Source organism: Pseudomonas sp. PI1, assembly GCF_000812405.1.
Lineage (GTDB): Bacteria > Pseudomonadota > Gammaproteobacteria > Pseudomonadales > Pseudomonadaceae > Pseudomonas > Pseudomonas citronellolis.
In genome coordinates this window covers 57197-113445 of the sequence record NZ_JWMC01000039.1, presented here as the reverse complement: position 1 = coordinate 113445, position 56249 = coordinate 57197, and the positions used below count along the sequence as shown (strand labels likewise).

Below are 56249 nucleotides of genomic sequence, written 5' to 3'. Positions count from 1 at the left end.
GTTCGGGGGGGGCGCCCTGCCAGTCCACCACAAGGCCTTTGGCTCGGCCGTCTTCGAGGATCAACTGCTGCGCCTCGACATTCGTCAGCACCAGCAGGTTCGGGCGCTGCTCTACCGGGCGCAGGAAGGCCTTGGAGGCGTTCCAGCGCACACCGCCGCGCTGGTTCACCTGGAAGTAGCCGCAGCCTTCGTTGTCGCCGCCATTGAAGTCGTCCACCGAAGCGATGCCGGTCTGCGCCGCCGCCTCGCGGAAGGCATCGAGGATTTCCCAGGACAGCCGCTGCTGCTCCACCCGCCATTCGCCGCCGCCATGGTGGATGGCGCTGTCGCCGGCGAAGTGGTCCTCCATGCCGAGGAACAGCGGCAGCAGGTCGTTCCAGCCCCAGCCGGAGTTGCCCTCGGCGGCCCAGCCGTCGTAGTCGCGGGCCTGGCCGCGCATGTAGATCATGCCGTTGATCGACGAGCAGCCGCCGAGCACGCGGCCGCGGGGGTACTTGATGGCGCGGCCGTTGAGGCCGGGCACCGCTTCGGTGTCGAAGCACCAGTCGGTGCGCGGGTTGCCGATGCAGTAGAGGTAGCCGACGGGGATGTGGATCCAGGGGTAGTTGTCTGGGCCGCCGGCTTCGATCAGCAGCACGCGGTTGGCCGGGTCGGCGGACAGGCGGTTGGCCAGCAGGCACCCGGCGGGGCCGGCCCCCACGATCAGGTAGTCGAAAGCGTCCAGTGCCTGGGGCATGGGCTGACCTCCAGTTGTTCTTATAGTCAGTCGTTCTTATCGATGCGTCGCTTGAGGCTAGCCGCTCATTCGCGATAAAAAAACGAACATTTCGAGTCAGCTGCTGATCGTTTTCTAACAACGGAGCCCGCCATGTTCGACTGGAACGACCTGCGCTACTTCCTCGAACTGCACCGCAGCGGCCGCCTGCTGGCCACCGCGCGCAAGCTGAACACCACCCACGCCACCGTGGCCCGGCACATCGAGAACATCGAGCGCGACCTGGGCACCCAGCTGTTCGCCCAGCACACCGGCGGCTACCAACTGACTCCGGCGGGCCTGGCGCTGCTCAAGCACGCCGAGGCCATGGAGAACACCGCCCTGCTCGCCCAGGAGGAAATGAGCCAGAGCATCAGCCCCCTGGGCCAGGTGCGCCTGGGCGTGACCGAGGGCCTGGGCACCATGTTCCTCGCCCCGCGCCTGGGCGAGCTGATGCGCCAGTACCCGGGCCTTGAGCTGGAACTGGTGTCGGTGCCGCGCTTCGTCAGCATCACCAACCGCGAGGCGGACATCGCCATCACCCTGGAAAGGCCCAACGCCGACCTAGTCATCAGCCGCCGCCTGACGCGCTACCGCCTGAGCCTGTTCGCCAGCCCCGCCTACCTGGAAAAGGCCCCGCCCCTGCGCGACCGCGACGACCTGTGCAAGCACCAGTGGATCGGCTACGTGGACGACCTGCTGTTCAGCCAGGAACTGATGTTCCACCACAGCTTCTGCCGCCACCCCCAGGTGGTGTTCCGCAGCACCAGCGTGGTGGCCCAGCAACAAGCCGCCCAGGCCGGCGTCGGCCTGGCCATCCTCCCGCAGTTCATGGGCCTGCACGACCCGCTGCTGGTGCCGGTGCTGCCGGAGGAATTCATCGAGCGGGAGTACTGGATGTGTACGCGACGGGAGTTGCACCGGTCGGTGCGGCTGAGGTTGGTTTGGGATTTTCTGGTGGGGTTGTGTGAGCGGGAGCAGGGGATTTTGGTAGAGGGACAGGGTTCAGCTTAAACGCAGCAGAGAATTCCGGCCGCCCTTCTAGCTAACTAATCAGACAAGATACGGAAACCATACATGCGGATATTTAAAAACGGGAAAAACACTTCATTAAATGCATGTGTCGGAAAAAATGGCTGGCCCGGCACTAGCTATTATGCAAATGGCTTTGATGAAGCGACCCACACTTTATGTCAAAGCGTAATAGCAAGAGGAGTTGACCCAGACGAGATAATTTATCCTATAGTTTTCTGTGCCAGACACCGAATTGAGTTATTTCTAAAAATTCAAATAAAATCAATAGAAAGAATAAAGGGAGACATAACCGTATCTGACCCAAAGCTGATTAAGACTCACAATCTTTATAGATTATGGACAATGTACAAAGATGCCGCCAACTCTTGCGACCCAAGATTCCATAATATTATATCAATCCTCGAGCCATCGATCCTAGAATTTTCCGCTGTAGATTCAACAGGGGAAACTTTTAGATACGCCTATGACAATGAAAATAGAAAGCACCTAGAAGATACCGTATCATTAATAAATATCGAGACCTTCTATTCCGCCTTTATTACTCTATCCGAGCAAATAAAAAAAGCCGAAATCATCTGCGACGTGCTTATTCAGGAGTACAAGACCGGAACCTTCACAAAAAACGCCTCGAGAGATGTAATTGAAAAAATATCGCTAGAACTCCCTCCCCAAAAAACCTGGAGGGAAATAAACTTCACAGAATTAAAACAAAAAATTGCAAAAAAATATAACTTAAGCCAGCGTGCGCTATCAGAAATAATAACAAAAATAAAATCCCACAATGAATTATCCCATAATATTGGCGAAGAACTCCCAATCAACGAAATATCTAAAGAAAAAATACTAAAATTCCTTAAACTTCGCTCTCAAACAAATAAGGAGTTCTCAGGAAACAACTGGCGCGAGGCATTGCTTTCCGACCGTCCTGTCGCGCGAGAGTTGCATACCACACTTCGCAACGAGTACTCGACGCACGAGATCGCAGCACTTTTAGCCCTAGCAGAAATCAGCTCTAAGCTGCGCTACTCAGAAGACTACCAGTCATCCCTAAAGCAATTTGAGAGCGAGACAAGCAACATAATAGAGCTTGCTGAGTACCTAGAAGGCAAAAGCCTAATCGCACAAAGAATTATTGACGGACTAAAGAAGCTAAGACAAGAAACGATCCTTAAATACATTTCCACCGCAGGAATCGATGTAGGAAATTTCCCGTGGCGTAATAGATGATAATTAATAACAGAGAAGCAGTTGACCTGTTCCGTTTTACGATCTAGATTCCGCTCCGGTGCTGAACACACCTCTCACAGCGGAACGACGCATGCTCGAAAGCATGCGCACTAGGCGGCTATAGCCTTTGCTATGGCCGGGTAGCGCGCAGCTATAAAACACCTGAAAGGGAAAATCTGCGGGCCGTCTGTGAGCGGTGTTCAAGTACCCGGCCACCCTCTCTGAACAAGGGGGTGCATTGAACAATCTCACAGGAAATCACTATGACCATGGATACTCTCACTGCCATTGCGCAGCCTTCAGCCCTCCCTCTCATCCCCACCCACTTCTATCGCCACAAACGCCGCCTCCGCGCCCTGCTGATCGAAGGCCAACCCTGGTTCGTCGTGCGCGACCTGAGCAAGCTGATGAACGCCTTTCTGCAGGATCGCCTGGCGCGCAATCTCGATCCGGATCAGTTGCGTCGCGCCATGCTGCGCAATGACAACGGCTTGGCCGAAGAGGTGGAGCTGCTGAGCGAGTCCGCGGTGTATGCCGTGCTGATTCTTTTCCACCATCCGGAGAACCGTGGCATTCGCCAGTGGATCAGCAATTCGGTGGTGCCGAGCCTGCGGGATGCGGCTGCGCCGGCGCTGGGTGAGGTGCCGCAGCGGCGGTTGCTGCGTTGGGAGCAACAGCAGTTGAGCGTGCTGGATTGGCAGGGGCAGGTTTGGGTGCCGCTGCCGGAGTTGGCGCAGACGATGCGCTTGGGTTGAGGTCGGCGCCCCGTGGCTTGGGCTGCGGGGTGCTTTTGTAGGAGCGAGCTTGCTCGCGAAGGGAGTTTCCCGGTCATGCCGGTGCCAGGCATGAGAGCGCCCTCTCCCTAACCCTCTCCCTGAAGGGAGAGGGGACCGTTGGGCAGAGTTGGATGTCATGGTGTTAGCCGGCCACGATGGTGGTTTCCGGCTGAAACCATCCTTCCCCACTGGTACGGACAAGCTCCCTCTCCCTTCAGGGAGAGGGCTGGGGAGAGGGGACGGGTTCAACCGAAAACACCAGAATCGCCGGCGAGCCTCCTTCGCGAGCAAGCTCGCTCCTACCAGCGCGGTATTGACGACTCAGGTCTCTGCACTCAGAGGTTGTGTTCCGCTGTCGCAGACGGATTCCAGTCCAACTCCCGGAGAAACTGCCTGACCTCACGCCGCGAGCGCAGGCGGATGATGCGCCGCCCCTGCCGGTGCGCATCCAGCAATTCCATCACCTTGGGGCGGCTGCCCTTGGGATAGTTCCAGATCCAACTCAGGAACGCCGGGTCGGGCAGTTGCTCGGGGCAGCCTTCGGCCATGTCCGGGCGGACTCGGCCGCGGTAGCGGAAGCCGCGCCAGAGGGCGCGCCACAGGCAGAGCAAGGGTGGCAGGTCGAGGAGGATCACGGTGTCGCAGGCGGCAAGGCGCTGCGCCAGGGTGCCGGAGTAGTTGCCGTCCATCACCCAGCGCTCGCCCTGGCAAAGCACCTGTACGCGGGCCTGCCAGTCCGGTTTTTCCGGCTCTTGCCAGCCGGGCTGCCAGTACAGGGCGTCCATGTGGATGACCGGTAGCGCCAGGCGCTGGCCAAGGGTGGCGGACAAGGTGCTCTTGCCGCTGCCACCGGAGCCGATGATCAGGATTCTTTGCACAGAACTCTCCCTGTTGGCCTGCTGTAGGGCGCGTATTGTGCTGCAACCCTGCCGTTGACGTTAAGTGAGTCCAGGCGAACTGCATCGCAGGCCGAACCGTGGCGCTCTTTGTAGGATGGGTGGAGCGAAGCGATACCCATCGCCGTGCTTGGCCGGGCGCCAGCAGTGCTGGCGGGATCACGGACGGAGTCCGCTCCTACAGGTCGCCGGAAAACACGGCATGCCTCTCCCCGTAGGAGTGGACCTTGTCCGCGATTGCCGGAGGTTTCGGCGCGGATCGCGGATAAGATCCGCTCCTACGCTACCCCACCTGCACCATTCCCATGTAGGAGCGCGCCCTGCGCGCGAATCGCGGGCAGGGCCCGCTCCTACAGGATGCATGGGTTTGGTCGGGGGGTTTATTCGGCGCGGGCGTGTTCGACCTTGTCCGAGGCGGACCAGATGCGGTAGCGGACTTCGATGTCTTTCGGCGCGTAGATCACGATCGGCAGCTTGCTGTTGTAGCGCAGCAGGAAGCCGTCGCCGACCACCGGTACGAAGTCCTTCCTGCTGGTGCCTTGCGGGCAGGCCATCAGGGTGCTGGCCGGGCCGCCGACCTTGTCCAGGCGGTAGTAGGGGTAGCCCCAGCCTTCCAGGGTCTTTTCTTCCAGGCTGCCGCCCAGGCGCTGGCGGTTGCAGTCGACGGTGAGGGTCTTGCCGGCCAGGACTTCGACCTTGAAGTTCTCCTCGTGGGCTTGCTGCGGCAGGTGGATGACCTGGCGCACGAAGCCGTCTTCGGCCTTGGGATAGGGCGCCACGTCTTCGAGTTTGGCGGCGTTGGCCAGGCTGGCGGTGGTGCTGAGCAGCAGCGCGGTGCAGAGGGTGAAACGGGTGAAGGGCATGACGCCTCCTTGCCGGTTGAAGGGCGAACGCATCGCGCAGGATGCATTCGTCCGGGTTGATTGCATCCCTTCGACCATGCGCCTGTGCGAATGCGCGGCCCGGGGCCGCGCGAAGTTGTTTCAGGCTACTTCACCGCCGGTCTTGGCCTGCTGTTCCAGGTGCGCCTGCAGCTCCGGGTCGAGCTGCAGTTGGTAGGCCAGTTCGTCCAGGTAGTTGCGTTCGCTTTCCTGCTGGTCGTCCACCAGCATCACGCTGGCCAGGTACATTTCCGCGGCCTTGCCCGGGTCGCCTTGCGCGGCCTGGGCCACGTCGGCGGCTTCGAGGGGTTTCTGCACTTCGTTGTCGAGCCAGGCCTGCAGCTCCGGTTCGCCGGCGTGGCGGGAGATTTCCGCGTAGATCGCCTGCTTTTCCTTGTCGTCGATGCGGCCGTCGGCCTTGGCCGCGGCGATCAGGGCGATGAGGATGGCATGGCTGTGGGCCTCGGCTTCGTCGCCGGAGAGCTGGTCGACGGTGGTCGGCGGCTGTTGCTGCGCGGCGGCCGCCTGTTGCTGCTGCCAGTTCTGGTAGGCCTGGAAGGCCATCATGCCCAGGGAGGCGAGCATGGCGTAGTTGACCCCGCCGCCGCTGGAGCGGCCCTGGCTGGCCGGGGCGCCGCCGCCGAGCATGCTGCCTAGCACGCCACCGAGGCCACCCAGGCCTCCGGCCGCTGCGCCGCCGCCGGTGGCTCCGCCGAGCAGGCCGCCAAGCAACCCGCCAAGGCCACCCAGGCCGCCTGCGCCGCCCTGTTGCGCCTGCGCGCCCTGGCCGGCCCGCAGCAGTTGTTCCAGCAGATCCGTGGTGTTCATGGCAGCGCCCTCGGCGTGGTTGCAGTCAGGCAACGATAGTCCCGGTGGCGGATTCCGCCAATGCCGTCCGGGACTATTCAGGGGCGCGCTGAGAATCAGGCCGGCAGTGCCTGCAGGGCCTTCTGCGCCTGGGCTTCCAGCTCGGCCTTGAGGCCCGGGTCGAGGCTCAGCTGGCGGGCCAGTTCGTCGAGGTAGGCGCGCTCCATGTAGTTCTCCTCGTCGACCATCAGCAGGCTGGCCAGGTACATCTCGGCGGCCATTTCCTCGCTCTGCGCGGCCCCCGCCACTTCCCGCGGGTCCAGCGGCTTGGCCAGTTCGCGGTCGAGCCAGCCCTGCAGTTCCAGGTCGCCGGTAAGCTTGGCGATCTCGCCGTCGATCAACTGGCGCTCGCGGGCATCGATATGGCCGTCGGCCTTGGCTGCCGCCACCAGGGCGCGGAGGATGGCGTGGCTGTGGGCCTCGGCTTCCACCGGCGGCAGGCGGTCCACCGTCTGCGGTTCGCCGCGCGGCGCGCTGGCCTGCTGGCGCTGCCAGTTGCCGTAGGCCTTGTAGGCGATCACCCCGAGGGCGGCCAGGCCGCCGTAGGCGACGACCTTGCCGCCCATCTTCCGCGCCTTCTTGCTGCCCAGCAGCAGGCCTAGCGCGCCGGCGGCCAGGGCGCCGCCACCGGCGCCGGAGAGCAGGCTGCCGAGGTCCAGGCCGCCCTTGCCGGCGCCCTGCCCGGCCTGGGCTTGGCCGCCGGTCTGGGCGAGCCCCTTGTTCTGCAGGAGTTCCTGGCCGGATTTGAGCAGTTGGTCGAGCAGGCCACGGGTGTTCATGGCGGTCTCCTGGGTCGGTAGAGGGAAACCTCGACTCTAGCGCCCGCTCCCGTATGTGCGCAGGCGCAGAGTGCTTCGGGATATTGCCGGGGAGTACGAATCGCGGGCAGGGCCCGATCCTACAGGTGCAGGAGAACGTCGTCGTAGGACGGGTTGAGCGAAGCGATACCCATCGACCCCCGCGGCGGAACCCGTTCGCGAGCAAGCTCGCTCCTACGAAGAGCGGGCGGGTTGGGCGGGTTCTTTCATTCGATTTAAAAGAATGCTCCTATAGATTTTCGATAAAGCACAAAAGCCATGGCCCGCCACCCATGATGACCCTGCGCCAGATCCGCCATTTCATCGCCGTCGCCGAGACCGGCTCGATCTCCGCCGCCGCCCAGGCGGTGTTCATTTCCCAGTCCACCCTGACCCTGGCCATCCAGCAGTTGGAGGAGGAGATCGGCGTGCGCCTGTTCGAGCGCCACGCCAAGGGCATGACGCTCACCCACCAGGGCCACCAGTTCCTGCGCCAGGCGCACCTGATCCTGGCCACGGTGGAGAACGCCAAGCGCAGCCTGCAGCAGAGCACCGACAAGGTCGCCGGCAGCCTGACCATCGGCGTGACCAGCCTGGTCGCCGGCTACTACCTGGCCGACCTGATCACCCGCTTCCAGCGCGCCTACCCCAACGTGCAGACGCGCGTGGTGGAGGACGAGCGGCCTTATATAGAGCACCTGCTGGTGAGCGGCGAGATCGACGTCGGCGTGCTGATCCTCTCCAACCTGGAAGACCGCCACGCCCTGCAGACCGAGGTGCTCACCCACTCGCCGCACCGCCTCTGGCTGCCGGCCCAGCACCCGCTGCTGGAGCGCGACAGCATCGGCCTGGCGGACGTCGCCGGGGAGCCGCTGATCCAGCTCAACGCCGACGAGATGGGCTTGCACACCCAGCGCATCTGGTCGCGCGCCGGGCTGGTGCCGCAGGTGACGCTGCGCACCGCCTCGGTGGAGGCCGTGCGCAGCCTGGTGGCCGCCGGCCTCGGCCTGTCGATCCAGCCGGACATGACCTACCGCCCCTGGTCGCTCGAGGGCGACATCATCGAGGCGCGCCCGCTGGTGGACCTGGGCGAGCCGCTGGATGTCGGCCTGGCCTGGCGCCGCGGCACGGCGCGGCCGGCGCTGGTGGACCCGTTCCTCACCGTGGCCCGCGAACAACCAAACGCCAAGCGGCCCTCCATCTAGCAGCATTCGATTTAATCGAATGCCACTTTCAGTATTTAGAATTTGTCGACCTCAGGCCCGGAATCTAGTCTCTGGCTTCATACAGAAGGGCCGGGCAACCCACCGGAGCAGCCCATGGCCCCCGAATACAAGACCGAGAAGAAAAGAGCCGCGAAGATGAACGCCCTGGCGAGCACCCCGACCCTGTACACCGAGCTGCTGATCGACGGTCAGTTGACGCCCGGCCAGGGCCTTGCCGAGGCGATCCTCAACCCCGCCAGCGGCGAAACCCTCGTCTCGGTCGCCGATGCTTCCCCCGAGCAGATCGAACAGGCCATCGACGCCGCCCAGCGCGCCTTCCCGGCGTGGTCGCGGACCACCCCGGCGCAACGCTCCGCCGCGCTGCTGGCCATCGCCGATGCCATCGACAAGCGCGCCGACGCCCTCGCCCGCCTGGAAGCCCTGAACTGCGGCAAGCCGCTGCACCTGGCGCGGCAGGACGACATCCCCGCCACCGCCGACGTGTTCCGCTTCTTCGCCGGCGCCGTGCGCTGCCAGCAGGGCCAACTGGCCGGCGAGTACGTGCCCGGGCACACCAGCATGGTGCGCCGCGACCCGGTGGGCGTGGTGGCCTCCATCGCGCCCTGGAACTACCCGCTGATGATGGCGGCGTGGAAGATCGCCTCGGCCCTGGCCGCCGGCAACACCCTGGTGTTCAAGCCTTCCGAGCACACCCCGCTGTCGATCCTGGCGCTGGCCCCGGCGCTGGCGGACATCCTCCCGCCGGGCGTGCTCAACATCGTCTGCGGCGGTGGCGAGAACGTCGGCAGCCACCTGGTCGGCCACCCGCGGGTGCGCATGGTCTCGCTGACCGGCGATATCGTCACCGGGCAGAAGATCCTCCAGGCCGCCGCGCGCACCCTGAAGCGCACCCACCTGGAGCTGGGCGGCAAGGCGCCGGTCATCGTCTGCAACGACGCCGATATCGAGGCGGTCGTCCAGGGCGTGCGCACCCACGGCTACTACAACGCCGGGCAGGACTGCACAGCCGCCTGCCGCATCTACGCCCAGGCCGGCATCCACGACCGCCTGGTGGCCGAGCTGGGCGAGGCGGTGGCGAGCATCCGCTTCGCCCGCAAGCGCGATCAGGACAACGAGATCGGCCCGCTGATCAGCGCCCGCCAGCGCGACCGCGTGGCCAGCTTCGTCGAACGCGCCCTGGGCCAGCCGCATATCGAACGCGTGACCGGCGCCGCCGTGCACTCCGGCCCCGGCTTCTACTACCAGCCCACGCTGCTGGCCGGCTGCAAGCAGCAGGACGAGATCGTCCAGCGCGAGGTGTTCGGCCCGGTGGTCACGGTCACCCGCTTCGACCAGTTGGAGCAGGCGGTGGACTGGGCCAACGACTCCGAGTACGGCCTGGCCTCCTCGGTGTGGACGCAGAACCTGGACAAGGCCTTCCAGATCGCCAACCGCCTGCAGTACGGCTGCACCTGGATCAACACCCATTTCATGCTCGCCAGCGAGATGCCCCACGGCGGCCTCAAGCGCTCGGGCTACGGCAAGGACCTGTCCAGCGACTCGCTGCAGGACTACAGCGTGGTGCGCCACATCATGGCCCGCCACGGCGACCGCCTGGATTGAACGCCCCGGCGGGCCCGCCCGCCGGTACATAAGAAATGCCCCGGCGGTACGCCGCGCGAGGGCCGTTGCTCGATTGACACTGCCCCACCAATAGAGACAACAAACGAGGGAGACATCGCATGCGCAAGACAGCACTGTTCAGCGCCATCACCACCGCCCTGCTGGCCAGCGCCGGCGTACAGGCCGCCGACGCCATCAAGGCGGTCGGCGCCGGTGAAGGCCGCCTGGACATCATCGCCTGGCCGGGCTACATCGAACGCGGCCAATCCGACAAGGCCTACGACTGGGTCACCCAGTTCGAGAAGGACACCGGCTGCCAGGTCAACGTGAAGACCGCCGCCACCTCCGACGAGATGGTCAGCCTGATGGCCAAGGGCGGCTACGACCTGGTCACCGCCTCCGGCGACGCCTCGCTGCGGCTGATCTACGGCAAACGCGTGCAGCCGATCGACCCCGAGCTGATCCCCAACTGGAAGAACGTCGACGCGCGCCTGAAGGACGCGCCCTGGTACACCGTCAACGGCAAGACCTACGGCACCCCGTACCAGTGGGGCCCGAACGTGCTGATGTACAACACCAAGGTCTTCCCCAAGGCGCCGGACAGCTGGAGCGTGGTGTTCCAGGCGCAGGACCTGCCCGACGGCAAGCCGAACAAGGGCCGCGTGCAGGCCTACGACGGCCCCATCTACATCGCCGACGCCGCGCTGTACCTGAAGAGCACCCAGCCGGAACTGGGCATCCAGGACCCGTACCAGTTGACCGAGGCGCAGTACGGCGCCGTGCTCGACCTGCTGCGCAAGCAGCATTCGCTGATCCACCGCTACTGGCACGACGCGACCGTGCAGATGAGCGACTTCAAGAACGAGGGCGTGGCCGCCTCCAGCTCCTGGCCGTACCAGGCCAACGCGCTGAAGGGCGAGAAGCAGCCGATCGCCACCGTGTTCCCGAAGGAAGGCGTCACCGGCTGGGCCGACACCACCATGCTGCACGCCGAGGCCGCGCACCCGAACTGCGCCTACAAGTGGATGAACTGGTCGCTGGAGCCCAAGGTGCAGGGCGACGTCGCCGCCTGGTTCGGCTCGGTGCCGGCCGCGCCGGAAGGCTGCAAGGCCAGCGAGCTGCTCGGCGCCGAAGGCTGCGCCACCAACGGCTTCGACCAGTTCGCCAGGATCGCCTTCTGGAAGACCCCGCAGGCCGAGGGCGGCAAGTTCGTCCCGTACAGCCGCTGGACCCAGGACTACATCGCGATCATGGGCGGCCGTTAAGCACGAGGCTTCGCTTCGCGCCTGACTGGCTCCCCTCTCCCTTCAGGGAGAGGGGCTGGGGGAGAGGGCAATGCCCCGTGCCGATGCCAAGGCTCCCCTCTCCCCGTCCCTCTCCCTGAAGGGAGAGGGGGCGCCCAGCCCACCATCCGTTTCTGATTCACCCGATTTTTCCGGGCAGGGCCTTCGCACGCCGAATTCCTGCCCCTGGAGCGTGCCCCATGACCACCCCCGCTGTTCAATTCACCCAGGTCTCCCGCCAGTTCGGCGAGGTGAAAGCCGTCGACCGGGTGTCCATTGACATCAAGGACGGCGAGTTCTTCTCCATGCTCGGCCCCTCGGGCTCGGGCAAGACCACCTGCCTGCGCCTGATCGCCGGGTTCGAACAGCCCTCCTCCGGCTCCATCCGCATCCATGGCGAGGAGGCCGCCGGCCTGCCGCCGTACCAGCGCGACGTCAACACCGTGTTCCAGGACTACGCGCTGTTCCCGCACATGAACGTGCTGGAGAACGTCGCCTACGGCCTGAAGGTGAAAGGCGTGGGCAAGGCCGAGCGGCTGAAGCGCGCCGAGGAAGCCCTGGGCATGGTCGCCCTCGGCGGCTACGGCAGCCGCAAGCCGGTGCAGCTCTCCGGCGGTCAGCGCCAGCGCGTAGCCCTGGCCCGCGCCCTGGTCAACCGCCCGCGGGTGCTGCTGCTGGACGAACCCCTGGGCGCGCTGGACCTGAAGCTGCGCGAGCAGATGCAGAGCGAGCTGAAGAAGCTGCAGCGCCAGCTGGGCATCACCTTCATCTTCGTCACCCACGACCAGAGCGAAGCGCTGTCGATGTCCGACCGCGTAGCGGTGTTCAACAAGGGCCGCATCGAGCAGGTCGATACCCCGCGCAACCTGTACATGCAACCGGCCACGCCCTTCGTCGCCGAGTTCGTCGGCACCTCCAACGTGCTGCGCGGCGACCTCGCCCAGAGCCTGACCGGCAACGCCCAGCCGTTCTCCATCCGCCCCGAGCACATTCGCTTCGCCAGCGGCGAGCGCGGCGCCGGCGACCTGGAGATCAGCGGCCTGCTGCACGACATCCAGTACCAGGGCGCCGCCACCCGCTACGAAATCCGCCTGGACAACGGCCAGAACCTCTGCCTGAGCCAGGCCAACAGCCAGTGGGACGCCGCCGCCGTGGCCCACCAGCCGGGGCAGCGCGTGACTGCGCGCTGGGCGCGCGAGGCCATGGTGGCGCTGAACGAGGGCGCCTGAGATGGAACTGACGATGAACGCGCAGGCGCCCACGACCGGCAAGGGCCCGCTGCGCCGGCTGTCCAACCTGCTGTACCGCAAGCCGACGCTGTACCTCTCGCTGCTGCTGGTGCCGCCGCTGCTGTGGTTCGGCGCCATCTACCTGGGCTCGCTGCTGACCCTGATGTGGCAGGGCTTCTACACCTTCGACGACTTCACCATGACGGTGACGCCGGACCTGACCTGGGCCAACTTCGCCGCCCTGTTCACCCCGGCCAACTTCGACATCATCCTGCGCACCCTGGCGATGGCCATCGCCGTGTCCATCGCCAGCGGCGTGGTGGCCTTCCCCATCGCCTACTACATGGCGCGCTACACCAGCGGCAAGACCAAGGCGTTCTTCTACATCGCGGTGATGATGCCGATGTGGGCCAGCTACATCGTCAAGGCCTACGCCTGGACCCTGCTGCTGGCCAAGGGCGGCGTGGCCATGTGGTTCGTGCACCACCTCGGCCTGCAATGGCTGCTGGACCTGCTGATGGACGTGCCCGGTGTGGGCGGCAACACCCTGTCCACCTCGAACCTGGGGCGCTTCCTGGTGTTCGTGTACATCTGGCTGCCGTTCATGATCCTGCCGATCCAGGCTTCCCTGGAGCGCCTGCCGCCGTCGCTGCTGCAAGCCAGCGCGGACCTCGGCGCGCACCCGCGGCAGACCTTCTTCCAGGTCATCCTGCCGCTGTCGATCCCGGGCATCGCCGCCGGCTCGATCTTCACCTTCAGCCTGACCCTCGGCGACTTCATCGTGCCGCAACTGGTGGGCCCGCCGGGCTACTTCATCGGCAGCATGGTCTACGCCCAGCAGGGCGCGATCGGCAACATGCCGATGGCCGCCGCCTTCACCCTGGTGCCGATCGTGCTGATCGCCGTGTACCTGTCCATCGTCAAACGCCTGGGGGCCTTCGATGCACTCTGACTCCTCATCTCAAGAGAAGGCTTCCTGGGGCCTGAAAGCCGCCGCCTGGGGCGGGCTGGTGTTCCTGCACTTCCCGATCCTGATCATCTTCATGTACGCCTTCAACACCGAAGACGCCGCGTTCAGCTTCCCGCCACAGGGCTTCACCCTGCACTGGTTCAGCGTCGCCTTCGGCCGCCAGGACGTGCTGGAGTCGATCAGCCTGTCGCTGAAGATCGCCTGCATCGCCACCCTGATCGCCATGCTCCTGGGCACCCTGGCAGCGGCCGCGCTGTACCGCCGCGACTTCTTCGGCAAGGAGGGCATCTCGCTGATGCTGATCCTGCCCATCGCCCTGCCCGGCATCATCACCGGCATCGCGCTGCTCTCGGCGTTCAAGACGCTGGGGATAGAACCGGGCTTCCTGACCATCGTCATCGGCCACGCGACCTTCTGCGTGGTGATCGTCTACAACAACGTGATCGCCCGTTTCCGCCGCACCTCCCACAGCCTGATCGAGGCCTCGATGGACCTGGGCGCCGACGGCTGGCAGACCTTCCGCTACGTGATCCTGCCGAACCTCGGCTCGGCCCTGCTGGCCGGCGGCATGCTGGCCTTCGCCCTGTCCTTCGACGAGATCATCGTCACCACCTTCACCGCCGGCCACGAACGCACCCTGCCGATCTGGCTGCTCAACCAGCTGACGCGCCCGCGCGACGTGCCGGTGACCAACGTGGTGGCCATGCTGGTGATGCTGGTGACCATGCTGCCGATCCTCGGCGCCTACTACCTGACCAAGGGTGGCGAGGGCGTGGCGGGGAGTGGCAAATAGAACCCCTCAGGACTGCCGCAAGCGGCGGCCCCACAAGAAAGACCAACGATTACGCCACAAGCTCCTGACCAAGAGGACTTAAAGAATGCAAACCAAACTGCTGATCAACGGCCAACTGGTCGCTGGCGAAGGCGAGAAGCTCGCCGTGCTCAACCCCTCCCTGGGCACCACCCTGGTGGAAATCGCCGAGGCCACCCCGGCCCAGGTCGACGCCGCCGTGCAGGCCGCCGACGCCGCCTTCGACGCCTGGTCGCAGACCGCGCCGAAGGACCGCTCGCTGCTGCTGCTGAAACTGGCCGACGCCATCGACGCCCACGCCGAGGAACTGGCGCGCCTGGAATCCAACAACTGCGGCAAGCCCTACAGCGCCGCGCTGAACGACGAACTGCCGGCCATCGCCGACGTGTTCCGCTTCTTCGCCGGCGCCAGCCGCTGCCTGCAGGGTTCCGCCGCCGGCGAATACCTGCCCGGGCACACCTCGATGATCCGCCGCGACCCGATCGGCGTGGTGGCCTCCATCGCGCCCTGGAACTACCCGCTGATGATGGTCGCGTGGAAACTCGGCCCGGCCCTGGCCGCCGGCAACACCGTGGTGCTCAAGCCCTCCGAGCAGACGCCGCTGACCGCCCTGCGCCTGGCCGAGCTGATGGCCGACATCTTCCCCGCCGGCGTGGTCAACCTGGTCTTCGGCCGCGGCCCCAGCGTCGGCGAGCCGCTGACCACCCACCCGAAAGTGCGCATGGTCTCGCTGACCGGCTCGGTCGCCACCGGCAGCCGCATCATCGCCGGCACCGCCGACACCGTGAAGCGCATGCACATGGAGCTGGGCGGCAAGGCCCCGGTGATCATCTTCGACGACGCCGACATCGACGCCGCCGTGGAAGGCATCCGCACCTTCGGCTTCTACAACGCCGGGCAGGACTGCACCGCCGCCTGCCGCATCTACGCGCAAAAGGGCATCTACGCCAAATTCGTGGAGAAACTGGGCGAAGCCGTCGCCAGCATCCGCTACGGCGAGCAGGACGACCCGGACACCGAACTCGGCCCGGTCATCACCGAGCAGCACCTGGAGCGCGTCATCGGCTTCGTCGAACGTGCCCGCCAGCAGCCGCACATCGAGGTGGTCACCGGCGGCAAGCGCGCCGACCGCCCCGGCTTCTTCTTCGAACCGACCGTGCTGGCCGGCGCCCGCCAGGACGACGAAGTGGTGCGCCGCGAGATCTTCGGCCCGGTGGTCTCGGTCACCGAGTTCGACGACGAGGCGCAGGCGCTGGCCTGGGCCAACGACTCCGACTACGGCCTGGCCAGCTCGGTGTGGACCAGCGACATCGGCCGCGCCCACCGCCTGGCGGCCCGCCTGCAGTACGGCTGCACCTGGGTCAACACTCACTTCATGCTGACCACCGAGATGCCCCATGGCGGCATGAAGCTTTCCGGCTACGGCAAGGACATGTCCATGTACGGGCTGGAGGACTACACCGCCGTTCGTCATGTGATGTTCAAGCACTGAGGCCCACAACCCGCGGGCGCGCCCGCAACGGAGGCAAGCATGCGTCACCTCGTCAGAGCGTTCTACCTGCTGTCGCTGTTCACCCTCGCCGGCCTGGCCCAGGCTGGCGAGACGCCGAAACAGATAGTCGACGCCTACATGGCCGCGTGGAACGCCCACGACGCCGAGAAGGCCGCCGGCTACCTGGCCAAGGACGCGGAGTACTTCGACGTCACCGTCGGCACCCCGCAGAAGGGCCGCGAGGCCGCGCGCGACAACGTGATCAAGGTCTTCGTCGGCGCCGTGCCGGACCTGAAGTGGAAGATGAACGGCAAGCCCATCGTCGACAAGGACGGCATCGCCTTCCAGTGGACCTTCAGCGGCACCAACACCGGCGCCTGGGACGCGCAGACGCCGGCGACCAACAAGCCGCTGTCGTTCGACGGTGTGAGCTATGTGAAGGTCAAGGACGGTAAGATCGTCTACCAGGGGGATTACTACGACGCCCTTGGGTTGCATAAGCAGTTGGGGTGGTGAGGTTGGCCTGGGGCTGGAAGGTTTGCGCTAGCCCCACCAACCCTCTCCCCCCGCCCTCTCCCTGAAGGGAGAGGGAGCCTTACGGTGTGAAGCGCAACATCGATGCTCGCCGGCAAACACCACCCGTTTCCGCCAGCACGGACAGCCCCCTCTCCCTTCAGGGAGAGGGTTGGGGAGAGGGAAAAGAGTCCCCCCGATACACAACAGCCACCGGTAAACACCCTTCGCGAGCAAGCTCGCTCCTACGAAAAAACGAAAAGCCTCCCGCCATCAAACCTCGATGATCACCTTCAACGCCTTGTTCTGCGCCGCCTTGCCGAAGGTCTCGTAGGCCTGGAGGATGTCGCCCAGGGCGAAGCGGTGGGTGATCAGCTGTTCGGGCTGCAGCTTGCCGGCCTGCACGCTCTTGAGCAGCATCGGCGTGGTCACCGCGTCCACCAGGCGGGTGCGCAGGGTGATGTTGTGCGACCACAGGCGCTCCAGGTGCAATTCCACCGGCACCCCGTGCACACCGAGCACGGCGATGTCGCCGCCGGGTGCGATCAGTTCCTCGCACAGGCTGAAGGTGCTCGGCACGCCCACCGCTTCCACCGCGCTGTCCACGCCCAGGCCGTCGGTCAGCGCTTTCACCTTCTCCAGCAGCTGCGGATCGCCGGCATTGAAGCAGTCGGTGGCGCCGAAGCCCTTCGCCACTTCCAGGCGGTTGTCGTCCAGGTCGATCATGATGATCCGCGCCGGCGAGTAGAACTGCGCGGTGAGCAGCGCGGCCAGGCCCACCGGGCCGGCGCCGACGATGGCTACGTTGCCGCCGGGCTGCACGCGGCCGTTGAGCACGCCGCACTCGAAGCCCGTAGGGAGGATGTCGCTGAGCATCACCATGGCCTCTTCGTCCGCCTCGGCGGGCAGGTGGTAGAGGCTGGTGTCGGCGTGGGGGATGCGCACCTTCTCGGCCTGGGTGCCGTCGATCAGGTGGCCGAGGATCCAGCCGCCGGTGCGGCAGTGCGAGGTCATGCCCTTGCGGCAGAAGTCGCACTTGCCGCAGGCGCTGATGCAGGAGATGAGCACGCGGTCGCCGGGCTTGAACTGGCTGACCGCCGCGCCGACCTGCTCGACCACCCCGACGCCCTCGTGGCCGAGGATGCGCCCGGGTCGGCAGGCCGGCACGTCGCCCTTGATGATGTGCAGGTCGGTGCCGCAGAGGGTGGTGCGGAGCAGGCGCACCACGGCGTCGCCGGGCGCCTGCAGTTCGGGGTCGGGGCGCTCTTCCAGGGCGATGTCGCCGACACCGCGGTAGACCAGGGCTTTCATGGCCGGGCTCCTTTCGGGGAATGGTCAGGACAGGCTAGTCCCGCCCCGGCGGCCAGGGCCTGATCCCGATCAAAGGCTCATTCGGCGCTGGGCAGCTCGGTGATGTGGATTTCCGTCAGCAGCGGCTCGGGCTTGAGCTGGCTGCGCTTGAGCAGCGGGCAGAAGCGCGCCAGGCTGCCGATCAGCTCCCACTGGGTTTCCAGGTCGCCGGCCAGGTGGGCGATGTCGTTCAGGGCGCGCTGGCCGACCTGCTGCAGGTGCGGGTCGGCGCTGCGGCCCAGCTCCAGGGAAAGCTGGCCGATCAGGGTGCTGAGGGCGGACATGTTGCGCGTCGCCAGGGCCAGGATGTTCGCCAGCAGGGCGATCTCCGATTCCGGCACGGCGGCGGGTGGGGTGCGTGCGTCCATGCGTGTACCAGTGGGAAGTGCGTCGTCCTGACGCGTTGCGGCGGAGCATAGCAGCAAAATGCCTGCATGCGATCCATTTCACATTCTGTTGTACGAAAGTGCTGGCGCGCCGCCCGACGGACGGCACGCCATGGCCTCAGGCTTCGCCCAGGGGCTTGCGCATCGGCGTACCGCGCTGGGCCGCGCGCAGGTACTGCGCCGGCCAGGGCACCTGCTGGCCGCCCAGCTCGTCGGCGGCGTTGAGCGGCCAGTAGGGCTCGCGCAGCAGCTCGCGGGCCAGCAGGATCAGGTCGGCCTGGCCGGTGCGCAGGATGTGCTCGGCCTGCACCGGCTCGGTGATCATGCCGACGGTGCTGCTGGCGATCTCGGCCTCCTTGCGCACGCGCTCGGCGAACTGCGTCTGGTAGCCCGGGCCCACCGGAATCTCGGCGTTCACCGCGGTGCCGCCGGAAGACACGTCGATCAGGTCGACGCCCAGGTCCTTCAGGCGCCGGGCCAGCGCCACCGTCTCGTCGGGGTTCCAGCCGTCCTCCACCCAGTCGGTGGCCGACAGGCGCACCAGCAGCGGTAGTTCTTCAGGCCACACCTCGCGCACCGCCTGGGTCACTTCCAGCAGGTAGCGGATGCGGTTCTCGAAACAGCCGCCGTACTGATCGCGGCGCTGGTTGGACAGCGGCGAGAGGAACTGGTGCAGCAGGTAGCCGTGGGCCGCGTGCACCTCCACCACCTTGAAGCCCGCCGCCAGGGCGCGCTCGGCGGAACGGACGAAGGCCTGAGTGACTTCGGCCATCTGCGCCTCGGTCAGCGCCGTGGGCGTGGTGTGCTTGGGGTCGAAGGCAATGGCCGACGGCGCAAACGGCACCCAGCCGCCCTCGGCCACCGGCATGCTCCCCGGCTTGCCCAGCCAGGGCGCGTAGGTGCTGGCCTTGCGCCCGGCGTGGGCCAGCTGGATGCCGGCCACAGCGCCCTGGGATTCGATGAAACGGGTGATGCGCCGCAGGGGCTCGACCTGCTCGTCCTTCCACAGGCCCAGGTCGCGGTCGGTGATGCGCCCCTCCGGAACCACCGCGGTGGCCTCCACCAGGACCAGGCCGGCGCCACCCACGGCGCGGCTGCCCAGGTGCACCAGGTGCCAGTCGTTGGCCAGGCCGTCCTCGGCCGAGTACTGGCACATGGGGGAAACGCCGATGCGGTTAGGCAAGGTCAGTTGGCGCAGGGTCAGGGGCTCGAACAGCTGGCTCATGGCTACACTCCCTCAGGTTCTTTCAACGAATGATCGACACTTCAACTGTAGACCGGGTTGGCCGGCCGACACGTCAATCGTTCGTCCACGAACCCCTGGGCCCTAAGCCAACAGCTCTGTCTCCAGGCCGTAGCGGCGCTGCGCATCGCGACGCAGCACGCCGCTGGCATGCAGCCGGCGCAAGGTCTGGCGCACGCAGTTGGGCGAGATGGGCGCGGCTTCGTCCAGCAGGCGCTGGTGCAGCGCCGACACGCTGTAGAAGCCGCCGGAACAGAGCACGTCCAGTACCTTCAGGCGCGGCAGGCTGCAACGCAGGCCGGCGCGTTCGAGCAGCTTGCGCGCCGGGCGCAGTTCGCGGCGCAGCGCCAGCGGCAGGACCTCGGGCCGGTCGTCGGCGGCCGCGTCGGGGAAGCGAGGGTGGAGGGTCACGAAAGAGTCCTTTTCCGGGCCGCCATTGCGGCTTTCTCTAATGAAGACGAACGAGCGGGGCAAAACCGGCAACCGGAGCGATGAAATAATTTATTGCAAACCCACTGGCCGATTTCTCCGTCTCATCCGTCCTTATCCATAGAATCCCCGGCCAATGGCGGGGCCCCGGCGGCATCGCCGCCTCCTCCACTGCGTGAAGCCTGAAGCCCCCATGTCCAAGAAATCCCGTGCCAGGAACTGGTTCCTGATCCACAGCTGGCTGGCCTTGCCCATCTGGTTCTTCGTCTTCCTGGTGTGCATCACCGGCACCCTGGCCACCGTCAGCCAGGAGATCGTCTGGCTGGCCAACCCGGCCATCCGCGCCAACGCGCCGCCCGGCGACGCCCAGCGCCTGGGCTACGACGCCCTGCTGGCCGCGGTCCGGCGCCAGCAGCCGCAGGCCCATGTGCAAGGCCTGCACGTGCCGAGCGAAAGGCACTTCGCCATAGAAGCCCAGGTCAGCTACCCGGACGCGCGCAACGCCACCCTCTACGTCAACCCGTACAGCGGCGCCATCCAGGGCGAGGCGCCGCTGTTCGACTTCCGCAACTTCACCCGCGCCCTGCACGGCTGGTGGCTGGTGCCCTTCAGCCACGGCTACAGCTGGGGCTGGTACCTGGTGACGCTGCTGGGCCTGCCGATGCTGGCCTCGCTGGTCACCGGGCTGGTGGTCTACAAGCGCTTCTGGCGCGGCTTCCTCGCCCCGCGCCTGCGCCTGAACCAGGGCGCGCGCATCTTCTGGGGCGACTTCCACCGCCTGACCGGCATCTGGTCGATCTGGTTCATCGCGGTGATCGCCGTCAGCGGCACCTGGTTCCTGGTCCAGGCGGTGCTCTACGACAACGCCATTTCCATCTCCAGCGAAGGCGTGCCGGCCATCATCCAGCCCGAGCAGGTGCCGCCCGGCGTCGACGGCGGGCCGCCGCCGCGCATCGGCCTGGACCAGGCGGTAGCCGTCGCGCAGCGCGAGATTCCCGGCTTCGAGCCACGCTACCTGGCGCTGCCGGGCGACGCCTTCGCGCCCATCGGCCTGCTCGGCCACGGCTGGTTCCCGCTGCTGTTCGAGCGCGCCAAGGTCAACCCCTACGACGGCAGCCTGGCCGCCACCCGGCGCCTGGGCGACCGCAGCGGCCTGGAGTTCTTCAGCGAATCCATGCGCCCGCTGCACGTGGGCGACTTCGGCGGGCTGTGGGTGAAGCTGATCTGGTTCGCCTTCGGCCTGCTGCTCAGCCTGATGGTGCTCAGCGGCCTGCAGATCTGGAGCAAGCGCACCCTGCTGGCCACCGCCAAGCAGTTGAAGAAGAAACAACGCGCCCCGCAGCGCGCCGCGGCCCTCACGGAGTGAACGCCATGCCCGCCCGCCAACCTTCGCGCCTGCGCCGCCAGTGGCTGCGCTGGCGTTTCCACCTCAGCGCCCTGCTGGTGCTGATCCCCCTCGGCTACCTGCCGGCGTTCCTCCACGACGCCCGCGTCGACCGCGGCCTCACCGGCCTGGGCGAACGCGAGGTCGGCGAACTGCAGGTCGGCCCCTGGCGCGCGCGCCTGGCCGAATGGGAAGTCGGCGACCCCGAGGACGAAGGCCGCGCCGGCCATCTCAAGGCCTTCACCCTGGCCTGGTGCCAGGGCTGCGAGCAGCGAATCCGCGCGGCCTACCTGCGCATCGGCCGGCCCTACAGCCTGAGCGCCCCCGGCGCGCTGCTCAGCGGCAGCCCGTACCAGCAGTTCACCGAGGTGGCAGTACCGCCACGCGCCCGCGCCGACGACCAACTGTGGCTGACCGTCGAAGCCTGGGACGGCAGCGTGCACCAGGCCAGCCTGCCCCTCGCCGAGGCCTCCCCGTCGCTGGTGGCCTGGCTCGACCGCCAAGGAGCATCCCAATGAAAGCCCTGCTTCCCCTCCTCCTGCTGGGCCTCACCCCAGTGGCCCTGGCCCACGCGCCCTTCCTCGAATGCAAGGCCCTGGACGCCGAGCGCATCCGCTGCCTGGGCGGCTTCAGCGACGGCAGCCAGGCGCAGGGCGTGAAGCTGCGGGTCCTCGGCCATGACGGCCAGACGCTGCTGGAAGAACGCCTGGGCGCCGACTCCAGCCTGACCTTCCAGCGCCCGGCGGTGCCCTACTTCGTGCTCTTCGACGTCGGCCCCGGCTACCGCGCCGAGGTCGACTCCCGCGACATCGCCGGTCCCTGAGGCGGCCGGCTCAACCGCGGCGCAGCGCCCCTGGCGTGAGCCCCAGGTAGCGGCGCATCGCCGTGGTCAGGGCGCTCTGGCTGGAGAAACCGCACTCTTCCGCCACCCGCACCAGCGCCAGGTCGGTCTCGCGCAGCAGGCGCGCGGCGGCGTCCAGGCGCTGCTTGAGCAGGTACTGGTGCGGCGTCAGGCCGACGCTGTCCTTGAACTGGGCGTGGAAATGGCTGGGGCTCAGGCAGGCCACCTGGGCCAGTTCGGCCACCGTGATGCGCCGCGCCAGGTGGCTGCGGATGTGCCCGTCCAGGCGCTGCATGTCCAGCGGGCCGGTGGCCGGCCGGGGCGTCTCGCCGAACAGGCGCAGGTGCAGGGCGCGCAGCAGCACGCCGCCCAGCGCCCTGGCCAGCAGCGGGTCGCTGCCGTAGCGCGCCAGTTCCGCGCCGGCGTAGCTGAGCAGGTTCTGGAAGTCGGCGTCCAGCGTCGGGTAGCGCGGCGCCTCGAACAGCCGCGCCAGCAGCTCGCGGTCCTCGTCCGCCACGCCTGGCGCCTGCAGGTCGAGGATCAGCATGCGGTTGTCGCCCGTGCCGGCGAAGGCGTGCCGGGCGTCGCCCGGCACCAGGCAGGCGCGCATGCGGCAGACCTCGCCGCCGCGCCCGTCGACCTCGAACTCGGCGCGGCCGGCCAGGGCCATCACCAGTTGGTGATGTTCGTGGTCGTGGGCGTGGGACTGCTCGGGCAGGCGAGCGAGACGGGTGTGCAACATCGGCAGGAGGCGTGCGTGGTTTTCCCGCACTCTAGCGAAGTTGCGCCGCCCTGCCCAGCCGCGCCGATCAGCCGGCGTGGCGCCCGGCGTAGTCGCGGGCGAACTGCGCGGCGATGCGCCCGGAGCGCGAGCCGCGGTGGGTGGCCCAGCGGATCGCCTCGGCGCGGCTGGCCTCGATGGCCTCCTCGCCCAGGCCGTGGGACTGCAGCCAGCGCGCCACCGCCTCCAGGTATTCGTCCTGGCTGAAGGCATAGAAGGAAATCCACAGGCCGAAACGTTCGGACAGCGAGACCTTCTCCTCCACCGCCTCGCCCGGGTGCAGCTCGCCGTTCTCGCCGCGGGAGAAGGCCAGGTTGTCGGCGGCGCGCTCGGCCAGCAGGTGGCGGCGGTTGGAGGTGGCGTAGATCAGCACGTTGCCGGCCTGCCCCGCCACCGAGCCGTCGAGCACCGTCTTCAGGCCCTTGTAGCCGGTCTCGCCGTCCTCGAAGGAGAGGTCGTCGCAGAACAGGATGAAGCGCTCCGGGCGCTGGCGGACCAGCTCGATGATCTGCGGCAGGTCGCCCAGGTGCTCCTTGTCCACCTCGATCAGGCGCAGGCCCTCGGCGTGGAAGGCGTGCAGGCAGGCCTTCACCAGCGAACTCTTGCCGGTGCCGCGGGCGCCGGTGAGCAGCGCGTTGTTGGCCGGGCGGCCCTGCACGAACTGGCGGGTGTTGCGCTCGATCAGGGCTTTCTGCCGCTCGACGTTGCGCAGGTCGTCGAAGGCGATCAGCGCCGGCTCGCGCACCGGCGTCAGTTGCGCCTGGGCCACCCCGGCGTGGGGGCGGTATTCCCAGAGGTAGGCAATCACCTCCGGCTGCAGCGCCTGGGCCGGCTGCGGCGGCAGGTTGCGCTGCAGCAGGTCGGCGATGCGGGTGAGCTGCTCGGTGAGCGGTTGCAGGGCACTGGCGAAGTCGGACATGGGAAAAACCGGGCGCGAGGGGATTGGCGAGCATGCTAGTAACGGGCGAGACTGGCCGTCTAACGCAAAACGGGCGATGAAATGCGAGAAGCGGACATTCCCTCCATCCACGGCGACCAGCACGCCACCGGCCCGGTGACCGCCGTCGCCCTGGACTACGCCGACGGCCACCAGGTGCCCAGCCACAGCCACCAGCGCGCGCAACTGCTCTATGCGGTGCGCGGGGTGCTGGTGGTGGGCACTGCCGGCGGCCTCTGGGTGGTGCCGGACAACCGCGGCCTGTGGGTTCCCGCCGGCGTCGAGCACTGGACGCGGATGGTCGGCGAGGTGCGCGTGCGCACTCTCTACATCGAGCCGGACAGCGCGCCGCACCTGCCCACCGCGTGCACGGTGCTGGCCATCTCGCCGCTGCTGCGCGAGCTGATCCTGGCCGCCGTGGGCATCGCCGGCGAGGTTCCGGCGGACAGCCGCGATGGCCGCGTGCTGCGCCTGCTGCTCGACGAGCTGACCAGCGAGCCGGCGCTGCCCCTGCACCTGCCGCTGCCCAACGAGCCGCGCCTGCGCCGGCTGTGCCGGGACATGGGCCTGGAAGCCGGGCTCCAGGACTGGGCCGCGCGGGCCAAGGTCGACGCCAAGACGGTGCGCCGCTGGTTCCTGCGCGACACCGGGCTGACCTTCGGCCAGTGGCGCCAGCAGGCCCGGCTGCTGCGCGCCCTGGAGCTGCTGGGCAGCGGCGCCAGCGTGCTGGAGGCGGCGCTGGAGGTCGGCTACTCCACGCCCAGCGCCTTCAGCGCCATGTTCAGCCGCCAGTTCGGCCGCCCGCCCAGCGACTTCCTGCGCCCGCCGCGGGAAACCTCCGGCAACAGGCCGCGCTCGTCGGGGAATTGAAAGTCGCGGGCCGATTCCCCATCTAGACTGTCATGTTCAATCAGTCAGGTGCCTCATGAGCGACCAAGACGAGATTCACGATATCCACAGCGCCGAGGAGGTCACCGGGACCGGCCTGGTGCTGCCCGGCCAGAAGCTGCCGACCACCGTCTACGTCATCCCGATCCACAACCGCCCGTTCTTCCCCGCGCAGGTGCTGCCGGTGATCGTCAACGAAGAACCCTGGGCGGAAACCCTGGAGCTGGTGGCCAAGACCGACCACCACAGCCTGGCGCTGTTCTTCATGGACAACCCGCCGGACGATCCGCGCCACTTCGACCCGGACAGCCTGCCCGAGCACGGCACCCTGGTGCGCGTGCACCATGCCAGCCGCGAGGGCGGCAAGCTGCAGTTCGTAGCCCAGGGCCTGGCGCGGGTGCGCATCCGCGGCTGGATCAAGCGCCACCGCCCGCCGTTCCTGGTCGAGGTGGACTACCCGCACACGCCCAGTGACTCCAGCGACGAGGTCAAGGCCTACGGCATGGCGCTGATCAACGCGATCAAGGAGCTGCTGCCGCTCAACCCGCTGTACAGCGAGGAGCTGAAGAACTACCTGAACCGCTTCAATCCCAACGACCCCTCGCCGCTCACCGACTTCGCCGCGGCCCTGACCACCGCGCCCGGCAACGAGCTGCAGGAGGTGCTGGACACGGTGCCGATGCTCAAGCGCATGGAGAAGGTCCTGCCGCTGCTGCGCAAGGAGGTGGAAGTCGCGCGCCTGCAGAAGGAACTGTCGGCCGAGGTCAACCGCAAGATCGGCGAGCGCCAGCGCGAGTTCTTCCTCAAGGAGCAGCTCAAGACCATCCAGCAGGAGCTGGGCATCACCAAGGACGACAAGAGCGCCGACGCCGACGAGTTCCGCGCCCGCCTGGAAGGCAAGATCCTCCCCGAGCAGGCGAAGAAGCGTATCGACGAGGAGCTGAACAAGCTGTCGATCCTGGAGACCGGCTCGCCGGAATACGCGGTCACCCGCAACTACCTGGACTGGGCCACCGCGGTGCCCTGGGGCGTGCTGGGCAAGGACAAGCTCAGCCTGCCCCACGCGCGCAAGGTGCTGGACAAGCACCACGCCGGCCTCGAAGACGTCAAGGACCGCATCCTCGAATTCCTCGCCGTGGGCGCCTTCAAGGGCGAGATCGCCGGCTCCATCGTGCTGCTGGTGGGCCCGCCCGGGGTGGGCAAGACCAGCATCGGCAAGTCCATCGCCGAGAGCCTCGGCCGGCCGTTCTACCGCTTCAGCGTCGGCGGCATGCGCGACGAGGCGGAGATCAAGGGGCACCGCCGCACCTACATCGGCGCCCTGCCGGGCAAGCTGGTGCAGGCGCTGAAGGACGTCGAGGTGATGAACCCGGTGATCATGCTCGACGAGATCGACAAGCTCGGCGCCAGCTACCAGGGCGACCCGGCCTCGGCGCTGCTGGAGACGCTGGACCCGGAACAGAACGTGGAATTCCTCGACCACTACCTGGACCTGCGCCTGGACCTGTCCAAGGTACTGTTCGTCTGCACGGCCAACACCCTGGACTCCATCCCCGGGCCGCTGCTCGACCGCATGGAGGTCATCCGCCTGTCCGGCTACATCGCCGAGGAGAAGCTGGCCATCGCCAAACGCCACCTGTGGCCCAAGCAACTGGAAAAGGCCGGGGTGCCGAAGGAGCGGCTGTCGATCAACGACGCCGCCCTGCGCGCGGTGATCGAGGGCTACGCCCGCGAGGCCGGGGTGCGGCAACTGGAGAAACAGCTCGGCAAGCTGGTGCGCAAGGCCGTGGTCAAGCTGCTGGAAGACCCCGAGGCCAAGCTGAAGATCGGCGCCAAGGACCTGGAGAGCTACCTCGGCATGCCGGTGTTCCGCACCGAGCAGCTGCTCTCCGGCATCGGCGTCATCACCGGCCTGGCCTGGACCAGCATGGGCGGCGCCACCCTGCCCATCGAGGCGACGCGCATCCATACGCTGAACCGCGGCTTCAAGCTGACCGGGCAACTGGGTGACGTGATGAAGGAGTCGGCGGAAATCGCCTACAGCTACATCACCGCCAACCTGAAGAAGTACGGCGGCGACGCCAACTTCTTCGACCAGGCCTTCGTCCACCTGCACGTGCCCGAGGGCGCCACGCCCAAGGACGGCCCCAGCGCCGGCGTGACCATGGCCAGCGCCCTGCTGTCCCTGGCGCGCAACCAGGCGCCGAAGAAGGGCGTGGCCATGACCGGCGAGCTGACCCTCACCGGCCAGGTGCTGCCCATCGGCGGGGTGCGCGAAAAGGTGATCGCGGCGCGCCGGCAGAAGATCCACGAACTGATCCTGCCCGAAGCCAACCGCGGCGACTTCGAAGAACTGCCGGACTACCTCAAGGAAGGCCTGACGGTGCACTTCGCCAAGCGCTACGGCGACGTGGCCAAGGTGCTGTTCCCGGCCTGAGGGCCAGCGCTGCGCCGGAACGCTCTTCGTAGGATGGGTTGAGCTTGCGATACCCATCGGACACTGGTGATGGGTATCGCTTCGCTCAACACCATCCTACGGGGTGTTGTGTTTGCCGGAGGGTGTAGGGGACCTTGTCCGCGATAGCCGGACGTCCCGGCGCGATTCGCGGATGAGATCCGCTCCTACGCCGCCCCACCTACACCATTCCCATGTAGGAGCGCGCCCTGCGCGCGAAATCGCGGGCAGGGCCCGCTACAGGTTGCCCCGAGGCACGGCATTCCCCCGTAGGACCTTGTCCGTGATCGCCGGCCATCCCGGCGCAATTCGCGGATGGGATCCGCTCCTACGCCGCGCCACCTACACCATTCCCATGTAGGAGCGCGCCCTGCGCGCGAAATCGCGGGCAGGGCCCGCTCCTACAGGTTGCCCCGAGGCACGGCATTCCCCCGTAGCGGACCTTATCCGCGATAGCCGGACGTCCCGGCGCGATTCGCGGATGGGATCCGCTCCTACGCCGCCCCACCTACACCATTCCCATGGGAGCGCGCCCTGCGCGCGAAATCGCGGGCAGGGCCCGCTCCTACAGGTTGCCCGAAGGTATGGCATTCCCCCGTAGGACCTTGTCCGCGATCGCCGGACGTCCCGGCGCGATTCGCGGATAAGATCCTCCTACGCCGCGCCACCTACATCATTCCCATGTAGGAGCGCGCCCTGCGCGCGAAATCGCGGGCAGGGCCCGCAGGTTGCCCCGAGGCACGGCATTCCCCCGTAGGAGCGGACCTTGTCCGCGATAGCCGGACATCCCGGCGCAATTCGCGGATGAGATCCGCTCCTACGCCGCCCCACCTACACCATTCCCATGTAGGAGCGCGCCCTGCGCGCGAATCGCGGGCAGGGCCCGCTCCTACAGGTTGCCCCGAGGCACGGCATTCCCCCGTAGCGGACCTTGTCCGCGATCGCCGGCCATCCCGGCGCGAGCTGCAGGCTGACACGGCTCGCGCCTACGAAGAGCCTCTCACCCATGCCGTTCCCTGGGGACGTATGGCCCCACCGCGTCGGACCTTTGCGATATCCTCCCGCCTGTCCGGACCCAGCCCGAGGAGTCGTCATGCCGTCGCCCCGCCCCCTGCTCGCCCTGCCCCTGCTGTTGCTCGCCGCCTGCGCCAGCCAACCCAAGCCCGTGGTCAGCCTGGAAGACGACAAGCCCTGCAAGCCCCTGGAACTGCACCAGGGCCAGGAGCTGGTGCTGATGCTGCCGAGCAACCCCACCACCGGTTTCCGCTGGGAAGTGCGCAACCCCGCCAGCCACGTGCTGGCCAGCCTGGGCCCGGAGGTCTACAACAACCCCGAGGACAGCGGACTGGTCGGCAGCGCCGGCGAGTCCACCTGGCGCTTCCGCGTCACCGCCAGCGGCGAGGACCACCTGCAACTGGCCTACCGCCGCCCCTGGGAGGCCGACGTCGCCCCCGAGCGCACCTTCGACTGCGCGCTCAAGGCGTACTGAACGCGGCGCCAAATACCACCCGATCTGACGCCCGCGGCCTGGGGCGGCGGCGACGGCTGCGGCACAGTCGACGCACCTGCTGCGGAGAATCGACAGATGCGCTGGCTGCTCCCCCTGGCCGTCCTCGCCGGCCTCGCCTACCTGCTCGGCATCGCCCTCGACCTGCCCTGGCTGCGCATGCTCTGCAAGCCGCTGCCGATCATCGCCCTGCTCGGCTGGGTCGGCGCCTCGCCGGCAACCCCCTACCGCCGCTGGATAGCCCTGGGCCTGGCGCTATCGCTGCTCGGCGACGTGCTGCTGGAATGGCCGCTCAACGCCTTCGTGCCCGGCCTGTGCGCCTTCCTCCTCGCTCACCTGGCCTACCTCGCCGCCTACCTGGGCGAGACGCGGCGCCCCGCGCCATTGGCCCTGGCCTGCGCCGCGGCGCTGGGCGGCGGCCTGTTCCTACTGCTCGACCGCCAGGGCCTGGGCCCGCTGCGCCTGCCCATCGCGGCGTACAGCCTGGTGATCGCCTGCATGCTCTGGCGCGCCCTGGCCCGGCTGCCGCAGGCCTCGCCCAGCGCCCGCCTGGCCGCCGCCGGCGCCCTGCTGTTCGTGATCTCCGACGGCATGATCGGCATCAACCGCTTCGTCTCGCCCTTCGCCGGTTCCGGCTACGCCATCATGCTCAGCTACTGGCTCGGCCAACTGGGCATCGCCGCCTCGGTTAGTGCGCGCCATACGCCTCTGCCATACTCGCAGGCGAACCCCCTCGCCTGAGGACGCCATGCTGCGCGCCACCCTCACCGCCCTGTGCTGCGCGGCAGCCCTGGGCGCCACCGCCGAGCCGCTGCGCCTGGGCGGCGACGACTGGTGCCCCTACCTGTGCCCGCAGACGCCGGAGAAACCCGGCTACCTGCTCGAAGGCCTGGGCCAGGCCCTGCCCGAGCCGCCGCAGTTCGAGAACCTGCCCTGGTCGCGGGCCCTGCAGATGGCCCGCGAAGGCCTGATCGACGGGGTGATCGGCGCCTACGCGGAGGAAAGCCAGGGGCTGCTGATCGGCCGCGAACCCATCGCCTGGGCCGACATGCATTTCTACACCCGCGCCGACAGCGACTGGCGCTACCGCGACCCGGCCTCCCTCGACGGGCTCGCCGTCGGCCTGGCGCAGGGCTATTCCTACGGCGAGCAACTGGACGCCTGGCGCGACCGCAACCTGGACGACCACGAGCGGGTGCAGGTCCTCAGCGGCGAGCGCGTGCTCGAACGCAACCTGCAGAAGCTGCTGCTCGGCCGCGTCGACGTGGTGGTCGAGGACCGCCGCATCGTCGACCGCTACCTCCAGCGCCAGGGCCTCGCCGGGCAGGTCCGCAGCGCCGGCGAGCTGCCCAGCCCGCGGCCGATGTACGTGGCCCTGAGCCCACACCTGAAGAACGCCGACGCACGCCTGGCGCAGCTCGACGAGGGCCTGCGCAGGCTGCGCGAAGGCGACGCCTGGGCACCGCTGATGCGCGAATACCTGGTCTCTGTCGACTGACACATTCGCCCTGTAGAAAAGTCCGGCAGGCGCTGCCGTCATCGTCTATAGATCAAATACCAGGGAGTATCGAATGGAGAGGTTTCATGCGTGCTGAAGTCCGTTTGCTGGGGATGCTTGGAACCTGTCTGATGCTTGGCGCGTGCGGCAGCCTGCTGCCCAGCGAACGCGCCGAAGTGCAGTCTCCCTTCATCGACTACCAGGACGCCGAGCACCGCTACGAACAGGTGGTGCCGGGCCGGACCACGCGCTCGCAACTGCTCAGCCTGGGCTTCGACCCGCTGACTCAGGGCAACGCCAAGATGCTCTCGTTCATCGACGTGCGCCTGCTCTTCGTGCAGCCGAACATCCCCATCGACTACCTGCCCGACGGCCTGGTGACCTGCCTGCAGGCCAAGGACCGCTGCATCGGCTATTCCTTCGACTTCAACAAGACCGACAGCCAGCGCATCGGCAGCTTCTGGGCCGACATGTTCAACTTCCGCAAGCGCCGCCAGGTCCAGGGCTGGTCGTTCCGCCCGGTGTTCGTGCTGATCGACGACGTGGTGGTGCACAAGGTCAGCAACGGCGAACCGAACATCCGCCGCGTGGAAGACAAGAAGAACCCCCTGGGCCCGCTGCAGGGCGCCGGCGAGTACTTCTCCGACAAGCTCAAGTGAGGCGCCGGGCTCGTCGCCCGGAGGTTGGGGCGCCGCGCCCCGCTCGGCTACAATGCGCACCCCGGCGCCCGAGACTGGCGCCGGCCGTCCGCACCACCGTACCGAGGCCCCACCGCGTGAGCGAGTCTGACCGCATCTTCGCCCAACCCCTGGAACACGTCGCCGACTTCACCTTCAACGAGGACGTGGCGCGCGTCTTCCCGGACATGATCAAGCGCTCGGTGCCGGGCTACCCGACCATCGTCGAGAACATCGGCGTGCTCGGCGCGCGCTTCGCCCAGCCGCACAGCCTGATCTACGACCTGGGCTGCTCGCTGGGCGCGGTGACCCAGGCGCTGCGCCGCCACGTCAGGGCCGACGGCTGCAAGGTGCTGGGCGTGGACAACTCCGTCGCCATGCTGGCGCGCTGCCGCGAGTACCTCAGCGCCCAGGACGCCATGTACCAGGAACTGCTGCCGGCGGACCTGCTGGAGGCGGACATCCTGGCCATGGACTTCCAGAGCTGCTCGCTGGTGGCCATGAACTTCACCCTGCAGTTCATCGAGCCGGGCAAGCGCCTGGAGTTGCTGCAGCGCATCCGCCAGGCCTTGCTGCCCGGCGGCGCGCTCATCCTCTCGGAGAAGCTGCGCTTCAGCGACGACGCCGAGCAGGAGCTGCTGAACGAGCTGCACCTGGACTTCAAGCGCGCCAACGGCTACAGCGAGCTGGAGATCGCCCAGAAGCGCACCGCCATCGAGAACGTGATGCGCCCGGACACCCTGGACGAGCACCGCGAGCGCCTGGCCCGGGCCGGTTTCTCCAAGGTGGTGCCGTGGTTCCAGTGCCTGAACTTCGCCTCGCTGGTCGCCCTGCCATGATCGAACGCTTCGCCCTCGACGGCCTGCGCCGGGAACTGGCCGGCACGCCCCTGCAAGCCTGGAGCGAATCCCTCGCCGCGCAGCTCGCGGCCAAGGTGGCGGACGGCCACGGCGACCTGGAACGCTGGCTGGCCGCCGTCGACCAGTTGCCCGGACTGCGCGCCGAAAACATTGAGCTGGCCCGCTGCTTCGCCCTGGAAGGCCCCTGCGACGAAGCCACCCGCACCGAACTGAAGACTGCCCTGCAAGGGTTGATCCCCTGGCGCAAGGGGCCCTTCGACGTGTTCGGCGTGCATATCGATACCGAGTGGCGTTCGGACTGGAAATGGGAGCGCGTCTCGCCGCACCTGGACCTGGCCGGCAAGCGCATCCTCGACGTCGGCTGCGGCAACGGCTACTACCAGTGGCGCATGCTCGGCGCCGGCGCCCGCAGCGTGGTGGGGGTGGACCCGAACTGGCTGTTCTTCTGCCAGTTCCTGGCGATGAAGCGCTACCTGCCGGAGCTGCCCGCCTGGCACCTGCCGCTCACCCTGGAGGAGCTGCCTTCGAGCCTGGAAGGCTTCGACACCGTGTTCTCCATGGGCGTGCTCTACCACCGCCGCTCGCCCATCGACCACCTCTACGCGCTCAAGGACTGCCTGCGCCGCGGCGGCGAACTGGTGCTGGAAACCCTGGTGGTGGAAGGCGACGTCACCACGGTGCTGGTGCCGGAGGACCGCTACGCGCAGATGCGCAACGTCTGGTTCCTGCCCTCGGTGGCAGCCCTGGAACTGTGGCTGCGCCGCGCCGGCTTCACGGATGTGCGCTGCGTCGACCAGAGCCGCACCACGGTGGAGGAACAGCGTTCCACCCAATGGATGCGCTACCAGTCGCTGCCGGAATTCCTCGACCCGCACGACCCCAGCCGCACCATCGAAGGCCTGCCGGCGCCGCTGCGCGCCACCCTGGTGGCGCGTAAGCCCTAGGCCTGCGCACGCGCCCTGCGCGCGAATCGCGGGCAGGGCCCGCTCCTACGGTTCCAGGAAGCACGGCTTTTCGTAGGATGGGTTGAGCTTGCGATACCCATGCGGTTGCGCTGATGGGTATCGCTTCGCTCAACGCCATCCTACGAAAAGCAGCCTCGGCGTAGGGCGTATAACCGCTCGCGGTTATACGCCGATACACCGCCGCCTCCGCCAACGCCGGAGCCGCGCCCGGAACCCCTGGGGCTCAGCGCTTGGCCGCCGCCACGATCAGCGCCTTCATCTCCGCCACCGCCTGCTTGAAGCCGACGAACAGCGCGTGGGCCACCAGGGCGTGGCCGATGTTCAGTTCGTTGATCCCGGCGATCGCCGCCACCGCCTCTACGTTGTGGTAGTGCAGGCCGTGGCCGGCGTTGACGATCAGCCCGTGGGACAGGCCGGCCTCCACGCCGTCGCGGATGCGCGCCAGTTCCAGTGCGGTTTCCGCCACGCCGTGGGCGTCGGCGTAGCGCCCGGTGTGCAGTTCGATGGCCGGCGCGCCGACGCGGGCGGAAGCCTCGATCTGCCGCGGGTCGGCGTCGATGAATAGCGACACCTCGCAGCCGGCGGCGGCCAGGCGCTGCACCGCGGCGTGGATGCGCGCCTCCTGGCCGGCCACGTCCAGGCCGCCCTCGGTGGTCAGTTCCTGGCGGGTTTCCGGGACCAGGCAGACGTGGGCCGGGCGGATCGCCTCGGCGAAGGCCAGCATCTCCTCGGTCACGCCCATCTCGAAGTTCATGCGCGTCTGCAGCACCTCGGCGAGCACGCGCACGTCGCGGTCCTGGATGTGCCGGCGGTCCTCGCGCAGGTGCACGGTGATGCCGTCGGCGCCGGCTTCCTCGGCGTCCAGCGCCGCTTTCACCGGGTCCGGGTAGCGGGTGCCGCGGGCCTGGCGCAGGGTCGCGACGTGGTCGATGTTGACGCCGAGGAGGATGCGGTTGGCTTCAGTCACGGGGAGGTTCCTTGCGATTCATGAAGAGTTCGCGGCTGACCAGCGGTCGGCCGCCGAGGTGCGGCGCCAGGGCCTGGCGCATCAGGCGCTTGGCCGCGGCCAGGGCGCCGGGGGCGCTCCAGTCGGCCTCGGCCATGGCCAGCAGGTCGGCGCCGTGGAACAGGCCCGGCTGGAAGCCGCCCACCGGCTCCAGGCCGGCGTCGGGCAGCAGGCGGTAGAGGCCGCCGGGGACGATATCTTGTCCGACAATATCGCGATCGAGGGCGAAACCATAGCCCAGCTCGTCCAGCAGCCGCCATTCGAAGGCACGCAGCAAGGGCTCCAGCGGGCGCCCGGCGGCCAGCGCCGGCAGGGTCGCGCGGTAGTGCTCGAACAGCCCGGGATGGGCGACCTCGGCCGGCAGCACGCGAATCAGCAGTTCGTTGAGGTAGAGGCCGCTGAACAGCGCCTCGCCCGCCAGCAGATTGGGGATGCCGGCAGCCTCCAGGCGGCTGACGTTCTTCAGCTCGCCGCGGCCGCGGAATTCCGCCTCCAGCGGCACGAACGGCCGCGCCAGCGCCCCGGACTTGCCGCGCGCGCCGCGCAGCACCGCGCGCAGGCGGCCTTCGGGGGTGAAGAAGTCCACCAGCGCGCTGGTTTCCTTGTACGGGCGGCTGTGCAGGATGAAGGTCGGCAGGGGAACGCTGACGAGGCTCATGCGCGGGTGCGGCCTTCAGGCGGCCCGCTGTAACGGGCCGCGTGGGTGGGGATCAGAGGTCGCCGTAGCCGAGCGAGCGCAGGGCGCGTTCGTCGTCGGACCAGCCGCCCTTCACCTTGACCCAGAGGTTGAGCATGACCTTGGAGTCGAACAGCACTTCCATGTCCTTGCGCGCGCTCTGGCCGATGCTCTTGATGCGCTCGCCCTTGTCGCCGATGATGATCTTCTTCTGCCCTTCGCGTTCCACCAGGATCAGCGCGTGGATGTGCAGCACGCGGCCTTCCTGCTTGAACTCCTCGATCTCCACGGTGATCTGGTAGGGCAGCTCGGCGCCGAGCTGGCGCATGATCTTCTCGCGCACAAGCTCGGCGGCGAGGAAGCGGCTGCTGCGGTCGGTGATCTGGTCTTCGGGGAAGAAGTGCTCGCTTTCCGGCAGGCGCTCGGCCACCAGTTTTTCCAGCAGCTCGAGGTTCTGCCCGTGCTGGGCGGAGATCGGCACCACTTCGGCCTTGGGCAACTGCTCGGTGAGCCATTGCAGGTGCGGCAGCAGCTCGGCCTTGTCTTCCAGGCGGTCGACCTTGTTCACCGCGATCAGCACCGGGCAGCTGACGTGCTGCACGCGGTCCAGGACCATCTGGTCCTCGTCGGTCCAGCGCAGGCGGTCGACGACGAAGATCACCACGTCGACGTCCTTCAGCGCGGCGCTGGCGGAGCGGTTCATGTAGCGGTTCAGCGCCTTGTCGTTGTCCTTGTGCAGGCCGGGGGTGTCGACGTACACCGCCTGCACCGCGCCTTCGGTCTTGATGCCGAGCAGGGTGTGGCGGGTGGTCTGCGGCTTGCGCGAGGTGATGGCCAGCTTCTGCCCGAGGATGTGGTTGAGCAGCGTCGACTTGCCCACGTTGGGGCGGCCGACGATGGCGACGTAGCCGCAGCGGCTGATGTCGTCGTGTTGTTCAGTCATGGCCATTCTCCACGCCCAGGGCCACCAGCGCGGCGGCGGCGGCCACCTGCTCGGCGATGCGGCGGCTGCCGCCGTGCCCGTGGGTCTTGTCGTTCAGCAGGGCCACTTCGCACTCGACGAAGAAGGTCCGGCAATGCGGTTCGCCCTGGATGTCCACCACGTCGTAGCGCGGCAGCTCGCAGGCGCGCGACTGCAGGAACTCCTGCAGGCGCGTCTTGGGGTCCTTGTTGGTGTCCACCGGGGTCAGCTCGCGCAGTTGCGGGCCGAGCCAGGCGAGGATGCGCTCGCGCGCGGAATCCATGCCGGTGTCCAGGTAGATGGCGCCGATCAGCGCTTCCATGGCGTCGGCGAGGATCGACTCGCGGCGGAAACCACCGCTCTTGAGCTCGCCCGAGCCCAGGCGCAGGTAGTCGCCCAGTTCGAAGCCACGGGCCAGCAGGGCCAGGGTCTCGCCCTTGACCAGCCGTGCGCGCAGGCGCGACAGCTGGCCCTCGCGGGCCTGCGGGAAGTGGCTGAACAGGGCTTCGCCGATGACGAAGTTGAGGATGGCGTCACCGAGGAACTCCAGGCGCTCGTTGTTGCGCCCGGCGAAGCTGCGATGGGTCAGGGCCAGGACCATCAGGTCCTGGTCCTTGAAGGTGTAGCCGAGCTTGCGCTCGAGTCGATCCAGGGTATTGCTCACGGCGTTCTTACACGGAATTCTTTGTCGAAGTGGACCACCAGGTCGAGGTTCTCGATCAGCGGCTCGCGTTTTTCATACTTCAGGTGCGCGCGGAACTCGTTGTTGTCCTGTTCCACGGTCAGCGCGTCCTCAAGCTTGAGGTCGCGGATGTTGTTGATGGTCAGCGCCTTGTCCACGTAAGAGTAGAACTCCGGGACGCTGCGCACATCCGCCGCCTTGTCGGTTTCCACCGATTTGATGGCCTTCTCGATGGCGTAGTAGTCGAGGTAGTGCGGAATGATCTTGAATGCGGTACTGGCCAGGAAGGCCACAATGGCCAGCACCACCAGCCAACCCAGCAACGACATCCCCTTCTGCGAACCTGCGTACTTCATGCTGACCTCATGTCGGTATGGTTCTCATCCCCCGCCACCGGCGGTTCCAAGTGCAAGCGGGGCAGACACGCTCCCCGCGTGCCGCCCCGCCCTTCGTTCTAGCACCGACCGGCGGCCGGCGCTCGACGCATCTCACATTCAGTGAATCACGCCGACCCGCGAGAAGTTCGGCAGGTTGCGCAGTTTCGGGTCCGGCCAGCTCATCCACACGGCGAAGGCCTTGCCGACGATGTTGCGGTCCGGAACCATGCCCAGCAGCTCCTTCGGGATCTTCGGATCGTTCCAGTAGCGGCTGTCGTTGGAGTTATCGCGGTTGTCGCCCATCATGAAGTAGTGCCCGGCGGGTACCGTCCACTCCTTGCCGGGCTCCACGCGGTAGCGCGTCATCTCCTTGCGGATCAGGTGCTCGGCCTCGCCCAGCTTCTCCTGGTAGAGGGTCACGCTGCCCAGGCTGCCCGGCTCCTCGCCGATCAGTTGCTCGGCCACCAACTGGTCGTTGACGTACAGGCGCTTGTCGCTGGTGTAGCGGATGCGGTCGCCCGGCACGCCGACCACACGCTTGATGTAGTTGATGTTCGGGTCGCTGGGGTAGCGGAACACCATGACGTCGCCGCGCTGCGGGTCGCCGACCGGGATCACCTTGGCGTCCAGCACCGGCAGGCGGATGCCGTAGGCGAACTTGTTGACCAGGATGAAGTCGCCGACCTCAAGGGTGGGCTTCATCGAGCCGGAGGGGATCTGGAACGGCTCGACCAGGAAGGACCGCAGCACCAGCACGATGAACAGCACCGGGAAGAAGGACTTGCCGTACTCGATCAGCACGGGTTCCTTGTTCAGCTTGTCCAGCACTTCCGGATCGGGCTCGGTGACCGAGCCCTGGTAGGCGGAAATGGCGGCCCGGCGGCGCGGTGCGAAAAGCACCAGGTCGACCAGGGCCAGGGCGCCGCACAGGGCGACGGCGATCACCAGCAACAGCGGGAAATTCAGCGTCATAGAATCTAACTGTCCACTTTGAGCACGGCGAGGAAGGCTTCCTGGGGAATCTCCACGCTACCGACCTGCTTCATCCTTTTCTTACCGGCCTTCTGCTTCTCCAGCAGCTTGCGCTTACGGCTCACATCACCACCATAGCACTTGGCCAGCACGTTCTTCCTGAGCGCCTTGACCGTCGAGCGGGCGATGATCTGCCCGCCGATGGCCGCCTGAATCGCGACGTCGAACATCTGACGCGGGATCAGTTCCTTCATCTTCTCCACCAGCTGGCGCCCCTTGTAGGGAGCATTGTCGCGGTGGACGATCAGGGCGAGGGCGTCCACCTTCTCGCCGTTGATCAGCACGTCGAGACGGACCAGGTTGGCCGGCTCGAAGCGGTCGAAGCTGTAGTCCAGCGAGGCGTAGCCGCGGCTGGTCGACTTCAGACGGTCGAAGAAGTCCAGCACCACTTCGTTCATCGGCAGGTCGTAGATCACCTGGACCTGGCCGCTGAGGAAGTGCATGTCACGCTGCACACCGCGTTTCTCGATGCACAGGGTGATGACGTTGCCCAGGTGCTCCTGAGGCACAAGGATGGTGGCCCGGCAGATGGGCTCGCGCATCTCGTCGATGGACGAAAGGTCGGGCAGCTTGGACGGGTTGTCGACATAGAGGATGTCGCCGTTCTTCTGCACGATCTCGAAGATTACGGTGGGCGCCGTGGTGATCAGGTCCAGGTCGTATTCGCGCTCCAGGCGCTCCTGGATGATCTCCATGTGCAGCATGCCGAGGAAGCCGATGCGGAAGCCGAAGCCCAGGGCCTCGGAGCTTTCCGGCTCGTACTGCAGGGCGGCGTCGTTCAGCGTCAGCTTCTGCAGGGCTTCGCGGAAGTCCTCGAAGTCGTCGGAGCTGACCGGGAACAGGCCGGCGTAGACCTGCGGCTTGATGCGCTTGAAGCCGGGCAGCACGGCCACGTCGGGGGTGGTGCTGAGGGTCAGGGTGTCGCCCACGGGCGCGCCATGGATGTCCTTGATGCCGGCGATGATGAAGCCCACTTCGCCGGCCTTGAGGTCCGGCGTCTCGGTGTGCTTGGGCGAGAACACGCCGACGCTGTCCACCTGGTGCAGCTTGCCGGTGGACTTCACCAGGATCTTGTCGCCCTTCTTGACGCGGCCGTGCTTGACGCGCACCAGCGAGACCACACCCAGGTAGTTGTCGAACCAGGAGTCGATGATCAGCGCCTGCAGCGGCGCCTCGATCTCGCCCTCGGGCGCCGGGATGGTCTGCACCAGGCGTTCGAGCACCTCGTCCACGCCCATGCCGCTCTTCGCCGAGCAGGCCACGGCGTCGGTGGCGTCGATGCCGATGATGCTCTCGATCTCGTCCTTCACCCGGTCCGGGTCGGCCTGCGGCAGGTCCATCTTGTTCAGCACGGGCATGACTTCCAGGCCCTGCTCGATGGCGGTATAGCAGTTGGCCACCGACTGCGCCTCGACGCCCTGGCCGGCGTCCACCACCAGCAGCGCGCCCTCGCAGGCGGCCAGGGAGCGGCTGACTTCGTAGGTGAAGTCGACGTGGCCGGGGGTGTCGATGAAGTTCAGCTGGTAGGTCTTACCGTCCTTGGCCTTGTAGTACAGGGTGACGCTGTGGGCCTTGATGGTGATGCCCCGCTCGCGCTCCAGGTCCATGGAGTCGAGGACCTGCGCTTCCATCTCGCGGTCGGACAGACCACCGCACATCTGGATGAAGCGGTCGGCCAGGGTCGACTTGCCATGGTCGATGTGGGCGATGATGGAGAAGTTGCGGATATGACTCAGGTCACTCACGGCTTGACACACTCGGAAGGCTGAAGGCGGCGATCCGCCGAAAAATAGCCGGGGAGTTTACCTGAATCCGCAGCCAGGCGTCACCCTGCGCCGCAGCGCTGCCGACGCCCAGCGGCCGCCATCCAGTACGTTCGTACGATGCGCCCGCATCCAACGTAGGATTTTCCCACCCCGCCCAGGGCCCTAGTGTCCTCCGTGCAGCCGCACGCCGGCCAAGGCCCCCCCTCCCCACCGAGCACCTGCGCGCCTGGCCCTGGCGCGGCGGAGCGATTCGGCCGCGCCGCTCCACAACGCCAACAAGAACCAGGAAACACTGCCATGCCCAGACGCCACCCCTTCGGCCCGAGCGCCCTCGCCCTGCTCGTGGCCCACGCCGCCGGCCTCGCCCTGCCCGCCCGCGCCGCGGACGGCGAGCAGCCCCTGTCGCTCGGGCAGAGCGAGGTGATCAGCAGCCTGCCGCTGCCCTCGCTGGGCGTTTCCCGCGACCGGATCGCCGCGCCGGTACAGACCTTCAGCGGCGAGGACATGCAGAAGAGCCAGGCGCTCGACCTGGCCGACTACCTCAAGCGGCGCAGCGCCGGGGTCTACGTCAACGAGATCCAGAACAACCCGCTGCAGCCGGACATCAACTACCGCGGCTTCACCGCCTCGCCGCTGCTCGGCACGCCCCAGGGGCTGTCGCTGTACCTCGACGGCGTGCGCATGAACCAGCCGTTCGGCGACGTCGTCAGCTGGGACCTGATCCCCGACAACGCCATCGCCGGCGCGCAACTGATGCCCGGCAGCAACCCGCTGTTCGGCCTCAATACCCTGGGCGGCGCGCTTTCGGTGCAGACCAAGAACGGCCGCGACAACCCCAGCGGCGCCGTCCAGGCTACCCTGGGCTCCTACGGGCGCAGGATCGGCGAGGCCGAATACGGCGGCAGCGAGGGGCAATGGGACTGGTTCTTCGCCGGCACTCATTTCGAGGAGGACGGATGGCGCGACCACTCCGACTCCGACGCACAGCAACTGTTCGGCAAGCTCGGCTGGCAGGGCGAGGCCACCGACCTGAAGCTGACCTACAGCTTCGCCGACAGCGACCTCAACGGTAACGGCATGGTCCCCGAGAGCTTCCTGCGCCGCGACCGCGACAGCGTGTACACCTATCCGGACAACACGCAGAACACCGCCAACTTCCTCAACCTGCAGTGGAACCACGACTACAGCGACGACCTGAGCGCTTCCGGCAACCTCTACTACCGCCACATCAAGACCGACACCTTCAACGGCGACATCAACGACGAGTCCCTGCCCGAGGGCATCGGCGAAGCCGGGCAGAACATCCTGCCGACGGCCGGCAGCTACACCACCGCGGCGAACCTGGCAGCCTGCGCCGCGCAGTTCGAGCCGGGCGGCGAACCCGGGGAGAAATGCACCGGGATGATCAACCGCACCAGTACCACCCAGAGCAATATCGGCCTGTTCGAGCAGTTCTCGCTGCGCAACCGCCTGTTCGGCAAGGAAAACCTGCTGTCCCTGGGCGGCGGCTTCGACTACAGCCAGGTACGCTTCCGCCAGTCGGCCGAATACGGCGCGCTCACCGCCGACCGCGGCATCGTCGGCACGGGCATGTACGCCGAAGCCGGCAACGCCTTCAACCTGGACGGCGAACTGGACGACCGCGCCGCGCGCCTGAAGGGCAACACCCGCACCTGGAGCCTCTACGGCAGCGACACCCTGAGCCTGGCGCCGACGCTGGATCTCACGCTGTCCGGGCGCTACAACGACATCTCGGTGCGCAACCACGACCAGTTGTCCCACTACGAACTCGACGGCGACGCCCTAAGCGATACCGTCGACGAGAACGCCTCGCTCAGCGGCAAGCACAGCTTCAACCGCTTCAACCCGGCCATCGGCCTGACCTTCCGTCCGACGCCCAGCCTGACCACCTACGTCGGCTACAGCGAAGGCAGCCGGGCCCCGACCACCATCGAGCTGGGCTGCGCCAACCCCGAGTCGCCCTGCCGCCTGCCCAACTCCATGGCCGGCGATCCGCCGCTGGAGCAGGTGGTGACGCGCACCTGGGAAGCCGGCCTGCGCGGCCTGATCGGAAACAACGTGCAGTGGAACGCCGGGCTGTTCAGCGCGCGCAACAGCAACGACATCATGTTCGTGTCGTCCAGCACCAGCGGCAGCGGCTACTTCGCGAACTTCGGCGAAACCCGCCGGCGCGGCATCGAAACCGGCATCTCCGGGAATTGGGGCGACTGGGCGCTGGCCGCCAACTACACCTTCATCGACGCCACCTACCGCTCGGGCGAGACCTTCCTGGGCGAGGCCAACAGCAGCGCGGACGACGGCAACATCAGCGTGAAGTCCGGCGACCGCATTCCGCTGGTCCCGCGCAACATCCTCAAGCTGTCGGCCGACTACGCGGTGACCGAGCGCCTGAGCCTCGGCGCCGATGCCATCAGCGTCTCCAGCGCCTACGTGCGCGGCAACGAGAACAACGACCACCAGAGCGGCGGCCTGTACCAGGGCGGCGGCGAGATCGGCGGCTACACCGTGTTCAACCTCAACGGCGCCTACCAGCTCACCCCGGCCTGGCGCGTCTTCGCCCAGGTCAACAACCTGTTCGACCGTGAGTACGCCACGGCCGGCATGCTTGGCGCCAATCCGTTCGACGACAATGGCGTGATGCGTACCGATGGCGCTGCCGGCAATGGCACGGTCAATGGCAGGCGCAGCAATTCTGTGGGGGAGACATTCGTTGCTCCGGGGGCGCCGCGTACCGCCTGGCTGGGGGTGCGCTGGGCGTTCCGCTGAGCTGCGCTGAACGCACTTAAAAAAACGCCGTTTCCTGAGGGGAAACGGCGTTTTTCATTTGGCCTTCAGAGGTATTCCGGTGCGCCCGGAGGTTCTGCGTGCGGCGTTATCCGCCGAATCGCGGACAGAGCCCGCGCCTACGCTTCCAGGAAGCACGGCTTTTCGTAGGATGGCATTGAGCGAAGCGATACCCATCAGCGCAACCGCATGGGTTTCGCAAGCTCAACCCATCCTACGAAAAGCACCTCGGCGCAAGACAGTTGCTCCTACGGTTCAGGGAAGCACGCCGTAGGAGCGGACTCCGTCCACGGTTGGATTCATCGGCCACACCGGATGCCCCAGTGGCACGACCCTTTTCCGGCCTACCTGCCCGCCAGTCATTCCCCCAGCTTGAAGGTAATGAAGCTGGCACGCCCCTGGCGCAGAACGCGCATGGACACCGACTTGCCCTTCGGCAGCGCCTTGGCGATGTCGGAGAAGGCCTTGGCGGAATCCACCGTGCGGTTGTTCAGGTGGGTGATGACGTCGCCCGGACGCAGGCCGATCATCGCCGCCGGGCCGTCCTGGACGTCCTTGATCACCACGCCGCCCTTGATGTCCAGCGACTTGCGCTGTTCGGCGGTGAGGTCGGCGACGGTCACGCCCATGCGGTTGCTGCTGCGCTCGGCGCCCTGCCCTTCGACGGCGGCGACTTCGTCGTCCTCGTCCGGCAGGTTGCCGATGGTCATGTTCAGGGTCTTGCGCGAACCATCGCGGAACACGTCCAGGGCAGCCTTGTCGCCCGGCTTCATGCCGCCGACCAGGTGCGGCAGGTCGGCCGACTCGTTGATGGTCTGGCCGTTCAGGCTGAGGATCACGTCGCCGACCTGCAGGCCGCCCTTGGCCGCCGGGCCGTCTTGCACCAGCTGGGCCACCAGGGCGCCGGCCGGCTTGTCCAGGCCGAGGGATTCGGCGAGGTCCTTGCTGACTTCCTGGATCACCACGCCCAGCCAGCCGCGGCTGACCTTGCCGCCCTTCTTCAACTGGTCGGCCACGTTCATGGCGACGTCGATCGGGATGGCGAAGGACAGGCCCATGAAGCCGCCGGAGCGGGTGAAGATCTGCGAGTTGATGCCGACCACCTCGCCCTGCAGGTTCAGCAGCGGGCCGCCGGAGTTGCCCGGGTTGATGGCCACGTCGGTCTGGATGAAGGGCACGTAGTTCTCGTTCGGCAGGCTGCGGCCCTTGGCGCTGACGATACCGGCGGTCACCGAGTGGTCGAAGCCGAACGGCGAGCCGATGGCCAGCACCCACTCACCGACCTTGAGCTTGTCGGAATCGCCCAGCTTGAGGGTCGGCAGGCCCTTGGCCTCGATCTTCAGCAGGGCCACGTCGCTGCGCGGGTCGGCGCCGATCAGCTTGGCCTTGTGCTCGCTGCGGTCGGACAGGCGCACGACGATCTCGTCGGCGTCGGCGACCACGTGGTTGTTGGTCAGGACGTAGCCATCATCGGAAATGATGAACCCCGAACCCAGGGATTGCGCCTCGCGCTGCGCCCCACGCGGCGGGCGTTGGCCACGCGGCATGCTGCGCTCGATGAAGTCGCGGAACATCGGCGGCAGGCCTTCCAGGTCGGGCATCTGAGCGCTGGCGACCTGGTCCGGCACCTTCTGGGTGGTACTGATGTTCACTACGGCCGGCGAAGCCTTCTCCACCAGCGGGGTGAAATCCGGCAATTCGGCGCGGGCGACCACCGACAGGCTCAAGGCCAGCAGGGCGACCATCGCGGCCATACTGCGTTTCAGGGTTTGCATGGACTACTGCTCCCGTATTCAAAGGGAAGTGGACTTAGGCGGGGCCCTCGGCCCCTGTGACCAGCGTGCGCAGCACAACCGGCTGCAACGCCGGGTCATCCGAATGGCGCCGGGCATGGCGCCGTACCCACAGCCAGGTCACGAAGAAACCCGCGAGGCCGGCCAGGATCAACCAGGGCTCGGCGAGGCCGGCGCACCACGCGAGCAGCGTAGCGGCGAACAGGCCGAGCAGGGGGAATAGATAGAACATCAGGGCGCATTTCAACAAGAGGTCCTCGCGTATGCCGAGCACCACCTCGTCACCCACCCCGAGCGGGAAAGCAGAAAGGGCGCGGACTTCGCCGCGCCCCGCAGAGGAGCCCAATTGCTGCAACAATCCCTGGCCGCATCCGGCCTTGGCGCTGCAGGCTGAGCAGGTGCCCTGGCGCAGCGTCTGGACCCGCACCGCTGCGGATTCGACGCCGATCACCCGACCCCGCTCTTCGATCACTGCGCGGCAGCTCCCTGGGCGGGCGCCTGCGGCCGCACCGACATGGCGATGCGTTCGGCGGTCCCGGTGGGAATCTCGCCGACAACGGTGACCATCATGCCGCCATCTTCGGTATTGAGGCGTTTGGACACCACCGAGGTCGGGCCCAGCTGGGTGCGCGCGTCGTCGATCCTGGCGCCGTGCAGCGGCTCGATGAAGATCGAGAAACGCGCCAGGCCATCGCCATAGTCCATGCTGACGACGCGATCGTCCGACACCGGGCTGCGGCGCTCATAGGTGTTGTTCAGGGTGAAACCCGGCGGCACCCATTCCGAGCGCCAGCTGCTGGCGACCGGGGCGTCCGGCTTGCCCGCGGGAACCGCCTGGCAGGCCTCGGAGGGCTGCAGGCCGCTGTCGTCCGGCGCCGCGGTGCTGAACTGGGTGAACTGCAGGCGTTCCAGCGGCTGGCCCTTGTCGTTGAGCAGTAGCGACTTCAGCGGCAAGCCGGTTTCCTGGTCCAGGTGCAGCTCGAAGCCGTAGCGGTACTGGTCGCGGGGGATCAGCCCGATCACCGTGGCCGCGCGCCCGGCGATGCGGGACTGGCCGACCATGCGGATGTCGTACCAGGAAGCCAGGTCGTCCGAGACCAGCTTGCGCACCGGCCATAGCTGCCCAGCGCCCAGCTGCCCGGCCATGCCGCCGGCGATGCACTGGGTCACGCCATCGCGCTTGACCACTTCCTGGCGCGGGCCGTCCAGTTGCAGCCAGTGCTCGCGCACCGAGCCGTCGGGCTCGACCAGACGCCAGACCTCATGGGTGGAGAAGATGCCGTTGCGCTCGTAGACGAAGGTGCCCTGGAAGCTTTGTCGCTGCTGGCCCTCGGTCAGCCGCTTGACCCACGCCTGAACGTCGGCGGCCTGTACCGGCATTGCCAGCAGACCGCCCAGGAAGAACAACAGGAAGGTGGCGCGCATGACGCTCCTTAAAGGGGTTTCAGCGACTTTCCAGGCTGGCGGCTCGCGCGTAAGGCAGGGCGCTGTCGGCACCGTTCACCGCCGACTGCTGGGCATGCTGGCGGAGATAACCCGGAAGACGCTGTTCATGCCAGGTGGTGGGGCTGCCCGCGCCACCAGTGATGACCTGCGGTGCGTCCTCGTCCTGGCTGTAGCCGGCCAGTACCGCCGGGCCCTGCACCTGCGGCAGGGTGATCTGCGGCGTGGCGCCTTGCTGGGCCAGGCTCGGAGCAACGCTATCATTCTGATGGTATAGACGAACACCCGCCAGCACGGCCAGTGTCACCGATGCGGCGACCGCCACGCGTCCGACGTTGCGCCACGGATTGCGCCGCGGCTGTGCCGGGGCGGCCTCCTCGGCCAGCGCAGCCGACACCGCGGCGGCGATGTCCAGCTTGGGCAGCACCGGCTCGCGGTGCATCACCGACCGGGCCAGTTGATAGCGCGACCAGGCGGCACGCATTTCCGCGTCTTCACCGCAGGCTGCGAGTACCCGGCGCAGTTCGAGTTCGTCCGCTTCGTTATCCATCAGCGCGGACAGCGACTCCTGCAGGGCTTCACGACTCATGGCGTACCTCTCTTGGCTGTTCCGCCGTATTCAGGGCTGTTCATCATGCAGCAACGGCTGCAAGGCTTTGTCTATCGCTTCCCGCGCACGGAAGATCCGTGAGCGGACCGTACCCACCGGGCATTGCATCACGGTGGCGATATCCTCGTAGCTCAATCCCTCGAATTCGCGCAGGGTCAATGCCGTGCGCAGGTCCTCTGGCAGTTGCTGGATGGTGCGATGGACCGTTTCCTCGATCTCGTCCCGCAACATTGCCCGTTCCGGCGATTCGATGTCCTTCAGGGCGTGGTCGCCATCGAAGAACTCCGCATCCTCGGCTGTCACATCGCTGTCCGGTGGTCGCCGACCGCGCGCCACCAGGTGGTTCTTCGCGGTATTGATGGCGATCCGGTACAACCAGGTATAAAAGGCACTGTCACCGCGGAAGTTGCCCAAAGCGCGATACGCCTTGATGAAAGCCTCCTGCGCAACGTCCTGGGCTTCCTGGGCGTCGTGCACGAACCGCACGATCAACCCGAGGATCTTGTGCTGGTATTTCAGCACCAGCAGATCGAAAGCCCGTTTGTCTCCGCGCTGTACCCGTTCAACCAGTTGCTGATCCTGTTCCTGGGTTAGCATGCATGCTCCTCAACAAGCCCGGAGGAGCTGCGAGCACCCTGCAGAATCGCTCTGCCAAGATAGACTCGGATGTCTTGCAAAAGTTCTCCCCTCCAAGCGTACGCCGCACAGTTTTTTTGTCGCTTCACCGCGACCCGGCCGGACCCATTGTCCAAACCTTTGAAAATCCACTGCAATCGGCGAACAACCACAGCCTTCTCGCGCGTCGGGAACCCCGTTGCAAGAAGGTTTCGGACATTCACCGTTAGAACCAGAAAGACTGAAATAGTTCCACCTGCCGCCCCTGGCGCATGAACGCCGGGGCTTGCGCCAGAAATACGGCGGCAGGCACAAGGCCGCTATTGTGCCGATCCCCCCTTCTATATACTAGGCCGCCACCAATCGGAATCCGGGCATGAGCGAGCACTTTCATCACGACGTCCTTGTGATCGGCAGCGGGGCCGCGGGCCTCAGCCTTGCCCTGACATTGCCGCAGCACCTGCGCATCGCCGTGCTGAGCAAGGGGGAACTGTCCCAGGGCTCGACCTTCTGGGCCCAGGGCGGGGTCGCCGCGGTGCTGGACGACACCGACACCGTCGAGTCCCACGTGCAGGACACCCTGGACGCCGGCGCCGGCCTGTGCCGGGAAGACGCCGTGCGCTTCACCGTCGAGCACAGCCGCGAGGCCATCCAGTGGCTGATCGACCAGGGTGTGCCCTTCACCCGCGACAGCGAGGCGGGCCGCGAGGACAACGGCTTCGAATTCCACCTCACCCGCGAGGGCGGCCACAGCCACCGGCGCATCATCCATGCCGCCGACGCCACCGGCGCGGCCATCTTCAACACCCTGCTGGAACAGGCCCGGCAGCGCCCGAACATCGAGTTGCTGGCGCAGCGCGTGGCGGTCGACCTGATCACCGAACGCAAGCTCGGCCTGCCCGGCCAGCGCTGCCTCGGCGCCTACGTGCTGAACCGCGACAGCGGCGAGGTGGACACCTTCTCGGCGCGCTTCACCGTGCTCGCCTGCGGCGGCGCCAGCAAGGTCTACCTCTATACCAGCAACCCGGACGGCAACTCCGGCGACGGCATCGCCATGGCCTGGCGCGCCGGCTGCCGCGTCGGCAACCTGGAATTCAACCAGTTCCACCCCACCTGCCTGTACCACCCGCAGGCCAAGAGCTTCCTCATCACCGAGGCGCTGCGCGGCGAAGGCGCCTACCTGCGCCTGCCCAACGGCGAGCGTTTCATGAAGCGCTTCGACCCGCGCGCCGAACTGGCCCCGCGGGACATAGTCGCGCGCGCCATCGACCACGAGATGAAGCGCCTGGGCGTGGACTGCGTGTACCTGGACATCAGCCACAAGCCGGCCGAGTTCATCAAGGAACACTTCCCCACGGTGTACGAGCGCTGCCTGACCTTCGGCATCGACATCACCCGCGAGCCCATCCCGGTGGTGCCGGCCGCCCACTACACCTGCGGCGGCGTGCTGGTGGACGAGCACGGCCACACCGACGTGCCGCACCTCTACGCCATCGGCGAAACCAGCTTCACCGGCCTGCACGGCGCCAACCGCATGGCCAGCAACTCGCTGCTGGAGTGCTTCGTCTACGCCCGCTCCGCCGCCGCCGACATCCAGGCGCGCCTGGAAAGCACCCCGGCCACCCCGGCCCTGCCGAGCTGGGACGCAAGCCAGGTCACCGACTCGGACGAGGACGTGATCATCGCGCACAACTGGGACGAACTGCGGCGCTTCATGTGGGACTACGTCGGCATCGTGCGCACCACCAAGCGCCTGCAGCGCGCCCAGCACCGCGTGCAGATGCTGCTCAGCGAGATCGACGAGTTCTACAGCAACTACAAGGTCAGCCGCGACCTGATCGAGCTGCGCAACCTCGCCGTGGTCGCCGACCTGATCATCCGCTCGGCCATGCAGCGCCACGAAAGCCGCGGCCTGCACTACACCCTGGACTACCCGGGGCTGCTGCCCGAGGCGCGCGACACCATCCTCAGCCCCCGCTAGCCCGCCCCGCCCGCCACCGCGGGCGGCCTGCGCAACGGCCAACCGGCAGCCCCGACAGCAAAGCGAGACCGCCATGAAACCGACCGACCGCCAGCGCGCCATCCTCGACCTGGTTCGCCACCGCGACACCAGCGTGGAAGAACTGGGCGCCGCCCTGGGCGTTTCGGAGGCCACCGTGCGCCGCGACCTCAGCCTGCTGGCCCAACAGCGGCGGCTGGTGCGGACCCACGGCGGCGCCACCGCGCTGATCGGCACCCACGAGCCGGAAGCGAGCCTGGAGGAGCGCAACGCCAGCCATCGTGAGGAAAAGATGGCCATCGCCCGGGCCGCGGCCGCGCACATCCGCGAGGGCGACAGCATCTTCCTCGACAGCGGCACCACTTGCGCGGCGCTGGCGGCGCATCTGCGCACGTTGCAGAACCTGCACGTCATCACCAACAACCTGCTGGCGCTCACCGCGCTGGCCAATGCCCCGGGCGTGCGCATCACCCTGATCGGCGGCGATCTGCGCAGCACCGGCATGAGCACCTTCGGCCCGCTGGCGGAACTGTCGCTGAGCCGGCTGAGCTTCGACCGCGCCTTCCTCGGCGCCGACGGCGTCGTCGCCGGGTTCGGCCTCTGCGAAGCCAGCGCCCAGCAGGCCTACCTCAAGGAATGCGTGATCAGGCGGGCGGCCGAGGTGTACATACTGGCCGACGCCGAGAAGCTGGGCCGCGCGCGCCAGCAGCACTGGACGCCGCTGGAGCGGGAATGGCGCCTGATCACCTCGACGCCGGACGAAAGAACGCTCGAACCCTTCCGCCAGTTGCCCATGGCCACCGTCGAACTGGCGCCGGCCAGCCCCTCCGCCCGCTGAAGCGGGCCCCTTCCCTCGCCCGCCCAGCCTCCAGCCGCTGCCCTCCGCGACCTGCACGCCATCCTCTACTGATCGAAATGCGCAAGCTCATGATTGACTTGCGCAGGACTTGTCCTTTAAATCGCATCCTGATGATCGATTCAATCAAGTACATGAGCGATTCGATCAAATCCCCCTACAACAAGTCGAACAAGAACGAACAGGTACCTGCCCATGATCCAGATCCCGATCAAGCGCACGATCGAGCGTATTCCCGGCGGCATGATGATCGTCCCGCTGCTGCTCGGTTCGCTGGTGGCCACCTTCGCGCCGGACACGCCGAAATTCTTCGGCTCCTTCACCAATGCCCTGTTCACCGGCGCGCTGCCCATACTCGCGGTGTTCTACGTCTGCATGGGCGCGAGCATCAACGTCCGCACCACGCCCTACCTGCTGAAGAAAGGCGGCGCGCTGTTCGCGACCAAGGTCGGCACGGCGATGCTCCTCGGCATCCTGCTCGGCCAGTTCCTGGGGGAACAACCCATCTCGGCCGGGTTCTTCGCCGGCCTGTCCACGCTGGCCGTGGTGGCGGCGATGAACGACACCAACGGCGGCCTGTACATGGCGCTGATGGGCCAATACGGCCGCCCCGAGGACGTCGGCGCCTATTCGGTGATGTCTCTGGAGTCCGGCCCCTTCCTGACCATGCTCACCCTGGGCGTCGCCGGGCTCTCGGCGTTCCCCTGGCCGACCTTGCTGGGGGCGATACTGCCGCTGCTGCTGGGCATCCTCATCGGCAACCTGGACCGTGAAATGCGCGAATTCCTCGGCAAGGCGGTGCCGGTGCTGATCCCCTTCTTCGCCCTCGCCCTGGGCGCCAGCCTGGACCTGCACAAGGTCTGGCAGGCCGGCGTGCTCGGCCTTCTGATGGGCGTGGCGGTGGTGGTGCTGACCGGCATCCCGCTGTACTTCGCCGACCGCCTGACCGGCGGCACTGGCGTCGCCGGCGCCGCGGCGGCTACCACGGCGGGCAATGCCGCGGCCGTGCCGGCCCTGGTCGCCGCCGCCAACCCGGTCTACGCCCCGGCCGCCGCCAGCGCCACCATGCTGGTCGCCTCCTGCGTGGTGGTCACCGCCATCCTCACGCCCGTGCTGGTCTCCACCCTGGCCAAGCGCGTCCGGCAGCGGGCCGAAAGCGCCGGGCAGCGCGACTCGATGGCGCCGGAGTCGCCCCGATGAACATGCTGATCATCGCCGACGATCTGTCCGGCGCGGCGGACTGCGCCGTGGGCTTCGCCAGCCGCGGCTGGCGAAGCCTGGTGATGCTCGACGCCCGGCCAACGCAGGCGCAGGTCGAGGTCATCGCCGTGGATACCGACAGCCGCCGCCTGGACGCCACACAGGCCGCGCAGCGCAGCGTCGCGGCCTTCCATGCCCTGGCCAGGCCGGGCCAGCGGCTGTACAAGAAGATCGACTCGACCCTGCGCGGCAACTGGGCCGCGGAAGTCGCCGCGCTGCATCCCCTGGCGGGCCTGGCGCTGGTCGCCCCCGCCTTTCCGGAAATGGGCCGCACGGTGCGCGACGGCCAGGTGCTGGTGCACGGCGCGCCGCTGGAAAGCACCGACACCTGGCGCCTGGAACATGCCGATGCGCCGGCCGACATGGCCAGGATGCTCGGCGCCGCCGGGCTGCGCGTCGAACACTGCGCTCTGGAACAACTGCGCCGGTCGGCGGGGCGAGTCATCCAGTCGGCCATGGAGCGCGGCGTCCAGGCCCTGATCTTCGACGCCGAGACGGCCGAGGACCTGCGCCTGCTGGCACGGGAAACGGCGCAGGCGGAACTCCGGGCGTTCTGGGTCGGCTCCGGGGGCCTGGCAAGGCAGATAACCGAAGCGCCTGCGCCCTCCCCTTCGCAAACAGCAGCCGTCGAGACCGGCCATCTCCCATCGCAGCTGTCGACCGTAGTGCTGGCCGGCAGCCTTTCCGCCATCGCCGACCGGCAATGCGAGGAACTGCAGCGGCGCAGCGACATCCGCCAGCTCAGCTTGCCGCCGGCCGTGCTGCGCCAGGGCAGCGAGCATGCCGACTGGCCGGACTGGCAGGCGCAGGTGGGCGCGCTGCTCGACCAAGGCCGCGACCTGCTGCTGCGCATCGGCCGCGACGAACGCCCCGATCCCGCCGAAGGCGCCCTGCTTTCGGCCAATCTCGCCGCCCTGCTCAAGCCGCATTTCCATCGGGTCGGCGGCCTGGTCGCCACCGGCGGCGAAACCGCGCGGGCGATGCTCGGCGCGGTCGGCATCGACGGCCTGCAACTGGTCGGCGAGATCGAGGCCGGCAGCGTCCTCAGCCATCCCCTGGCCCCGGCGGGCGGCCACCGGCCCGGCATCGTCACCAAGGCCGGCGCCTTCGGCAGCCCCGAAGCCCTCTATCGCGCGTGGCGCCACCTGCGCGACGCGCAACAGTCCCCTCCTGAATTCAGAGTGCCCCACCCATGAACGACTATCTTCCCGTAATCGGCATCACCATGGGCGACGCCGCCGGCGTCGGACCGGAGATCATCGTCAAGAGCCTGGCCAGCGCCGGGCTCCACCGATTCTGCCGCCCACTGGTGATCGGCGATGCGCAGCGCCTGGAGAAGGCCGACCGGCTGCTCGGCGGGCTGGCCCGGGTACGGCGCATCGAGGATGCCGACGACGCTCGCTTCGAGCCGGGCGTGATCGACTGCATCGACCTCGGGCTCATCCCCGACGACCTGCCCTTCGGCGTGCTGTCCCCCGTGGCCGGGGATGCGGCCTACCGGTTCATCGCCCGCGCGGTGGACCTGGCCAAGGCCGGGAAGATCGACGCCATCTGCACCGCCCCGCTGAACAAGGAAGCCCTGCACGCCGGCGGCCACAAGTTTCCCGGCCACACCGAGCTGCTCGCCCACCTGACCAACGTCGACGAAGTGTCCATGATGCTGGTGGCCCCCAAGCTGCGCGTCATCCACGTCACCACCCACATCGGCATCATCGACGCCATACGCCGCATCGAGCCCGGCCTGGTGCAGCGCACCATCGAGCGCGGCCACGAGACCCTGGTGCGCTCCGGCATCCCGCAGCCGCGCATCGGCGTCTGCGGCATCAACCCGCACGCCGGGGAAAACGGCCTGTTCGGCTACGGCGAAGAGGAAGAGAAGATCATCCCCGCCGTCAGCCTGCTGCAGGCGCGGGGCCTGGACGTCACCGGCCCGCTGCCGGCCGACACCCTGTTCTACCGCGCCGGCCGCGGCGACTTCGACCTGGTGGTGGCCATGTACCACGACCAGGGGCACGGCCCGGTGAAGGTCCTCGGGCTGGAAGCCGGGGTGAACGTCACGGTCGGCCTGGACGTGGTGCGCACCTCGGTGGACCACGGGACCGCCTTCGACATCGCCGGCAAGGGCATCGCCGACGAACGCAGCCTGCTGGAGGCGCTACGCCAGGGCGCGGAGCTGGCGAACAGGCCGCGCTGAAGCTACTGCGGCGCCACCCATCTTCCCCGACTGAAGCGCAGCCGCACGCGCAGACGGCGGTGGGCCTGCGCCGCCAGGCTGTCGGCCGGCAGGCACAGGCCGCGGCTCAGGCGCTGGCCCGGCAAGCGGAAGCGCAGCACGATCAGCGCCGGCAGCGCGAGGCTGTCCGCGCGCAGTTGCACCGCCTGCCAACCGTCGGCCGGGCTCCATAGCTGCCAGCCGTCGGCGTCGTGGCGCAGAGCGCGGTAGGCGTGGCGGCTGCGCAGCAAAACCTGGCGCGGCAGCACCCACAGGGCATGGATCAGGCAGAGCAGCAGGCCGGCGGCCTGCCAGAAGGCGGGAATGGCGGCCAGATACAGCGCCGCCACGGCGAGCGCCAGGCTCGCCAGGTAGGCCGCCAGCAGCCGCTCGGACGGCCGCCAGTGGCACTCGAAGGGCTCACTTCGGTTGGACACGGTCCAGGATCATGCGCACGATGTGGCGCAGGTCGGCATCTTCCGGCTCGCCGCGCTGCATGAACCAGCCGAACATGTCCTGGTCCTCGCATTCCAGCAGCATACGGAAGCGCGCCTGGTTCTCGGCGTCCAGGCCCGGGTAGACCTCCTGCACGAAGGGCACCAGCAGCACGTCCAGCTCCAGCATGCCGCGGCGGCTGTGCCAGAAGAGTCGTTTCAGTTCGGTTTCGTCGGTCATCTGCGGGTCCTCGGCGCTACATCGGAAACCCCACGGTGCGGCGCCTGCCGGATTCCGTGAAGCGAGCGGCATTATACGCATGCCCTCGCCTGGCGGCACCCGCTGACAAGCGCAGGCCCCGGCTCTATCATGGAAAGCCTAACTTTCTTCCAGCGACCCGCAATGGCCGATTCCGCGTTCTACACCGCCCTGACCCACGAAGGAGTCCTCGCCGTCCGTGGCGCGGACGCCGCCAAGTTCCTGCAGGGGCAGTTGACCTGCAACCTCAACTACCTCGACGCCACGACTTCCAGCCTGGGCGGCCGCTGCACGCCCAAGGGGCGCATGACCTCCAGCTTCCGCATCGTCGCCGAGGGCGACGGCTACCTGCTGGCGCTGGCCGCCGAGCTGCTGGAAGGGCAACTGGCCGACCTGAAGAAGTACGCCGTGTTCTCCAAGGCCAGCCTGAGCGACGACAGCGCCGCCTGGCTCCGCTTCGGCCTGAGCGGCGGCGAGGCCGTGCTCGCCGGCCTCGGCCTGGAACTGCCCGCCGAAGCCGACCGCGTGGCGCGCAACGGTGATTTGCTGGCCATCGGCCTGGGCCATGGCCGCGCCGAACTCTGGGTGCCGGCGGCCCGCGCCGGCGAAGTGCGCGAGGCGCTCGACGCCGCGCTGGACGAAGGCACCCTCAACGACTGGCTGCTGGGCCAGGTGCGCGCCGGCGTAGGCCAGGTCTTCGGCGCCACCCGCGAGCTGTTCATCCCGCAGATGATCAACCTGCAGGCGGTCGGCGGCGTGAGCTTCAAGAAGGGCTGCTACACCGGCCAGGAAATCGTCGCGCGCATGCAGTACCTCGGCCGCCTCAAGCGCCGCCTGCACCGCCTGGCGCTGGACGCCGCCGAGCTGCCCGAGCCGGGCGCCGCGCTGTTCTCGCCGGTGCACGGCAGCAGCGTCGGCGAAGTGGTGCTGGCCGCCCGCGCCGCCGAAGGCATCGAGCTGCTGGCGGTGCTGCAGGACGACGCCGTGGCCGACGGCCGCGTGCGCCTCGGCCAGGCCGAGGACGGCCCGGCCCTGCGCCTGCTGACGCTGCCCTACGTTCTCGACAGCGACCGCGAAATCCAGCGCTGACCGAATCGCCTGCCGGGTGGGGAGCCCGGCGTCCCTCAAGGAACTGCCATGAGCAAGCTTGCCGAAAAAGTACAACAGGAACTGCTGCGGGCCATCGACAACGACGAACTGGTGCTGCCCACCCTGCCCGAGGTGGCGCTGCGGGTCCGCGAGGCGGCGGAGGACCCGGACGTCAGCATCCATGACCTGGCCCGGGTGATCGGCAACGACGCCGCGCTCACCGCGCGCATCATCAAGGTGGTGAACAGCCCGCTGCTGCGCACCAACAAGGAGATCACCGACCTGCAGATGGCCATCGGCCGCCTGGGCATCAACTACACCAGCAACCTGGCCACGGGCCTGGCCATGGAGCAGATGTTCCAGGCCACCTCCGACGTGGTCGACCGCAAGATGCGCGAGGTGTGGAACAAGAGCGTCGAGGTCGCAGGCATCTGCCACGCGCTGTGCCGCCACTACACCCGGCTGATGCCCGACCAGGCGACCCTCGCCGGCCTGGTGCACCAGATCGGCGTGCTGCCGATCCTCACCTACGCCGAGGAGAACAGCGAACTGCTGGCCGACTCCATCAGCCTCAACCACGTGATCGAGCGCATCCACCCGGTCATCGGCGACCGCATCCTCAAGGCCTGGGAATTCCCCGCGCCCATCGCCGAAGTGCCCGGCCACTACCTGGACTTCACCCGCGACTCCGCCAAGGCCGACTACGTGGACATCGTCCAGGTCGCCACCCTGCAGAGCTACCTGGGCAGCCAGCATCCCTTCACCGAAATGGACTGGAGCGACATCCCGTCCTTCGCCAAGCTGGGCATCGACCCGCAGGCCAACCTCAACGAGGACGAGGACCTGTCGGCCGCCATGGAGGCGGCGATGGGGATGTTGCAGTAGGCTGCCGGTCCGGCATTGGCGCGGGCTCTTCGGAGGAGCGAGCTTGCTCGCGAATAGCGTTCTACCGGAAAGGTTTGGTGTCGCTCCGAAGAGCGCCCTCTCCCTAACCCTCTCCCTGAAGGGAGAGGGGACTGTTCGGAGCGTTTGGATATTCCAGTGTTAGCCGGTAAGCATTGAAATTTCCGGCTAACACCACGTTCTCAGCCGGCACGGACAAGCCCCCTCTCCCTTCAGGGAGAGGGCTGGGGAGAGGGAGCGGAGTCAATCCAAACACCGAAGCCCGCCGGCAAGCGCTGTTCGTCGCGAGCAAGAACCAGGCGTCCCCCTCGCTCCTACGAAAAGCGCCTAGCCGCCCCTCGCGTCCTCCAGCGGAAAACTCACCCGCACCAGCAACCCACCCAGCTCGCCATGGGCCAGCTCGATGCGAGCCCGGTGCGCCGCGCAGATCTCCCCAACGATCGCCAACCCCAGCCCGGTGCCCTCCTGGCGCTTGCGGTAGAAGCGGCCGAAGACCTTGTCGCGCTCCTCCGCCGGGATGCCCGGGCCGTCGTCCTCGATCTCCAGCACGGCCGGCGACTCGACGCGGATCACCACGTTGCCGGCGGCATGGGCCAGGGCATTGGCCACCAGGTTGTCGAGCAGTTCGTGGAGCAGCGTCGGATCGCCCTTGATCCACACCGGCCGCTCGGCCTCCAGGGCCAGGGCCACGCCGCGCGCGTGGGCCAGCGGCGCCAGCACCATGCCCTGCTCGCGGGCCAGGGCGCCCAGCTCGATGGCCTCGCCGCCGCCCTCGGCGATGGCCCGGGCGCCGCTTTCCACCCGCGCCAGGGACAGCAGCTGGTTGGCCAGCCCGGTGACGCGGTCGGTGTACTGCACCGCTTCTTCCAGCGTCTCGCGCCAGCGCTGCGGCTCCTGCTCGCGCAGGCCCA

Annotated in this window: 56 protein-coding genes (1 of these 56 cut by a window edge); 30 read left to right on the top strand and 26 right to left on the bottom strand. The window is 67.4% G+C overall.

The genetic code is table 11. From position 1 onward, the window contains the following. Positions 1-736 (bottom strand): GMC family oxidoreductase (locus RN02_RS13675; RefSeq protein WP_043314970.1); only part of this gene is annotated, 736 nt, incomplete at its 3' end. A gap of 132 nt (positions 737-868) precedes the next feature. Here RN02_RS13675 and RN02_RS13670 point away from each other — a divergent pair. From RN02_RS13670 to RN02_RS13665, 3 genes are all read left to right on the top strand, one after another. Further along, positions 869-1768 carry a LysR family transcriptional regulator gene (locus RN02_RS13670; RefSeq protein WP_043314969.1) on the top strand — a complete coding sequence of 300 codons (900 nt, stop codon included), beginning with the start codon at positions 869-871 and terminating at the stop codon, positions 1766-1768. Positions 1769-1831: 63 nt separating this feature from the next. After that, a complete protein-coding gene (locus RN02_RS33250; protein WP_152623758.1) occupies positions 1832-3016 on the top strand; it encodes a hypothetical protein in 1185 nt (394 codons plus the stop codon). 263 nt (positions 3017-3279) lie between these two features. Continuing rightward, entirely contained in the window at positions 3280-3771 is a 492-nt protein-coding gene (locus RN02_RS13665; protein WP_236695185.1) for a BRO-N domain-containing protein, read from the top strand. 356 nt (positions 3772-4127) lie between these two features. Here the strand turns inward: RN02_RS13665 and RN02_RS13660 are convergent, their stop codons facing one another. The 4 genes from RN02_RS13660 to RN02_RS13645 all read right to left on the bottom strand — a co-directional run bounded on the left by RN02_RS13660 (position 4128) and on the right by RN02_RS13645 (position 7215). Then, positions 4128-4670, bottom strand: a complete 543-nt coding sequence (locus RN02_RS13660) for a topology modulation protein (protein ID WP_043314968.1) — start codon at positions 4668-4670, stop codon at positions 4128-4130. Between the two features lie 398 nt (positions 4671-5068). Then, complete coding sequence (gene eco / locus RN02_RS13655) at positions 5069-5551, bottom strand: serine protease inhibitor ecotin (protein ID WP_043314967.1); 483 nt, start codon at positions 5549-5551, stop codon at positions 5069-5071. Positions 5552-5671: 120 nt separating this feature from the next. Continuing rightward, entirely contained in the window at positions 5672-6397 is a 726-nt protein-coding gene (locus RN02_RS13650; RefSeq protein ID WP_043314966.1) for a DUF533 domain-containing protein, read from the bottom strand. Positions 6398-6492: 95 nt separating this feature from the next. After that, positions 6493-7215 carry a tellurite resistance TerB family protein gene (locus RN02_RS13645; RefSeq protein WP_043314965.1) on the bottom strand — a complete coding sequence of 241 codons (723 nt, stop codon included), beginning with the start codon at positions 7213-7215 and terminating at the stop codon, positions 6493-6495. A 311-nt stretch (positions 7216-7526) separates the two neighbouring features. On the opposite strand from RN02_RS13645, the gene RN02_RS13640 reads away from it, so the two are divergent. The 8 genes from RN02_RS13640 (at position 7527) to RN02_RS13605 (ending at position 16362) form a co-directional block, all read left to right on the top strand. Continuing rightward, positions 7527-8438, top strand: a complete 912-nt coding sequence (locus RN02_RS13640; RefSeq protein ID WP_009616507.1) for a LysR family transcriptional regulator — start codon at positions 7527-7529, stop codon at positions 8436-8438. A 114-nt stretch (positions 8439-8552) separates the two neighbouring features. Further along, complete coding sequence (locus tag RN02_RS13635; protein ID WP_043314964.1) at positions 8553-10061, top strand: gamma-aminobutyraldehyde dehydrogenase; 1509 nt, start codon at positions 8553-8555, stop codon at positions 10059-10061. Positions 10062-10180: 119 nt separating this feature from the next. Continuing rightward, positions 10181-11326 (top strand): putative ABC transporter substrate-binding protein YdcS, encoded by a 1146-nt coding sequence (gene ydcS / locus RN02_RS13630; RefSeq protein WP_043314963.1) that lies wholly within the window; start codon positions 10181-10183, stop codon positions 11324-11326. Positions 11327-11544: 218 nt separating this feature from the next. Beyond that, positions 11545-12573 (top strand): ABC transporter ATP-binding protein, encoded by a 1029-nt coding sequence (locus RN02_RS13625; RefSeq protein WP_043314962.1) that lies wholly within the window; start codon positions 11545-11547, stop codon positions 12571-12573. A gap of 1 nt (position 12574) precedes the next feature. Further along, a complete protein-coding gene (locus RN02_RS13620) occupies positions 12575-13525 on the top strand; it encodes an ABC transporter permease (RefSeq protein WP_043314961.1) in 951 nt (316 codons plus the stop codon). Beyond that, on the top strand, positions 13515-14336 hold the full coding sequence (locus RN02_RS13615) for an ABC transporter permease (protein ID WP_043314960.1): 822 nt from the start codon (positions 13515-13517) through the stop codon (positions 14334-14336). Before RN02_RS13620 ends, RN02_RS13615 begins: the two co-directional genes overlap by 11 nt. An 85-nt stretch (positions 14337-14421) precedes the next feature. After that, complete coding sequence (locus RN02_RS13610) at positions 14422-15846, top strand: gamma-aminobutyraldehyde dehydrogenase (RefSeq protein ID WP_043314959.1); 1425 nt, start codon at positions 14422-14424, stop codon at positions 15844-15846. Positions 15847-15885: 39 nt separating this feature from the next. After that, entirely contained in the window at positions 15886-16362 is a 477-nt protein-coding gene (locus RN02_RS13605) for an ester cyclase (RefSeq protein WP_043314958.1), read from the top strand. A 270-nt stretch (positions 16363-16632) separates the two neighbouring features. Here the strand turns inward: RN02_RS13605 and RN02_RS13600 are convergent, their stop codons facing one another. The 4 genes from RN02_RS13600 to RN02_RS13585 form a co-directional block, all read right to left on the bottom strand. Then, positions 16633-17670, bottom strand: coding sequence for a zinc-dependent alcohol dehydrogenase family protein (locus RN02_RS13600; RefSeq protein ID WP_043314957.1), 1038 nt, complete (start codon positions 17668-17670; stop codon positions 16633-16635). 77 nt (positions 17671-17747) lie between these two features. Further along, positions 17748-18077, bottom strand: a complete 330-nt coding sequence (locus RN02_RS13595) for a hypothetical protein (RefSeq protein WP_009616491.1) — start codon at positions 18075-18077, stop codon at positions 17748-17750. A gap of 136 nt (positions 18078-18213) precedes the next feature. Beyond that, positions 18214-19320 (bottom strand): NADH:flavin oxidoreductase/NADH oxidase, encoded by a 1107-nt coding sequence (locus RN02_RS13590; RefSeq protein ID WP_043314956.1) that lies wholly within the window; start codon positions 19318-19320, stop codon positions 18214-18216. 102 nt (positions 19321-19422) lie between these two features. Next, complete coding sequence (locus tag RN02_RS13585) at positions 19423-19749, bottom strand: ferric uptake regulator family protein (RefSeq protein ID WP_225617182.1); 327 nt, start codon at positions 19747-19749, stop codon at positions 19423-19425. A 211-nt stretch (positions 19750-19960) separates the two neighbouring features. Between RN02_RS13585 and RN02_RS13580 the strand changes: the two genes are divergently transcribed. From RN02_RS13580 to RN02_RS13570, 3 genes are read left to right on the top strand one after another with little or no spacing between them, the layout of a single operon-like run. Continuing rightward, on the top strand, positions 19961-21133 hold the full coding sequence (locus RN02_RS13580; protein ID WP_043314955.1) for a PepSY-associated TM helix domain-containing protein: 1173 nt from the start codon (positions 19961-19963) through the stop codon (positions 21131-21133). Positions 21134-21138: 5 nt separating this feature from the next. Continuing rightward, a complete protein-coding gene (locus RN02_RS13575) occupies positions 21139-21669 on the top strand; it encodes a hypothetical protein (protein WP_043314954.1) in 531 nt (176 codons plus the stop codon). After that, positions 21666-21974 carry a hypothetical protein gene (locus RN02_RS13570; RefSeq protein ID WP_043314953.1) on the top strand — a complete coding sequence of 103 codons (309 nt, stop codon included), beginning with the start codon at positions 21666-21668 and terminating at the stop codon, positions 21972-21974. Before RN02_RS13575 ends, RN02_RS13570 begins: the two co-directional genes overlap by 4 nt. A 10-nt stretch (positions 21975-21984) precedes the next feature. Here the strand turns inward: RN02_RS13570 and RN02_RS13565 are convergent, their stop codons facing one another. Together RN02_RS13565 and RN02_RS13560 are read right to left on the bottom strand one after the other, a co-directional pair. After that, the gene (locus tag RN02_RS13565; protein ID WP_043314952.1) at positions 21985-22734 is read right to left on the bottom strand and encodes an AraC family transcriptional regulator; all 750 of its coding nucleotides are present in this window, start codon (positions 22732-22734) and stop codon (positions 21985-21987) included. 67 nt (positions 22735-22801) lie between these two features. After that, the gene (locus RN02_RS13560) at positions 22802-23692 is read right to left on the bottom strand and encodes an ATP-binding protein (protein ID WP_043314951.1); all 891 of its coding nucleotides are present in this window, start codon (positions 23690-23692) and stop codon (positions 22802-22804) included. Positions 23693-23773: 81 nt separating this feature from the next. Between RN02_RS13560 and RN02_RS13555 the strand changes: the two genes are divergently transcribed. The 8 genes from RN02_RS13555 to cmoB all read left to right on the top strand — a co-directional run bounded on the left by RN02_RS13555 (position 23774) and on the right by cmoB (position 32539). Next, positions 23774-24580, top strand: a complete 807-nt coding sequence (locus RN02_RS13555) for an AraC family transcriptional regulator (RefSeq protein ID WP_043314950.1) — start codon at positions 23774-23776, stop codon at positions 24578-24580. Between the two features lie 55 nt (positions 24581-24635). Further along, positions 24636-27035 carry an endopeptidase La gene (gene lon, locus RN02_RS13550; protein ID WP_043314948.1) on the top strand — a complete coding sequence of 800 codons (2400 nt, stop codon included), beginning with the start codon at positions 24636-24638 and terminating at the stop codon, positions 27033-27035. A 1111-nt stretch (positions 27036-28146) separates the two neighbouring features. Next, on the top strand, positions 28147-28542 hold the full coding sequence (locus tag RN02_RS13545; RefSeq protein WP_043271366.1) for a protease inhibitor I42 family protein: 396 nt from the start codon (positions 28147-28149) through the stop codon (positions 28540-28542). A 96-nt stretch (positions 28543-28638) separates the two neighbouring features. Then, positions 28639-29301, top strand: coding sequence for a lysoplasmalogenase (locus tag RN02_RS13540; RefSeq protein ID WP_043314947.1), 663 nt, complete (start codon positions 28639-28641; stop codon positions 29299-29301). A 7-nt stretch (positions 29302-29308) separates the two neighbouring features. Further along, positions 29309-30058, top strand: a complete 750-nt coding sequence (locus RN02_RS13535) for a substrate-binding periplasmic protein (RefSeq protein WP_009616466.1) — start codon at positions 29309-29311, stop codon at positions 30056-30058. Positions 30059-30144: 86 nt separating this feature from the next. Continuing rightward, positions 30145-30717, top strand: a complete 573-nt coding sequence (locus RN02_RS13530; protein ID WP_009616464.1) for a hypothetical protein — start codon at positions 30145-30147, stop codon at positions 30715-30717. A gap of 116 nt (positions 30718-30833) precedes the next feature. After that, positions 30834-31574, top strand: a complete 741-nt coding sequence (cmoA, locus tag RN02_RS13525) for a carboxy-S-adenosyl-L-methionine synthase CmoA (protein WP_043314946.1) — start codon at positions 30834-30836, stop codon at positions 31572-31574. Then, entirely contained in the window at positions 31571-32539 is a 969-nt protein-coding gene (gene cmoB, locus RN02_RS13520) for a tRNA 5-methoxyuridine(34)/uridine 5-oxyacetic acid(34) synthase CmoB (RefSeq protein WP_043314944.1), read from the top strand. Before cmoA ends, cmoB begins: the two co-directional genes overlap by 4 nt. Positions 32540-32783: 244 nt before the next feature. On the opposite strand, the gene pdxJ is transcribed toward cmoB, so the two are convergent. The 7 genes from pdxJ to lepA all read right to left on the bottom strand — a co-directional run bounded on the left by pdxJ (position 32784) and on the right by lepA (position 39039). Beyond that, positions 32784-33527, bottom strand: coding sequence for a pyridoxine 5'-phosphate synthase (gene pdxJ, locus RN02_RS13515; protein WP_043271374.1), 744 nt, complete (start codon positions 33525-33527; stop codon positions 32784-32786). Next, positions 33520-34224, bottom strand: coding sequence for a DNA repair protein RecO (recO, locus tag RN02_RS13510; RefSeq protein ID WP_009616456.1), 705 nt, complete (start codon positions 34222-34224; stop codon positions 33520-33522). Before recO ends, pdxJ begins: the two co-directional genes overlap by 8 nt. Before the next feature lie 52 nt (positions 34225-34276). Further along, positions 34277-35185: a GTPase Era gene (gene era, locus RN02_RS13505; RefSeq protein WP_043271376.1), complete on the bottom strand. Its 909-nt coding sequence runs from the start codon at positions 35183-35185 to the stop codon at positions 34277-34279. Beyond that, entirely contained in the window at positions 35178-35867 is a 690-nt protein-coding gene (gene rnc / locus RN02_RS13500) for a ribonuclease III (RefSeq protein ID WP_009616452.1), read from the bottom strand. The genes era and rnc overlap by 8 nt, the downstream gene beginning before the upstream one ends. Beyond that, the gene (locus RN02_RS13495; protein WP_009616451.1) at positions 35864-36241 is read right to left on the bottom strand and encodes a DUF4845 domain-containing protein; all 378 of its coding nucleotides are present in this window, start codon (positions 36239-36241) and stop codon (positions 35864-35866) included. The genes rnc and RN02_RS13495 overlap by 4 nt, the downstream gene beginning before the upstream one ends. A 138-nt stretch (positions 36242-36379) precedes the next feature. Continuing rightward, positions 36380-37234, bottom strand: a complete 855-nt coding sequence (lepB, locus tag RN02_RS13490; RefSeq protein ID WP_009616449.1) for a signal peptidase I — start codon at positions 37232-37234, stop codon at positions 36380-36382. Between the two features lie 5 nt (positions 37235-37239). Then, positions 37240-39039 carry a translation elongation factor 4 gene (lepA, locus tag RN02_RS13485; RefSeq protein ID WP_009616447.1) on the bottom strand — a complete coding sequence of 600 codons (1800 nt, stop codon included), beginning with the start codon at positions 39037-39039 and terminating at the stop codon, positions 37240-37242. 318 nt (positions 39040-39357) lie between these two features. Here lepA and RN02_RS13480 point away from each other — a divergent pair, with 318 nt between their 5' ends. Beyond that, positions 39358-41847 carry a TonB-dependent receptor gene (locus RN02_RS13480; RefSeq protein ID WP_043314943.1) on the top strand — a complete coding sequence of 830 codons (2490 nt, stop codon included), beginning with the start codon at positions 39358-39360 and terminating at the stop codon, positions 41845-41847. Positions 41848-42224: 377 nt separating this feature from the next. Here RN02_RS13480 and RN02_RS13475 read toward each other — a convergent pair whose 3' ends face one another. From RN02_RS13475 to rpoE, 5 genes are read right to left on the bottom strand one after another with little or no spacing between them, the layout of a single operon-like run. Further along, complete coding sequence (locus RN02_RS13475; RefSeq protein WP_009616442.1) at positions 42225-43640, bottom strand: DegQ family serine endoprotease; 1416 nt, start codon at positions 43638-43640, stop codon at positions 42225-42227. 34 nt (positions 43641-43674) lie between these two features. Then, positions 43675-44130 (bottom strand): SoxR reducing system RseC family protein, encoded by a 456-nt coding sequence (locus RN02_RS13470; protein ID WP_043314941.1) that lies wholly within the window; start codon positions 44128-44130, stop codon positions 43675-43677. After that, complete coding sequence (locus RN02_RS13465) at positions 44127-45083, bottom strand: MucB/RseB C-terminal domain-containing protein (RefSeq protein WP_009616439.1); 957 nt, start codon at positions 45081-45083, stop codon at positions 44127-44129. Before RN02_RS13465 ends, RN02_RS13470 begins: the two co-directional genes overlap by 4 nt. 19 nt (positions 45084-45102) lie before the next feature. Beyond that, positions 45103-45690, bottom strand: coding sequence for a sigma-E factor negative regulatory protein (locus RN02_RS13460; protein WP_043271382.1), 588 nt, complete (start codon positions 45688-45690; stop codon positions 45103-45105). Between the two features lie 30 nt (positions 45691-45720). Further along, positions 45721-46308 (bottom strand): RNA polymerase sigma factor RpoE, encoded by a 588-nt coding sequence (gene rpoE / locus RN02_RS13455; protein WP_009616435.1) that lies wholly within the window; start codon positions 46306-46308, stop codon positions 45721-45723. A gap of 394 nt (positions 46309-46702) precedes the next feature. Here rpoE and nadB point away from each other — a divergent pair, with 394 nt between their 5' ends. From nadB to pdxA, 5 genes are all read left to right on the top strand, one after another. Further along, the gene (nadB, locus tag RN02_RS13450; protein WP_009616433.1) at positions 46703-48307 is read left to right on the top strand and encodes an L-aspartate oxidase; all 1605 of its coding nucleotides are present in this window, start codon (positions 46703-46705) and stop codon (positions 48305-48307) included. 73 nt (positions 48308-48380) lie between these two features. Further along, complete coding sequence (locus RN02_RS13445) at positions 48381-49163, top strand: DeoR/GlpR family DNA-binding transcription regulator (RefSeq protein WP_043314939.1); 783 nt, start codon at positions 48381-48383, stop codon at positions 49161-49163. Positions 49164-49376: 213 nt separating this feature from the next. Then, positions 49377-50381 carry a 2-keto-3-deoxygluconate permease gene (locus tag RN02_RS13440; RefSeq protein WP_043314938.1) on the top strand — a complete coding sequence of 335 codons (1005 nt, stop codon included), beginning with the start codon at positions 49377-49379 and terminating at the stop codon, positions 50379-50381. Next, on the top strand, positions 50378-51637 hold the full coding sequence (locus tag RN02_RS13435) for a four-carbon acid sugar kinase family protein (RefSeq protein WP_043314937.1): 1260 nt from the start codon (positions 50378-50380) through the stop codon (positions 51635-51637). The genes RN02_RS13440 and RN02_RS13435 overlap by 4 nt, the downstream gene beginning before the upstream one ends. Next, a complete protein-coding gene (pdxA, locus tag RN02_RS13430) occupies positions 51634-52635 on the top strand; it encodes a 4-hydroxythreonine-4-phosphate dehydrogenase PdxA (RefSeq protein ID WP_043271390.1) in 1002 nt (333 codons plus the stop codon). Before RN02_RS13435 ends, pdxA begins: the two co-directional genes overlap by 4 nt. A 2-nt stretch (positions 52636-52637) precedes the next feature. On the opposite strand, the gene RN02_RS13425 is transcribed toward pdxA, so the two are convergent. Together RN02_RS13425 and RN02_RS13420 are read right to left on the bottom strand one after the other, a co-directional pair. Next, a complete protein-coding gene (locus RN02_RS13425) occupies positions 52638-53090 on the bottom strand; it encodes a protein YgfX (protein WP_043314936.1) in 453 nt (150 codons plus the stop codon). Next, a complete protein-coding gene (locus RN02_RS13420) occupies positions 53074-53328 on the bottom strand; it encodes an FAD assembly factor SdhE (RefSeq protein ID WP_009616418.1) in 255 nt (84 codons plus the stop codon). The genes RN02_RS13425 and RN02_RS13420 overlap by 17 nt, the downstream gene beginning before the upstream one ends. A gap of 162 nt (positions 53329-53490) precedes the next feature. Between RN02_RS13420 and ygfZ the strand changes: the two genes are divergently transcribed. Both ygfZ and RN02_RS13410 read left to right on the top strand, forming a co-directional pair. After that, complete coding sequence (gene ygfZ / locus RN02_RS13415) at positions 53491-54435, top strand: CAF17-like 4Fe-4S cluster assembly/insertion protein YgfZ (RefSeq protein ID WP_043314935.1); 945 nt, start codon at positions 53491-53493, stop codon at positions 54433-54435. A gap of 48 nt (positions 54436-54483) precedes the next feature. Beyond that, complete coding sequence (locus RN02_RS13410; RefSeq protein WP_009616407.1) at positions 54484-55320, top strand: HDOD domain-containing protein; 837 nt, start codon at positions 54484-54486, stop codon at positions 55318-55320. Between the two features lie 345 nt (positions 55321-55665). On the opposite strand, the gene RN02_RS13405 is transcribed toward RN02_RS13410, so the two are convergent. After that, on the bottom strand, positions 55666-56249 hold the 3' end of the coding sequence (locus RN02_RS13405) for a sensor histidine kinase (RefSeq protein WP_052267731.1). The gene runs 832 nt beyond the window's last position; the window shows 584 of its 1416 coding nt (coding positions 833-1416); its start codon lies off the right edge, out of view; its stop codon occupies positions 55666-55668.

Excerpts from the sequence above, each read along its gene's own strand:
- RN02_RS13530 (WP_009616464.1), top strand. The coding sequence starts at position 30,145 with ATGCGTGCTGAAGTCCGTTTGCTGGGGATGCTTGGAACCTGTCTGATG.
- RN02_RS13625 (WP_043314962.1), top strand. The coding sequence starts at position 11,545 with ATGACCACCCCCGCTGTTCAATTCACCCAGGTCTCCCGCCAGTTCGGC.
- RN02_RS13610 (WP_043314959.1), top strand. The coding sequence starts at position 14,422 with ATGCAAACCAAACTGCTGATCAACGGCCAACTGGTCGCTGGCGAAGGC.
- RN02_RS13440 (WP_043314938.1), top strand. The coding sequence starts at position 49,377 with ATGATCCAGATCCCGATCAAGCGCACGATCGAGCGTATTCCCGGCGGC.
- ydcS (WP_043314963.1), top strand. The coding sequence starts at position 10,181 with ATGCGCAAGACAGCACTGTTCAGCGCCATCACCACCGCCCTGCTGGCC.
- RN02_RS13565 (WP_043314952.1), bottom strand. The coding sequence starts at position 22,734 with ATGTTGCACACCCGTCTCGCTCGCCTGCCCGAGCAGTCCCACGCCCAC.
- RN02_RS13480 (WP_043314943.1), top strand. The coding sequence starts at position 39,358 with ATGCCCAGACGCCACCCCTTCGGCCCGAGCGCCCTCGCCCTGCTCGTG.
- RN02_RS13475 (WP_009616442.1), bottom strand. The coding sequence starts at position 43,640 with ATGCAAACCCTGAAACGCAGTATGGCCGCGATGGTCGCCCTGCTGGCC.
- RN02_RS13650 (WP_043314966.1), bottom strand. The coding sequence starts at position 6,397 with ATGAACACCACGGATCTGCTGGAACAACTGCTGCGGGCCGGCCAGGGC.
- RN02_RS13540 (WP_043314947.1), top strand. The coding sequence starts at position 28,639 with ATGCGCTGGCTGCTCCCCCTGGCCGTCCTCGCCGGCCTCGCCTACCTG.
- RN02_RS13460 (WP_043271382.1), bottom strand. The coding sequence starts at position 45,690 with ATGAGTCGTGAAGCCCTGCAGGAGTCGCTGTCCGCGCTGATGGATAAC.
- RN02_RS13570 (WP_043314953.1), top strand. The coding sequence starts at position 21,666 with ATGAAAGCCCTGCTTCCCCTCCTCCTGCTGGGCCTCACCCCAGTGGCC.
- RN02_RS13620 (WP_043314961.1), top strand. The coding sequence starts at position 12,575 with ATGGAACTGACGATGAACGCGCAGGCGCCCACGACCGGCAAGGGCCCG.
- RN02_RS13465 (WP_009616439.1), bottom strand. The coding sequence starts at position 45,083 with ATGCGCGCCACCTTCCTGTTGTTCTTCCTGGGCGGTCTGCTGGCAATG.
- ygfZ (WP_043314935.1), top strand. The coding sequence starts at position 53,491 with ATGGCCGATTCCGCGTTCTACACCGCCCTGACCCACGAAGGAGTCCTC.
- RN02_RS13445 (WP_043314939.1), top strand. The coding sequence starts at position 48,381 with ATGAAACCGACCGACCGCCAGCGCGCCATCCTCGACCTGGTTCGCCAC.
- RN02_RS13575 (WP_043314954.1), top strand. The coding sequence starts at position 21,139 with ATGCCCGCCCGCCAACCTTCGCGCCTGCGCCGCCAGTGGCTGCGCTGG.
- RN02_RS13580 (WP_043314955.1), top strand. The coding sequence starts at position 19,961 with ATGTCCAAGAAATCCCGTGCCAGGAACTGGTTCCTGATCCACAGCTGG.
- RN02_RS13410 (WP_009616407.1), top strand. The coding sequence starts at position 54,484 with ATGAGCAAGCTTGCCGAAAAAGTACAACAGGAACTGCTGCGGGCCATC.
- RN02_RS13605 (WP_043314958.1), top strand. The coding sequence starts at position 15,886 with ATGCGTCACCTCGTCAGAGCGTTCTACCTGCTGTCGCTGTTCACCCTC.
- RN02_RS13590 (WP_043314956.1), bottom strand. The coding sequence starts at position 19,320 with ATGAGCCAGCTGTTCGAGCCCCTGACCCTGCGCCAACTGACCTTGCCT.
- RN02_RS13435 (WP_043314937.1), top strand. The coding sequence starts at position 50,378 with ATGAACATGCTGATCATCGCCGACGATCTGTCCGGCGCGGCGGACTGC.
- RN02_RS13645 (WP_043314965.1), bottom strand. The coding sequence starts at position 7,215 with ATGAACACCCGTGGCCTGCTCGACCAACTGCTCAAATCCGGCCAGGAA.
- recO (WP_009616456.1), bottom strand. The coding sequence starts at position 34,224 with ATGAGCCTCGTCAGCGTTCCCCTGCCGACCTTCATCCTGCACAGCCGC.
- pdxA (WP_043271390.1), top strand. The coding sequence starts at position 51,634 with ATGAACGACTATCTTCCCGTAATCGGCATCACCATGGGCGACGCCGCC.
- RN02_RS13640 (WP_009616507.1), top strand. The coding sequence starts at position 7,527 with ATGATGACCCTGCGCCAGATCCGCCATTTCATCGCCGTCGCCGAGACC.
- eco (WP_043314967.1), bottom strand. The coding sequence starts at position 5,551 with ATGCCCTTCACCCGTTTCACCCTCTGCACCGCGCTGCTGCTCAGCACC.
- RN02_RS13615 (WP_043314960.1), top strand. The coding sequence starts at position 13,515 with ATGCACTCTGACTCCTCATCTCAAGAGAAGGCTTCCTGGGGCCTGAAA.
- nadB (WP_009616433.1), top strand. The coding sequence starts at position 46,703 with ATGAGCGAGCACTTTCATCACGACGTCCTTGTGATCGGCAGCGGGGCC.
- RN02_RS13495 (WP_009616451.1), bottom strand. The coding sequence starts at position 36,241 with ATGAAGTACGCAGGTTCGCAGAAGGGGATGTCGTTGCTGGGTTGGCTG.
- cmoB (WP_043314944.1), top strand. The coding sequence starts at position 31,571 with ATGATCGAACGCTTCGCCCTCGACGGCCTGCGCCGGGAACTGGCCGGC.
- RN02_RS13665 (WP_236695185.1), top strand. The coding sequence starts at position 3,280 with ATGACCATGGATACTCTCACTGCCATTGCGCAGCCTTCAGCCCTCCCT.
- lepB (WP_009616449.1), bottom strand. The coding sequence starts at position 37,234 with ATGACGCTGAATTTCCCGCTGTTGCTGGTGATCGCCGTCGCCCTGTGC.
- RN02_RS13670 (WP_043314969.1), top strand. The coding sequence starts at position 869 with ATGTTCGACTGGAACGACCTGCGCTACTTCCTCGAACTGCACCGCAGC.
- RN02_RS13420 (WP_009616418.1), bottom strand. The coding sequence starts at position 53,328 with ATGACCGACGAAACCGAACTGAAACGACTCTTCTGGCACAGCCGCCGC.
- RN02_RS13560 (WP_043314951.1), bottom strand. The coding sequence starts at position 23,692 with ATGTCCGACTTCGCCAGTGCCCTGCAACCGCTCACCGAGCAGCTCACC.
- lon (WP_043314948.1), top strand. The coding sequence starts at position 24,636 with ATGAGCGACCAAGACGAGATTCACGATATCCACAGCGCCGAGGAGGTC.
- RN02_RS13600 (WP_043314957.1), bottom strand. The coding sequence starts at position 17,670 with ATGAAAGCCCTGGTCTACCGCGGTGTCGGCGACATCGCCCTGGAAGAG.
- RN02_RS13545 (WP_043271366.1), top strand. The coding sequence starts at position 28,147 with ATGCCGTCGCCCCGCCCCCTGCTCGCCCTGCCCCTGCTGTTGCTCGCC.
- RN02_RS13555 (WP_043314950.1), top strand. The coding sequence starts at position 23,774 with ATGCGAGAAGCGGACATTCCCTCCATCCACGGCGACCAGCACGCCACC.
- RN02_RS33250 (WP_152623758.1), top strand. The coding sequence starts at position 1,832 with ATGCGGATATTTAAAAACGGGAAAAACACTTCATTAAATGCATGTGTC.
- era (WP_043271376.1), bottom strand. The coding sequence starts at position 35,185 with ATGACTGAACAACACGACGACATCAGCCGCTGCGGCTACGTCGCCATC.
- rpoE (WP_009616435.1), bottom strand. The coding sequence starts at position 46,308 with ATGCTAACCCAGGAACAGGATCAGCAACTGGTTGAACGGGTACAGCGC.
- RN02_RS13635 (WP_043314964.1), top strand. The coding sequence starts at position 8,553 with ATGGCCCCCGAATACAAGACCGAGAAGAAAAGAGCCGCGAAGATGAAC.
- RN02_RS13535 (WP_009616466.1), top strand. The coding sequence starts at position 29,309 with ATGCTGCGCGCCACCCTCACCGCCCTGTGCTGCGCGGCAGCCCTGGGC.
- RN02_RS13595 (WP_009616491.1), bottom strand. The coding sequence starts at position 18,077 with ATGGACGCACGCACCCCACCCGCCGCCGTGCCGGAATCGGAGATCGCC.